General features: G+C 61.6%; 55 protein-coding genes, 2 tRNA genes and 1 rRNA gene (1 of these 58 cut by a window edge). 26 read left to right on the top strand and 32 right to left on the bottom strand.

Annotation, left to right across the window (positions count from 1 at the left end; genetic code table 11):
- The 6 genes from E4Z66_RS00290 to E4Z66_RS00265 all read right to left on the bottom strand — a co-directional run.
- A protein-coding gene (locus E4Z66_RS00290) for an acyl-CoA dehydrogenase family protein (protein ID WP_136460945.1) crosses the window boundary here: on the bottom strand, positions 1-781 show its 5' portion. Its footprint begins 365 nt before the window's first position; 781 of the gene's 1,146 nt are visible here — the first part of the coding sequence; it begins with the start codon at positions 779-781; its stop codon lies beyond the left edge, outside the window.
- A gap of 1 nt (position 782) precedes the next feature.
- Positions 783-1,583 carry an enoyl-CoA hydratase family protein gene (locus E4Z66_RS00285; protein WP_136460944.1) on the bottom strand — a complete coding sequence of 267 codons (801 nt, stop codon included), beginning with the start codon at positions 1,581-1,583 and terminating at the stop codon, positions 783-785.
- Positions 1,573-2,022 carry a MarR family winged helix-turn-helix transcriptional regulator gene (locus tag E4Z66_RS00280; RefSeq protein WP_136460943.1) on the bottom strand — a complete coding sequence of 150 codons (450 nt, stop codon included), beginning with the start codon at positions 2,020-2,022 and terminating at the stop codon, positions 1,573-1,575. Before E4Z66_RS00280 ends, E4Z66_RS00285 begins: the two co-directional genes overlap by 11 nt.
- Positions 2,019-2,738 carry an SDR family NAD(P)-dependent oxidoreductase gene (locus E4Z66_RS00275; protein ID WP_136460942.1) on the bottom strand — a complete coding sequence of 240 codons (720 nt, stop codon included), beginning with the start codon at positions 2,736-2,738 and terminating at the stop codon, positions 2,019-2,021. The genes E4Z66_RS00280 and E4Z66_RS00275 overlap by 4 nt, the downstream gene beginning before the upstream one ends.
- A gap of 96 nt (positions 2,739-2,834) precedes the next feature.
- Positions 2,835-3,491, bottom strand: a complete 657-nt coding sequence (locus tag E4Z66_RS00270) for an ABC transporter ATP-binding protein (protein ID WP_136460941.1) — start codon at positions 3,489-3,491, stop codon at positions 2,835-2,837.
- Between the two features lie 3 nt (positions 3,492-3,494).
- Entirely contained in the window at positions 3,495-4,595 is a 1,101-nt protein-coding gene (locus E4Z66_RS00265; RefSeq protein ID WP_136460940.1) for a KpsE/RkpR family capsule polysaccharide export protein, read from the bottom strand.
- A gap of 158 nt (positions 4,596-4,753) precedes the next feature.
- On the opposite strand from E4Z66_RS00265, the gene E4Z66_RS00260 reads away from it, so the two are divergent.
- The 6 genes from E4Z66_RS00260 (at position 4,754) to E4Z66_RS00235 (ending at position 10,978) form a co-directional block, all read left to right on the top strand.
- Complete coding sequence (locus E4Z66_RS00260; protein ID WP_136460939.1) at positions 4,754-5,548, top strand: ABC transporter permease; 795 nt, start codon at positions 4,754-4,756, stop codon at positions 5,546-5,548.
- A gap of 242 nt (positions 5,549-5,790) precedes the next feature.
- Positions 5,791-6,639, top strand: a complete 849-nt coding sequence (locus tag E4Z66_RS00255; protein WP_136460938.1) for a glycosyltransferase family protein — start codon at positions 5,791-5,793, stop codon at positions 6,637-6,639.
- Positions 6,640-6,772: 133 nt separating this feature from the next.
- The gene (locus E4Z66_RS00250; RefSeq protein ID WP_136460937.1) at positions 6,773-7,915 is read left to right on the top strand and encodes an NAD-dependent epimerase/dehydratase family protein; all 1,143 of its coding nucleotides are present in this window, start codon (positions 6,773-6,775) and stop codon (positions 7,913-7,915) included.
- 4 nt (positions 7,916-7,919) lie between these two features.
- A complete protein-coding gene (locus E4Z66_RS00245; protein ID WP_136460936.1) occupies positions 7,920-8,837 on the top strand; it encodes an NAD-dependent epimerase/dehydratase family protein in 918 nt (305 codons plus the stop codon).
- A gap of 51 nt (positions 8,838-8,888) precedes the next feature.
- Positions 8,889-9,815, top strand: a complete 927-nt coding sequence (locus E4Z66_RS00240) for a hypothetical protein (RefSeq protein ID WP_211097087.1) — start codon at positions 8,889-8,891, stop codon at positions 9,813-9,815.
- Positions 9,816-9,856: 41 nt separating this feature from the next.
- Positions 9,857-10,978, top strand: coding sequence for a glycosyltransferase family protein (locus E4Z66_RS00235; protein ID WP_136460934.1), 1,122 nt, complete (start codon positions 9,857-9,859; stop codon positions 10,976-10,978).
- Between the two features lie 85 nt (positions 10,979-11,063).
- Here the strand turns inward: E4Z66_RS00235 and E4Z66_RS00230 are convergent, their stop codons facing one another.
- The 3 genes from E4Z66_RS00230 to E4Z66_RS00220 form a co-directional block, all read right to left on the bottom strand.
- The gene (locus E4Z66_RS00230; protein WP_136460933.1) at positions 11,064-13,184 is read right to left on the bottom strand and encodes a M10 family metallopeptidase; all 2,121 of its coding nucleotides are present in this window, start codon (positions 13,182-13,184) and stop codon (positions 11,064-11,066) included.
- Between the two features lie 129 nt (positions 13,185-13,313).
- Positions 13,314-13,970, bottom strand: coding sequence for a sugar transferase (locus tag E4Z66_RS00225; RefSeq protein ID WP_246035816.1), 657 nt, complete (start codon positions 13,968-13,970; stop codon positions 13,314-13,316).
- Positions 13,971-13,985: 15 nt separating this feature from the next.
- On the bottom strand, positions 13,986-15,098 hold the full coding sequence (locus tag E4Z66_RS00220; protein WP_136460932.1) for a polysaccharide biosynthesis/export family protein: 1,113 nt from the start codon (positions 15,096-15,098) through the stop codon (positions 13,986-13,988).
- Positions 15,099-15,219: 121 nt separating this feature from the next.
- Here E4Z66_RS00220 and E4Z66_RS00215 point away from each other — a divergent pair, with 121 nt between their 5' ends.
- The 6 genes from E4Z66_RS00215 (at position 15,220) to E4Z66_RS00190 (ending at position 20,485) form a co-directional block, all read left to right on the top strand.
- On the top strand, positions 15,220-16,260 hold the full coding sequence (locus tag E4Z66_RS00215) for a pyridoxal-phosphate dependent enzyme (protein ID WP_136460931.1): 1,041 nt from the start codon (positions 15,220-15,222) through the stop codon (positions 16,258-16,260).
- Positions 16,257-17,399: a M24 family metallopeptidase gene (locus E4Z66_RS00210; RefSeq protein ID WP_136460930.1), complete on the top strand. Its 1,143-nt coding sequence runs from the start codon at positions 16,257-16,259 to the stop codon at positions 17,397-17,399. Before E4Z66_RS00215 ends, E4Z66_RS00210 begins: the two co-directional genes overlap by 4 nt.
- A gap of 12 nt (positions 17,400-17,411) precedes the next feature.
- Positions 17,412-18,146, top strand: a complete 735-nt coding sequence (locus E4Z66_RS00205) for a maleate cis-trans isomerase family protein (RefSeq protein WP_136460929.1) — start codon at positions 17,412-17,414, stop codon at positions 18,144-18,146.
- Positions 18,147-18,207: 61 nt separating this feature from the next.
- Positions 18,208-19,122, top strand: coding sequence for an MBL fold metallo-hydrolase (locus E4Z66_RS00200; protein ID WP_136460928.1), 915 nt, complete (start codon positions 18,208-18,210; stop codon positions 19,120-19,122).
- On the top strand, positions 19,119-20,075 hold the full coding sequence (locus E4Z66_RS00195; protein ID WP_136460927.1) for an MBL fold metallo-hydrolase: 957 nt from the start codon (positions 19,119-19,121) through the stop codon (positions 20,073-20,075). The genes E4Z66_RS00200 and E4Z66_RS00195 overlap by 4 nt, the downstream gene beginning before the upstream one ends.
- A complete protein-coding gene (locus tag E4Z66_RS00190) occupies positions 20,072-20,485 on the top strand; it encodes a rhodanese-like domain-containing protein (RefSeq protein WP_168797687.1) in 414 nt (137 codons plus the stop codon). The genes E4Z66_RS00195 and E4Z66_RS00190 overlap by 4 nt, the downstream gene beginning before the upstream one ends.
- Positions 20,486-20,522: 37 nt before the next feature.
- Here the strand turns inward: E4Z66_RS00190 and E4Z66_RS00185 are convergent, their stop codons facing one another.
- From E4Z66_RS00185 to E4Z66_RS00120, 14 genes are all read right to left on the bottom strand, one after another.
- Positions 20,523-21,584 (bottom strand): YeeE/YedE family protein, encoded by a 1,062-nt coding sequence (locus E4Z66_RS00185; protein ID WP_136460925.1) that lies wholly within the window; start codon positions 21,582-21,584, stop codon positions 20,523-20,525.
- Positions 21,585-21,647: 63 nt separating this feature from the next.
- Entirely contained in the window at positions 21,648-22,868 is a 1,221-nt protein-coding gene (gene hemA / locus E4Z66_RS00180; RefSeq protein WP_136460924.1) for a 5-aminolevulinate synthase, read from the bottom strand.
- The gene (locus E4Z66_RS00175) at positions 22,868-23,296 is read right to left on the bottom strand and encodes a DUF302 domain-containing protein (RefSeq protein WP_136460923.1); all 429 of its coding nucleotides are present in this window, start codon (positions 23,294-23,296) and stop codon (positions 22,868-22,870) included. The genes hemA and E4Z66_RS00175 overlap by 1 nt, the downstream gene beginning before the upstream one ends.
- Before the next feature lie 91 nt (positions 23,297-23,387).
- Complete coding sequence (locus E4Z66_RS00170) at positions 23,388-24,647, bottom strand: NAD(P)/FAD-dependent oxidoreductase (protein WP_136460922.1); 1,260 nt, start codon at positions 24,645-24,647, stop codon at positions 23,388-23,390.
- Between the two features lie 31 nt (positions 24,648-24,678).
- A complete protein-coding gene (locus tag E4Z66_RS00165; RefSeq protein ID WP_136460921.1) occupies positions 24,679-25,386 on the bottom strand; it encodes a c-type cytochrome in 708 nt (235 codons plus the stop codon).
- Between the two features lie 5 nt (positions 25,387-25,391).
- Positions 25,392-26,657 (bottom strand): c-type cytochrome, encoded by a 1,266-nt coding sequence (locus tag E4Z66_RS00160; RefSeq protein ID WP_136460920.1) that lies wholly within the window; start codon positions 26,655-26,657, stop codon positions 25,392-25,394.
- Positions 26,641-27,909: a sulfite dehydrogenase gene (soxC, locus tag E4Z66_RS00155; protein WP_136460919.1), complete on the bottom strand. Its 1,269-nt coding sequence runs from the start codon at positions 27,907-27,909 to the stop codon at positions 26,641-26,643. Before soxC ends, E4Z66_RS00160 begins: the two co-directional genes overlap by 17 nt.
- 92 nt (positions 27,910-28,001) lie before the next feature.
- A complete protein-coding gene (gene soxB / locus E4Z66_RS00150) occupies positions 28,002-29,699 on the bottom strand; it encodes a thiosulfohydrolase SoxB (protein WP_136460918.1) in 1,698 nt (565 codons plus the stop codon).
- Between the two features lie 85 nt (positions 29,700-29,784).
- Positions 29,785-30,612 carry a sulfur oxidation c-type cytochrome SoxA gene (gene soxA / locus E4Z66_RS00145; protein WP_136462079.1) on the bottom strand — a complete coding sequence of 276 codons (828 nt, stop codon included), beginning with the start codon at positions 30,610-30,612 and terminating at the stop codon, positions 29,785-29,787.
- A 54-nt stretch (positions 30,613-30,666) separates the two neighbouring features.
- On the bottom strand, positions 30,667-30,996 hold the full coding sequence (soxZ, locus tag E4Z66_RS00140) for a thiosulfate oxidation carrier complex protein SoxZ (RefSeq protein WP_136460917.1): 330 nt from the start codon (positions 30,994-30,996) through the stop codon (positions 30,667-30,669).
- Between the two features lie 21 nt (positions 30,997-31,017).
- Positions 31,018-31,440 carry a thiosulfate oxidation carrier protein SoxY gene (gene soxY / locus E4Z66_RS00135; protein WP_136460916.1) on the bottom strand — a complete coding sequence of 141 codons (423 nt, stop codon included), beginning with the start codon at positions 31,438-31,440 and terminating at the stop codon, positions 31,018-31,020.
- A 22-nt stretch (positions 31,441-31,462) separates the two neighbouring features.
- The gene (gene soxX, locus E4Z66_RS00130; RefSeq protein ID WP_136460915.1) at positions 31,463-31,936 is read right to left on the bottom strand and encodes a sulfur oxidation c-type cytochrome SoxX; all 474 of its coding nucleotides are present in this window, start codon (positions 31,934-31,936) and stop codon (positions 31,463-31,465) included.
- A gap of 238 nt (positions 31,937-32,174) precedes the next feature.
- Complete coding sequence (locus E4Z66_RS00125) at positions 32,175-32,753, bottom strand: thioredoxin family protein (protein WP_136460914.1); 579 nt, start codon at positions 32,751-32,753, stop codon at positions 32,175-32,177.
- Positions 32,754-32,763: 10 nt separating this feature from the next.
- On the bottom strand, positions 32,764-33,504 hold the full coding sequence (locus E4Z66_RS00120) for a cytochrome c biogenesis CcdA family protein (protein WP_136460913.1): 741 nt from the start codon (positions 33,502-33,504) through the stop codon (positions 32,764-32,766).
- A 76-nt stretch (positions 33,505-33,580) separates the two neighbouring features.
- Between E4Z66_RS00120 and E4Z66_RS00115 the strand changes: the two genes are divergently transcribed.
- The 8 genes from E4Z66_RS00115 to E4Z66_RS00080 all read left to right on the top strand — a co-directional run bounded on the left by E4Z66_RS00115 (position 33,581) and on the right by E4Z66_RS00080 (position 42,621).
- Positions 33,581-33,964 (top strand): hypothetical protein, encoded by a 384-nt coding sequence (locus E4Z66_RS00115; RefSeq protein ID WP_425456079.1) that lies wholly within the window; start codon positions 33,581-33,583, stop codon positions 33,962-33,964.
- Positions 33,965-33,986: 22 nt separating this feature from the next.
- Entirely contained in the window at positions 33,987-34,358 is a 372-nt protein-coding gene (locus E4Z66_RS00110; RefSeq protein ID WP_246035815.1) for an ArsR/SmtB family transcription factor, read from the top strand.
- Positions 34,359-34,400: 42 nt separating this feature from the next.
- Positions 34,401-35,456 (top strand): YeeE/YedE family protein, encoded by a 1,056-nt coding sequence (locus tag E4Z66_RS00105; RefSeq protein ID WP_136460912.1) that lies wholly within the window; start codon positions 34,401-34,403, stop codon positions 35,454-35,456.
- A 144-nt stretch (positions 35,457-35,600) separates the two neighbouring features.
- Entirely contained in the window at positions 35,601-36,521 is a 921-nt protein-coding gene (locus tag E4Z66_RS00100) for a ribokinase (protein WP_136460911.1), read from the top strand.
- Positions 36,518-37,654, top strand: a complete 1,137-nt coding sequence (locus E4Z66_RS00095) for an amidohydrolase (RefSeq protein ID WP_246035813.1) — start codon at positions 36,518-36,520, stop codon at positions 37,652-37,654. The genes E4Z66_RS00100 and E4Z66_RS00095 overlap by 4 nt, the downstream gene beginning before the upstream one ends.
- 208 nt (positions 37,655-37,862) lie before the next feature.
- Positions 37,863-41,303 (top strand): pyruvate carboxylase, encoded by a 3,441-nt coding sequence (locus E4Z66_RS00090; protein ID WP_136460910.1) that lies wholly within the window; start codon positions 37,863-37,865, stop codon positions 41,301-41,303.
- Positions 41,303-41,806 carry a DUF2314 domain-containing protein gene (locus tag E4Z66_RS00085; RefSeq protein WP_136460909.1) on the top strand — a complete coding sequence of 168 codons (504 nt, stop codon included), beginning with the start codon at positions 41,303-41,305 and terminating at the stop codon, positions 41,804-41,806. Before E4Z66_RS00090 ends, E4Z66_RS00085 begins: the two co-directional genes overlap by 1 nt.
- Before the next feature lie 197 nt (positions 41,807-42,003).
- Positions 42,004-42,621: a VPLPA-CTERM sorting domain-containing protein gene (locus E4Z66_RS00080; protein ID WP_136460908.1), complete on the top strand. Its 618-nt coding sequence runs from the start codon at positions 42,004-42,006 to the stop codon at positions 42,619-42,621.
- A 75-nt stretch (positions 42,622-42,696) separates the two neighbouring features.
- On the opposite strand, the gene E4Z66_RS00075 is transcribed toward E4Z66_RS00080, so the two are convergent.
- A complete protein-coding gene (locus tag E4Z66_RS00075) occupies positions 42,697-43,065 on the bottom strand; it encodes a hypothetical protein (protein WP_136460907.1) in 369 nt (122 codons plus the stop codon).
- Between the two features lie 115 nt (positions 43,066-43,180).
- Here E4Z66_RS00075 and E4Z66_RS00070 point away from each other — a divergent pair.
- Positions 43,181-43,255 (top strand) — tRNA-Gly (locus tag E4Z66_RS00070).
- Positions 43,256-43,448: 193 nt separating this feature from the next.
- On the opposite strand, the gene E4Z66_RS00065 is transcribed toward E4Z66_RS00070, so the two are convergent.
- The gene (locus tag E4Z66_RS00065) at positions 43,449-44,132 is read right to left on the bottom strand and encodes a TetR/AcrR family transcriptional regulator (RefSeq protein ID WP_136460906.1); all 684 of its coding nucleotides are present in this window, start codon (positions 44,130-44,132) and stop codon (positions 43,449-43,451) included.
- Positions 44,133-44,209: 77 nt separating this feature from the next.
- On the opposite strand from E4Z66_RS00065, the gene E4Z66_RS00060 reads away from it, so the two are divergent.
- The 3 genes from E4Z66_RS00060 to E4Z66_RS00050 are packed head-to-tail and all read left to right on the top strand — an operon-like array spanning position 44,210 to position 49,643.
- Positions 44,210-46,006: an acyclic terpene utilization AtuA family protein gene (locus E4Z66_RS00060; protein ID WP_136460905.1), complete on the top strand. Its 1,797-nt coding sequence runs from the start codon at positions 44,210-44,212 to the stop codon at positions 46,004-46,006.
- Positions 46,006-47,625 carry an acyl-CoA carboxylase subunit beta gene (locus E4Z66_RS00055; RefSeq protein WP_136460904.1) on the top strand — a complete coding sequence of 540 codons (1,620 nt, stop codon included), beginning with the start codon at positions 46,006-46,008 and terminating at the stop codon, positions 47,623-47,625. The genes E4Z66_RS00060 and E4Z66_RS00055 overlap by 1 nt, the downstream gene beginning before the upstream one ends.
- Positions 47,626-47,660: 35 nt before the next feature.
- Entirely contained in the window at positions 47,661-49,643 is a 1,983-nt protein-coding gene (locus E4Z66_RS00050; protein WP_342773430.1) for an acetyl/propionyl/methylcrotonyl-CoA carboxylase subunit alpha, read from the top strand.
- A 53-nt stretch (positions 49,644-49,696) separates the two neighbouring features.
- Here the strand turns inward: E4Z66_RS00050 and E4Z66_RS00045 are convergent, their stop codons facing one another.
- The 5 genes from E4Z66_RS00045 to E4Z66_RS00025 all read right to left on the bottom strand — a co-directional run bounded on the left by E4Z66_RS00045 (position 49,697) and on the right by E4Z66_RS00025 (position 54,394).
- Positions 49,697-50,347, bottom strand: coding sequence for an aspartate/glutamate racemase family protein (locus E4Z66_RS00045; RefSeq protein ID WP_136460903.1), 651 nt, complete (start codon positions 50,345-50,347; stop codon positions 49,697-49,699).
- Positions 50,347-51,186 carry an ABC transporter permease gene (locus tag E4Z66_RS00040; protein WP_136460902.1) on the bottom strand — a complete coding sequence of 280 codons (840 nt, stop codon included), beginning with the start codon at positions 51,184-51,186 and terminating at the stop codon, positions 50,347-50,349. The genes E4Z66_RS00045 and E4Z66_RS00040 overlap by 1 nt, the downstream gene beginning before the upstream one ends.
- Before the next feature lie 2 nt (positions 51,187-51,188).
- Positions 51,189-52,040 (bottom strand): ABC transporter permease, encoded by an 852-nt coding sequence (locus tag E4Z66_RS00035; RefSeq protein ID WP_136460901.1) that lies wholly within the window; start codon positions 52,038-52,040, stop codon positions 51,189-51,191.
- Positions 52,041-52,108: 68 nt separating this feature from the next.
- Positions 52,109-53,374, bottom strand: coding sequence for an ABC transporter substrate-binding protein (locus tag E4Z66_RS00030; RefSeq protein ID WP_136462074.1), 1,266 nt, complete (start codon positions 53,372-53,374; stop codon positions 52,109-52,111).
- A gap of 36 nt (positions 53,375-53,410) precedes the next feature.
- A complete protein-coding gene (locus E4Z66_RS00025; protein ID WP_136460900.1) occupies positions 53,411-54,394 on the bottom strand; it encodes an ABC transporter ATP-binding protein in 984 nt (327 codons plus the stop codon).
- Between the two features lie 223 nt (positions 54,395-54,617).
- On the opposite strand from E4Z66_RS00025, the gene E4Z66_RS00020 reads away from it, so the two are divergent.
- Positions 54,618-55,307: a GntR family transcriptional regulator gene (locus E4Z66_RS00020; protein ID WP_168797685.1), complete on the top strand. Its 690-nt coding sequence runs from the start codon at positions 54,618-54,620 to the stop codon at positions 55,305-55,307.
- Positions 55,304-56,134, top strand: a complete 831-nt coding sequence (locus E4Z66_RS00015; protein WP_136460899.1) for a GNAT family N-acetyltransferase — start codon at positions 55,304-55,306, stop codon at positions 56,132-56,134. The genes E4Z66_RS00020 and E4Z66_RS00015 overlap by 4 nt, the downstream gene beginning before the upstream one ends.
- Positions 56,135-56,277: 143 nt before the next feature.
- On the opposite strand, the gene E4Z66_RS00010 is transcribed toward E4Z66_RS00015, so the two are convergent.
- A tRNA-Met gene (locus E4Z66_RS00010) sits at positions 56,278-56,354 on the bottom strand.
- Positions 56,355-56,426: 72 nt separating this feature from the next.
- Positions 56,427-56,541, bottom strand: a 5S ribosomal RNA gene (gene rrf, locus E4Z66_RS00005).
- Between the last annotated feature and the right edge of the window lie 34 nt (positions 56,542-56,575).

Here is a 56,575-nt window from a genome sequence, read left to right as displayed (position 1 = left end):
TCACGCGCGCCAGCGCTTCGTCCAGTGCGCGGCGGGCAAAGCCCAGCGCCGCCGCCGCAACGGTCGAGCGGAACACATCCAGCACGCCCATCGCCACGGCGAACCCGCCGCCCGGCCTGCCGAGCAGCGCGGTTTTGGGAAGCTCCACATCGGTGAAGCGCAGCGTGGCCAACGGATGCGGCGCAATGGTGTCCAGACGTTCCACGACTTCGAACCCCGGCAGGCCATCGGGCATCACAAAGGCCGACAAGCCCTTGGCCCCCGGTCCCTCACCCGTGCGGGCAAAGACCGTGTAGACATCGGCAAGCCCGCCATTGGAGATCCAGGTTTTCTCGCCGTTCAGCACGTAGCGATCACCATAATCCGTCGCGGTCATGGTGGAATTGGCCACGTCAGAGCCAGAGCGCGGCTCCGTCAGGGCAAAGGCGGAAATCGCCGACCCGGCGCGGGTCTTGGGCAGCCATTCCTTCTGCTGTGCGGGCGTGCCGAACAGCGAGATCGCCCCGGTGCCCAGCCCTTGCATGGCAAAGGCGAAATCGGCCAGCCCATCATGGCGCGCCAATGTCTCGCGGATCAGGCAAAGCGTGCGCACATCCAGCGTGCCGCCGGTATGTACCAACCAGCCCCCCTTGCCCAGCGCGGCCACCAGCCCCCGGCAGGCGGCATCCACATCGTCATGCGGGACAGGCAGGTGATCTTGCGCCCATTCCTCCAACTGTTGCGCCAGGGCGCGGTGGCGATCCTCGAAGAAGGGCCAGGAGAGGAAGGAACGGTCCGGCATCTCAATCCCCTTCGAACACGGGATGGCGCTTATTGGCGAAGGCATCGAAAGCGCGTTCAAAATCGGAGGTCTGCATACAGATGGCCTGCGCCTGCGCCTCGGCCTCGATCGCTTGGTCAAGGCTCATGGACCATTCCTGATTGAGCATCGTCTTGGTCATCATATGCGCGAAATTCGGCCCCTCGGCGATTTGGCGAGCCAAGGCATGTGCCTCATCCGACAAGGTGTCCGGGGCGCTGAGGCGATTGAAAAAGCCCCAGCGTTCGGCCTCTTCGCCCGACATGACGCGCCCGGTATACAGCAGTTCCGCCGCGCGCCCCTGCCCGATGATGCGTGGCAGCATCGCACAGGCCCCCATGTCGCAACCCGCAAGCCCGACACGGGTAAAGAGAAAAGCGACCTTGGCCCCCGCCGTGCCCATGCGCAGATCAGAGGCCATCGCGATGATCGCCCCTGCCCCGGCGCAGACACCGTCCACCGCCGCGATGATCGGCTTGCCGCAATTCTGCATCGCCTTGACCAGATCGCCGGTCATCCGGGTAAAAGCCATAAGTTCCTTCATCGTCATCCGGGTCAGCGGCCCGATGATTTCATGCACGTCACCGCCCGACGAAAAGTTCCCGCCCGTGCCTTCAAAGACGACCGCATGAACGTCATCGGCGTAATGCAGGTCGCGGAACCAGTCGCGCAGTTCGGCGTAGCTTTCGAAGGTCAGCGGATTTTTCCGCTCTGGCCGATCCAGCCGCACCGTGGCGATGCCATCGCGGATCTCGCATTTGAAATGGGTCACATCACACCGCATCGGCAGATTCCTTGTCCTGTGTCAGATGCGCCAGACGCGCGGAAAGCTGCCGGGCTTCTTCGGCGGGAATGTCCTGCAACAAGGCATCGATCCAACCTTCATGCGCGGCGGCCTGCCGTGCAAATTCATCGCGCCCGGATTTGGTCAGCCGCACGATCATCGCGCGCCGGTCGCCTGCGACGGGACGGCGTTCGACAAATCCTTCATCCACAAGACGGTCCACGATCCCCGTCACATTGCCGTTGGAGACACGCAGCACGGCAGACAGGTGGCTCATCTTCAGGCCATCCTCATGCTGGGACAGAGCCGCCATCACGTCAAAGCGGGGCAAGGTCGTGGCGAAGTCGCTGCGCAGACGGTCGCGCAATTCGGCCTCTGTCCGGCGGGTCAGCTTCAGCAGGCGCAGCCAAAGCCGCAAACGGTCCTTTGCGTCGCTCATATCTCGCCCCCCGACACCGCAAGGCTGTGTCCGTTGACCATCGACGCGCCGGGACTGGCAAGGAAGGCGACGGCAGAGACGACCTCATCCACCGTGATCATGCGCCGCATCGGGTTGCCCGAGGTGATGCGCGCCGCGGCTTCTTCTTGCGAGATGCCGAATTTCTGCGCCACGCCCGCCACGGCGGCATCGCCCATATCGGTATCGACGAAGCCGGGGCATACCGCGTTGCAGGTGATCCCCTGCCGCGCGACCTCCTTGGCAAGCGCACGCACCAGCCCGATCACAGCGTGCTTCGACGCGACATAAGAGGCGATGTTCGGCCCGCCCTGTAGCCCGGCGGTGGAAGCGACAGCGATCAGACGCCCGCCCGCCTGCATGGATTTGAGCGCCTCGCGGAAGGTCAGAAAGGTGCCCGTGAGGTTCACATCCAGCACGTTTTGCCAGTCCGCCAGCGACGTATTCACCAACTTGGCCGTATGCCCGATCCCCGCATTGGCGATGACGATATCGAAGGGCTGATCGAACAGCGCGCTTACCTGCGCTTCGTCCGCAACATCGGCGCTGCGGCAGATCATGCCGCGACCGCCATCTGTGTCTTTCAGCGCGTCGGCGCGGCGTCCCGTGATCGTGACCTCGGCCCCTTGATCCGCGAAGTGCCGGGCGATGCCCCGCCCGATGCCAGACCCGCCCCCGGTGACCAAAACACGCTGCATGACCCGCTCTCCCACTTGGTGTCGCGACTCACGGTATCACCGCCCAATTTTATTTCAAGCCAGAATATTTTAAGCTCAAAGGAACTGCCGCGCGGCCTATCCCAGCAGCCTTTTATGGTGCACTTCGATGGCCTCTTCGAGGTCGTCGTAATAGACCAGCTGCCCCTTTTCGAGCACCATGGCGCAGTCGCACAGCCGCCGCATCATGCCCTTACCATGCGACACCACGATGGCGCCGCTTTCTTCGAGCCGGTCCAGCAGCAGCTCGGAGCTTTTCTGTTTGAACGCCGCATCCCCGACCGAGGTCACCTCGTCGATCAGGTAGGTGTCAAAGCGAATGCCCATCGACACGCCAAAGGCCAGCCGCGACCGCATACCCGACGAATAGCTTTTGAACGGCAGATTGAAGTGATGCCCAAGCTCTGCGAAATCGGCAACAAAGCGTTGTAATTCATCAGTATCGACCCCGTAGACACGCGCCAGAAAGCGCGTGTTCTGCGCCCCCGTCAGGTCCGCGTGGAACGAGCCTTTGAACCCCACCGGCCAAGAGATCGTTCCCGTCCGGCGCACATGGCCGGAATCGGGGTTCATCGTGCCCGCGATCATCCGCAGCAGCGTCGATTTACCCGCCCCGTTGCGCCCCATCAGTGCGACGGACCGCCCCTCTGGAAAGGCGATGCTGAGGTTATCGGCGACCACCTTGCGGCGCTTGCCGGTCCCGAAAGCCTTATTCAGATTGACCAGTTCGATCATGGCTCAACTGCGATCGCGCACGCTGTAATAGATCAGCGCCATCAAGGCCCAGATCAGGAAGACGAACAGCGACACCAGCCCCAGCAGGGTCAGGCGCTGCGGGAATTCGGCGCTTTCGGGCCGGGTCGGGCTGAGATAGGCGGCAAGATAACGGCTTTGTTGCTGGGCCTCGCGCAGCGCGGTGTCATAGCCTTGCAGCGCCGACAGATACGAGGTCTGCGCGAATTCCAGATCGACGTTCAATTCCTCGAACCGGCCCAGCAAGGTCGCGTAGGCGTCGTCGCTTTCGCCGTCACCCGCAAGGCCGAACTTGCGCCGTTCGATGTCGATCCGGCTTTGAATGACCTGCACCTGCTTGCGCAGTTGCGCCACGCGCGGATCGGACTCAGAGGAGTTTTCAATCAGCAGATCAAGCTCGATATAGGTTTCGGCAAGCTGCTGTTGCAGCGACACCAGCACTGTCATCTGCCCCTGCACGTCGGCCGTCGGGTCCACGATCTGCGTGGTGGCGCGGAACTGGGTGAGCGCCTGCCGCGCCTCTTTCAACCGCGCCACGGCCTGATCGAGTTCCTGCCGGGCATAGCGGGTCACGTCCTCGCGCGCGACGGCGGTCAGACGGTTGATCATGATCGAGGACTGGGCGAGAATCTGCTCGGCAATGGCGACCGCATCGGGGGCGGTGAAGGCGCGCACCCGCAATTCGATCAGACCGGTGCCGGAATCGTAATAGATCGCCACCATCGACCGCCAGTAATCGACAAGCTCTTCGATCGGCGCGTCGGGATCGAAGGCAAAGATCGGATCGTTCTCCGGCTTGGCGTAGAGATTGCGCAGGTCCAGCGCCTGATCGACCAGTTCGACCATCTCCTGGCTTTGGATGAACTCATAGAGAATGTCGGAATCAGAGGTCGTGGAGGAGCCCAGATTGCCCAGACCGCTCAGCAGATCCACGGGGGCCTGAAATTCCTGCGCCCGCACGGAAAAGCCGACTCGGGATGCGTATTGATCTGCCGCGCGTTCGAAAAGATACCAGCCCGTCACCGCCACCGGCACCGCCACAAAGGCCCAGAAGCTGAGGAAAAGCCCAAGGTGACGCCGCTTCATGGACGCCTTCTTTACTGGCTTCGGCTGAGGCTTCGATACGAATTCGGGTGCCTCGATGTCATCGGTCTTCTTGTCGTCCTGCACGCCCGCCTACCCCACCTTGCTGCTTGAGGGTGTTTGCGCCAGATTACCCGCGAAGAACGAGGATGTGCAATCACATGGCGCAAACCCAGACAAAACCCGAAGGCTGGACCCGCAAGAGCCTGCGCTCCATTTCGGCGCTGTTGCTGCGCGAGATGGCGACAACCTATGGGCGCTCTCCGGGCGGGTATCTTTGGGCGGTGGTGGAACCGTCGGCGGGGATTGCACTGCTGACCTTCGTGTTTTCGCTGGCCTTTCGGTCGCCGCCGCTGGGCGACAACTTCCCGATTTTCTATGCCACCGGGATTCTGCCCTTCATGATGTATGTGCAGATGAACTCCAAACTGATGGTGTCGATCTGGTTCTCGAAACCGCTGCTGCAATATCCCGCGGTCAGCTTCATCGACGCGATCATCAGCCGCCTTCTGCTGAACCTGATGACGCAGATCATGGTGTTTTACGTGGTCATCACGACGATCATGATACTCTACAAGCCGCAGGTGACGATTGACGCGCCGACGGTGGCGCTGTCGATTTCGATGGCCACCGTCCTTGGGTCGGGGGTGGGCGTGCTCAACTGTTTGCTGATCTCTGTCGCGCCGGTCTGGCAGCGGGCATGGAACATCCTGAATCGGCCGATGTTCATCATCTCCGGGATCTTCTTTTTGTTCGAATCGATTCCCGAACCCTATGCGTCGATCCTGTGGTTCAACCCGCTCGTCCACATCATCGGCGTGATGCGAAGCGCGTTTTACCCGACCTATGACGCGAATTATGTCTCTGTCGCCTATGTTTTCGGCTTTGGCCTGATCAGCATGGTGGTGGGGCTTTTCTTCCTGCGCCGTTGGCACAAGGATTTCCTGTATTCATGACGTTGGCGGGACGTATGGCCGCGCAACGGCAAAGCCACGCAAGGCGGTTGCCTTAGGGTAAGTCACGCCCATTTCCAGCCCCGCTGCGCGAAACCGGCTGATTTCCGCGCTTGCACTTGCGTATCCGGTTTGGCAATCGCGCAGCGCACCCCTATAAGGTGCATCGGTATAAGTTTGCAGGCGCTGGGACGCGGCGGAGTGACGGATAGAACAACAATAAGAAGCCGGGCCTCGTTCATTCTATGACATTTTCCCACTTGATCGCAGTCAACTGCCATCCCTTCCACGCGCTTTCGGATATCCGCGAAGGCTTGGCGAGCGTCGTCAAAGCCGCGGGCATCTTCCGTCAGCGCAGCCGGGACCGGGTCGATGTGCGCGTGTTCTGGCACAATCCGGCCCCCCTGCCCGAAGATCTGCGCCTGCTGGTGGACACCAATGGGTTCGAGCTGGTCGAGGCCGCGCATGAAAGCAATGGCGCCAATCTGAACAAACAGATCGACGCGGCGGCGGCGGAAGGCTTCGACATCTTCTTCCGGGTCGATGGCGATGACACCGTGACGGCCCAGCGTTTTCTGAAGCAGGCAGAACTGCTCAAACACGACGAATGCGACATCTGCGGCGCGGGGCTTTTGTACAAGCCTGCAGGCGGGAACGGCTTTGTCGTTCTGCCCGAACCGCATCCCGGTGCGCGCGACTATCTTGAGAACAAGTACCTGCTGCATCCGACCATGGCGTTTCGGATCGACCGTTTCCGCGCGGCGGGCCTGCGGTACTGGACCAACCGGCTGGAGGACAAGGCGCTGCTTTTGGCGGCCCGGAAAGCTGGCCTGCGGGTGATGAACATCCCCGTGGTGGCGGGCGGTTACAATGTCGGCCCACGCTCGCGCAACCGGCTTGTGCAGAAGTGGCTTGGGCTTCGGCTGAACCTCGCGTTTCTGTGGCATACCCGCAATCTGCATCTGGTGCCCTATGCGCTGGCGCTCTTCACGATGCAGGTCGCGGTGGGATCTCAGGCGCTGCGCGTCTTGCGGTACAGGCTGCATCGCCGCAATGCAGCATCCCTGCGCACGGGAGGATCGACACAAGGGTAACGAGTACGCTGAACGCCACACGCCAAAGTTGAGGTGCGGCGGCGACAACCGGCAAAAAAAGGCCAAGTTTCCACTTCCGGTTCGTAAGTTGATGTATTAAGGCAACCGGAAAATCTGACAGGACGGGACAGACATGAAGATTGCAGTACTGGGTGGCGATGGATTTTGCGGATGGCCGAGTGCGCTGCATTTGGCGGCAGATGGCCATGAGGTCACAATCATCGACAACCTTTCGCGCCGGGCAATCGGCGAGAAGATTTCCGCACCTTCCCTGACGCCGATCAGCTCCATCAGCGAACGGATCGAAGCCGCGAAGAAAGTCGGCAACGTCAACTTCATCTATTGCGACATCGCGCAGGATCCGGGCCGCTTCAAAGAAGCGCTGGCAGCGATCAAGGCCGATGTGATCGTTCACTTCGCAGAGCAACGCGCGGCGCCCTATTCCATGCTGGGTGATCTTGAGCGGCGCTACACCATCGACAACAACGTGACCGGGACCAACAACCTGATGTCCTTGCTTGTCGATCTGGGCCAGCGTCCGCATATCGTGCACCTCGGCACGATGGGCGTTTATGGCTACAACGACGATTTCGGTGAGATCCCCGAAGGTTACCTTGACGTGACGGTGAAATCGACCGGCAAGGATGTGTCGATCACATACCCCGGCAACCCCGGTTCGATCTATCACCTGACCAAGGTTCTCGACCACCAGATGATGCAGTTCTATGCAAAGAACTGGGGCTTCCAGATCACCGATCTGCACCAGGGCATCGTTTGGGGTACGGAAACAGAAATCACCAAGACCGACCCGGCGCTGATGAACCGTTTCGACTATGACGGCGAGTACGGCACCGTATTGAACCGCATGATCAGCCAGGCGCAGGTGGGCTTCCCGCTGACCGTCTATGGCACGGGCGGCCAGTCGCGCGCCTTCATCCACATTCAGGACACCGCGCGTTGCATCGCGCTGGCGGCGACCAACCCGCCGGAGATGGGCGAGCGTCCGCAGGTCTTTAACCAGGTGTCCGAAGTGCACACCGTTCGCGACTTGGCGCAGATGATCGCAGAGAAAACCGGCGTCGAAATCGGTTTCCTCGACAACCCGCGCAAGGAACTGGCCGAGAACAAGCTGATGGTGTCGAACGAAGGGCTGCGCAGCCTTGGCTTCGAACCGATCCGCCTTGATGAAGGCCTTGTGCTGGAAATCGAAGAAACGGTCGGCCGCTTTACGGACCGGCTGGACAAGGACGTGATCCTCTCCAAAGCGCGCTGGTGATCCGATGAAGATCGTCATCACCGGGGGGCTGGGCTTCGTCGGCAAGAACTTTGCGCTGTATATGCGCAAGATCGGCGCGCAGCACGAGCTGCATTCCGTCGATTGGTTCGCCGACGCGCCGCAGGCCGATCACGACCTGTTCACCAGCAGCACCATTGCCGATTTCGCCTCTGACGAGGCGAAGCCGGTCTTTGAAGGCGCGGATGTCGTGGTGCATCTGGCGGCTGCGACAACGGTTCAGGAAAGCATCCAGGACCCGTATCGCAGCTTCAACAACAACGTGATCAAGACGCAGGCCCTTCTTGATCACCTGCGGGACGTAGCGCCGAACGCGCATTTCGTCTTTGCCTCCACCGGTGGCGCGATCATCGGCGAGCATGACGGCGCGATCAATGAAAGCATCCCTGCCCGCCCGGTATCGCCCTATGGCGCGACCAAACTGGCGGTCGAGGGGCTGCTATCGGCCTATACCGGCTCTTTCGGGATGCCGACGGCCGCGATGCGCTTTTCCAACGTCTATGGCCCCAATTCGGAGCGCAAGACATCTGTGGTGGCGGTGTTCTGCAAGAACTACATGCAGACCGGCCGCTTGCAGATCAATGGCGATGGGCTGCAGACGCGCGATTACATCTATATCGACGATATCTGTCAGGCGCTGTGGAAAACGATTGAAAAGCGGGCAACAGGGCCGTTCCAGTTGGGAACGGGCGTCGGCACATCCATTCTGGAGCTTGTCGAAATCCTCAAGGCAGTTGATCCTGCCAAGGAACTGGAAATCGTCCACGCGCCGGATTTGCAGGGCGAGGTGAAGCACAATGTGTGCGATATCACCCGCGCCCGGACCGTGCTTGGCTTTGAGCCGGAATATGATCTGAAACGCGGCGTGGACGAAACCCTCGCCTGGTTCAAACGAACACTTTGAGTCTTTCAACAGGGGGGCGAGGCTATAATGAAAAACGATGCGCCACGCACAATGACACTGGCTGGGCTGCAATTCCTGCAAGCCCTTGCCGCTGAACGTAAATCCGGGTGTTTTCTGGAGGTTGGGCCCCTGTTCGGGTCCTCGACAAACGCAATCGATGCGGGCCGCGTAGATGAAAGCGCGCCCATGCATACGATCGACACATTCGAGCCTGCCCCATGGGTGCGCGAACGACTGGGCATCGATCTGAGCCGCGAAGCGTTCGAGAAATACACGACCGGTATTCAGAACCTGACCATCCACCAGGGCTTCGCGCCTGACGTGGTCAAAGACACATGGTCCGACAAGATCGGGTTCTATTTCGACGATGCCACCCATGGCGATCCGGGCTGGACGAACAACTATGACTTCTTCAGCCCTTTCTTCACCGATGATGCGATCGTCTGCGGTGACGATTTCGCCGGTGGCTGGCCGGATATCGTGCGCAATGTCTACAAGATCACCGAAGAACGCGGGCTGAAGCTGTTCGTGATTGGCCGGGTCTGGGCGTTTACCGCCGATGATGACAGCCGCATTGTGAATGCCGTGAACAAATCCTTCCCCGAGCTTGAGGGCTATGAGGTCGAGGTGATCCACGAAGACCGGGTGCGCCGCAACATCGCGGCAAGCTGGTCCTGGGGGCTGCATAAACCCATCGGGATGACCGAAGTGCGTCTGCACGCGCCCGATGGGATCGAAATCGGCGTGGCCCAAACCCGCCGTGACGGGACGGCGACAGGCGTGGCACTTGGCAAGGAGCCGCTGCGTCTTGAAAATACCGAGATGCTCAGCTTTGCGATGCCGCAGGGATTGGCGGTGCAGTTCTGCATCATGAATTCCGAGGGCAAGACCTTCAACACGAAGGACATTCGCAACGGTGGCCAACTCAAGCTGAACCCGCGCCAGACGATCACCGCGATCCGCGTTCTGCCACGCTGATCCGCACAGCGCGACGACGGTCTATCCTAGAAGGACACGCCATGAGGGTCTTGTACGTTACGTCTTGGGTTATGGGCGATGCCGGCGCGAATGCGGCGGACATCTTCCCCCGCTTGTCGGTGCAGAGCCCTGAAATCGACCGGGTCATCGTCGCCGACTTCCCCAAGAACAAGTATCATATCGAAGCACGTCAGGGGGCCGAATACCTACGGCTGGAATGGAACCGGACGTGGCTGCGCTATGGTCTGCGGATCGCCCGCAAGGCCAAGCAGGCGGATATTGACGTCATCCACATCTTCTACCGGCAGCAGAACGCCGCGCTGGCGATCTGCATCCGCCTTGGGCTGATGCTGGTTGGCTCCAAGGCCAAGATCATCATGGACCACCGCTCCGTCAATCTGGCGAAGGGCGCGCGATCCAAGCGGAAGATGTGGCTGAACCGGGCGATGCAGCCTTTCGTTCATCATCTTGCGGGGAACCCCTGGGCGGTCGAAACGAACCACGACAAGATCACGAAGCCCAAGCACATCATCGATCTGGGCTATGACCAGTTGCCGGAAGGCGACGCGCGCGAGCCAGCGAATGTAGATGAGGAGGTGAACGTCTGGTTCATCGGCTCTCTCAAGCCAGCCAACCGGAAATCCCAGTTCCTGATCGATGTCTTCGCCCGCGTCAGCGAAAAGCAAGCAGAGGCAGTCAGCAAGGGCGCGCGCCGGATCGTCATGCGCGTGGCCGGTCCGACCAAGGATGACCAAAGCCGTCAGCTGAATGCGAACCCGGATGTGGTCTATCACGGCAAGCTCCCCCGGCTGGAGCTTTACGAGTTGCTGCGGGAATATCCGGGCATCGGTCTGGCCTTCATGAACCACGAATATCATGAATACGCGCCGTCGCTGAAATTCGCCGAATACGCGATCATGCGGTACAAGATCCTGTCCTCTGAAACCGTGGGCCTGAAAACGCAAGCCGAGCGTATGGGGATGGACGGTATCCGCTTCGTCCCGGAAGAGGTCGAAGCCTGGGCCGATGCGATCATCGAGATGGCGGCGGACTACAAGGGGCTGGAGCCGCTGTGGGAAGACCATGAGACGTGGTCCTATCCCGATATCTATCGCCGTCAGGTGCTGGGACTTTACAAGGATATCGTGGACGGGCGGGTCTGACCCCCGTCCTGCCCCGGACTCGTTTTGGGGCATTCGGCCAAAGCCATCCGCCCCGACTTCCTGACCCTGCTGTCAGTTCCAGCCTTTAGAAAATGAAGTCGCTGGCATCCAGCTGCGACTCTGTGATGCCTTCAAGCAGCAGCACATTGCCTGCGCTGAACTTGATCCGCACCCCGGCAGAAACATCTGCCGCAAGGGCGTTCACATCGCCGATGCCGGACAGGCCGAAATCGCTCAGGTCGATCAGGTCGGTGCCGTTTTCAAAGTCCAGCACGCGGTCATAGCCATAGCCGCCATCCATATAGATGAAGGTATCGGCACCGTCGCCGCCGGTCAGGTTGTCGTCGCCAAGGCCACCGTCAAGGCTGTCATCGCCGTTCTCACCCAGCAGGTAATCGCGGCCGTCGCCACCAAGCACGGTATCATTGCCGCCACCGCCATAGACGCTGTCGCTGCCCTCTGCGCCATCCAGCGTGTCGTTGTTGCGGTTGCCACGCAGGATGTCGTCGCCCTCGCCGCCGTCCAGCGTGTCGCTGCCCAGCCCGCCATAAAGGAAATCGTCGCCATCCTCGCCCTGAAGGGTGTCGGCCCCGCTGAGGCCCGACAGCGTGTCGGACCCGCCCCCGCCCATCAGTACGTCGGTGCCGTCATCCGCGCCAACCAACAGGTCATTGCCCGCCTCGCCCATCAGCGTGTTGTTCCCGGCCTTGCCTTTCAGGATGTCGTTGCCAGCGCCGCCATAGAGCGTGTCATCCCCCTCATTGCCGACCACACGGTCCGCGCCGCCACCGCCATTGATGGTGTCGTTACCTTCGCGGCCATACAAAGAGTCATTGCCGTTATTGCCGTTGATCACATTGTCAGCGGCATTGCCGGTGACTGTATCGGCCGCGCTGCCGCCTTCGTAGTTTTCGATGACCGTGCCGCGGGCGATGCCCAGATTTCCGGTCTCGCCAAAGATGCTGGAAAAGGTTTCAGCCTCCAGCGAAACGGTCTGGTTGCCGGTGTGACTGGACGTGTCCAGCGTATCGATCCCGCCATCGTCAAGGATGGTAAAGGTCACATTCCCCAGATCGGCCAGATCGTCGTAATAGTTGCCGACATTGCCGTTGTCGCCATAGGTCGTGTCGCCGGTGCGGATGTCGCCCGCCACGCCGTAAAGTTCTTGCACGGCAAGGATATCGGCGATCTGCGGCGTTGTGACGTAAGCCTCTGTCGCATCGACATAGGTGTTATCGTCCTGATCGAAATAGGACATCACCGTCTGCTGCCAGCTGTCGTTCAGATAAAGGTTGTTCACCCCATAGACCGCGCTGCCATCGTAATCGCCCGCATGGGCCAGACCCAGCGCGTGCCCGATCTCGTGGATATAGGTCTGGAAGGCGTAATCGTTCAACGCAGTGCCATAGGTGGTGATCCAATCGGTTTCGACATTCACCGATGCCGATGTGATATAGCCATTGGTCGTGTTGAACTGTGCGAAGGCGCCATTTTGGTCGTCGTCGAAGACGATCTGCCCGCCCGAGGTCACTTCGTTGAACGCGATACCGGTCACAGAGGTCCATGCCTCAAGCGCGGTGCGCGCCAGATCCTTGCCGTCGCTGGTCAGGTCCGAGACATCGAATGTCAGCGTGTCGCCCGGAGAGATGTTCCAAGAATAGCTATAGCCTTCCCAGCCGCCGTAATTGAGCTGCGTGGCGATGGCATCGAAATCCCATTCTGTCAGCTCGTCCGCTTCCGCCGCTTCGAGCCGGTAAAAGCCCGTGTCAGCCTCGTATTCATAGTAATAGGTGTTGTGGGTCGTCGCGACGATGCGGTGCAGCCCGGTATAGCCAGCGGTAAAGGACAGTTCCGCGTTGTAATTTCCACCGTAGAAATCGACGTCATCGTTATAGGCGACCTCGTAGCCGTCATCATCGACGACGAAAAGAAGCGGATCATCGACGCTGCCCGAGGTGAAGAACGAATGTTGTTCCATCGAAATCGTGTACCGCGTCCCGGCGGTCAGGTAGATATCGATCACATCGAAATCGTCGAGCGACAGGTATCCTTCGAAGCTATCCCCCGAAGAGATCGTGTATTCGGAACTGCCGGACCAGTAATTGTCCGTGGCATCGCTGCCTTCGTCGTACTCCGCGCGAAGCTGGTTCGGCGACAGGAAACAGTCCTTCTCGAAAAGGTTAACTTGTTGACATATCGTACACATTTCTACGTCCCAAAAGCCTGCCCCGCGTCGGGTTTCATACTCAACAGGGGGTAAGCGCGCAACTCTTTCGGGCGGCAGAGGCACGGTTTCGCTGGTGGTCTGTGGGGAACAGGCGACAGGTTGCCGAGCCTATTTCAGCACCGACCGGACAGAGCGCGCGATGATCAGACTGTCATAGCAGACCACGCCGGGGCGCTGGATGCGTTCGCGGTACATCAGGTCAAGGCGGGCCTTGCGCGGGATGCACCGGCGGCAATAGACCGCATCGGTTTCCGCCGCCGTTGTGCACCCGCGCAGGACCCGGTCTTCGAACCGGTGCATGTGCAAGGTGGCCAGCCCCGTCAGCCCCGGACGGCTGCGCAGGACCGTGGCGTAGATGTCCGGGAACCGGTCCACATAGGCCGGATCGGGCGGGCGCGGCCCGACAAGGGACATATCGCCCTTCAGCACGTTCACCAGCTGCGGCAACTCATCCAGCCGGGTGCGGCGCAGAAAGCCGGAGAAGCGCGAGATGCGAAAGGTCTTGTCCCCGCCGGAAACGCCCGAGTTGTCCTCGTCGTCGGACAATTCGCGCATGGTGCGGAATTTCAACGCCTTGAACACGCGCCCGCCCTGCCCCGACCGATGGGCGCGGTAGAAAATCGGGCGGCCTTCGCGCACCAGCAGCAGCACGCAGATCACGGCCCCGATCGCCAGCGTCAGCGGCGCTGTGATCAGCACAAGAGCCAGATCGAACAGACGCTTTGACAGTGGAAACGGGTCGGAAGGAAACAGCGGTTTTGGCAATATCCGAGCCTGCGGTCAGGTATTGTTGTTGACGGTGCTGACCAGCCCGAAGGCGGACCCAATCAGACCGAAGATCGTGCGCGCGTTCGTGACCGGGCTTTCCGTGACCAGAACCGTGTCCTTGGGCGCGATGTCGAACTTGCCCGCGCTGAAGGTGCCATCGGCAGAGGTCAGGTCGATCACGAAGACGGTGCGCGCTTGCTCTGGCCCGCTGCCGCCCACCTTGTCGGCGTCGTATTCGCGGAAGATCAGGATGCCCTTGGGATCGGCGCGTGACGCCTCCAGCCCGCCGATCAAGGCGAGCGCATCCAGCGCGGTCAGGTTTTCAGAGGGGAAGTAATGCAGCGCATCGCCCCCGGTCGCGCCCAGCGCACGGAAGTAGCGATCATCCTGTTCGATAATGACCTTGTCACCTCCCGCGATCACCACATCGGCATCCGGCTTCTGATACACCGTATCAAGAGACGTCGTGTAGCGCGTGCCGCGCCGGATCAGGGACACTTGCGGGTTGCGCAGGCTTTCCGATACGCCGCCGCCCGCCGAGATCAGGTTGAGCAGCGTGAAATGGCTGTCGGGAATATCGTAGCTGCCCGGTGCGGACACACCGCCCACAAGATCGGCAGAGCGTTTCACCCCGGTCTCGACCGTCAGAATGACCTGCGCCAGCGGCGCGGCTTTTTCGGTTTCGCGCTGGATACGGTTGCGCGCGGCCTCTTCGGTCATGCCCGCGATTCGGATGCGACCGATATAGGGCAGGAACACCATTCCCTGCGGCGATACCTTGACGCCCCGGATATCCGCGACGCGCTCCCCTTCCGAGGTCAGAATCGAATTCTCGCTACTGTCCCAGATTTGCACGTTCACCGTATCGCCCGGCGCGATCAGATCGGTGGCGCGGCTATGGGAATGCGCCAGCCAGCGGCGGTGCGGCCCGGTCGAAGGCCAGCTTTCAAGCCGGTCCAGAAACGCCTTGTCGACCTTGTGCACTGCGAATTCCGCCGCGCTTTCGGCCTCGGCCTTCCGGTCTGACAGAATCTCTGATTGGAGAGCGGCCCCACGGGGCAAACTACAGGCGGCGAGGCCCAAAACGAGCGTGACGCTCCACAGGATACGCGGACCCAGCCTCATAGAACCCCCAAGATGTTGCAGCGGTTGCAGACTAGCCACTTCGGGCAGAAGGTCAACGCGACTCGTCCCGTTTGCACAGCCGATGATTGCGGGAATGGGCGCAATACCGCAGGGTTTCCAAATGGACAGTATGCAGAACCCCTATCGCGCCAGCCAGTTGCCGCATCCGACGCTCGAATCGATTCCCGCGCCATCGGTCGATTCAGACCGCCCCGCGCGCACCGCGACCTTTTGCGGCGAGGCCCCACCCACCCCGCTGATCGATGCCCGCGCCGCTGCCAAGGCCGCCGGGGTGGCCGCGCTGCACATCAAGGACGAACGCCCCCGTATGGGGTTGGGCAGCTTCAAGGCGCTTGGGGCGGCCTATGTGATCGCTTGCGATCACGAGGATGGGCGCGCCGCCGGTCAGACCTATGTCACCGCGAGCGCCGGCAATCACGGCCTGTCGGTGGCGGCCGGGGCCGCGGCCTTCGGGGCGCAGGCGGTGATCTATCTGTCCCAGACAGTGCCGGAAAGCTTTGCCGCCCGGCTGCGTGATCTGGGCGCGCAAGTGGTGCGCGCGGGCGAAACCTATGAGGACAGCATGGCGGCGGCGCAGCAGGCCGCGCAGGATGAGGGTGCGATCTTGCTGTCGGACAGTTCCTGGCCCGGCTACGTGGATCGCCCGCACCGCCTCATGGAAGGCTACACCAAGCTGATGGCCGAAGTGTTCGAACAAATCCCGCAGCCCCCGACTCACATCTTTCTTCAAGCCGGTGTCGGCGGCCTGGCCGGGGCAGCCGCCGCGATGGCACGAAAAGAATGGGGCGACAGCCCGATCATCGTCGTGGTCGAACCCGACGCAGCCCCGGCGCTGCATGACTCTATCGCAGCTTGCGCGCCGGTGACGACGCAGGGGCCGGTATCCATCATGGGGCGGCTAGATTGCAAAGAGCCGTCGCTGATCGCGCTCAAGGGGCTGGCCCATGACGCAGACCACTTCGCCCTGATCTCGGAGGAGGAGGCGCAGCGCGGCACCGATTGGGCGGCGGGCTTCGACATGGGCTCCACCCCTTCTGGCGCGGCGGGCGTGGCGGCGCTGATTGCGGCGCAGCCCGGTCAATTCGGGCTTGGGCCCACATCCCGCGTGCTGGCGATCCTTAGCGAAGCCGCCGCGACATGACCGCGCTTTTTCCGCCCAAGGAGTACCGCGCCCGCCTGCACCGCGCGCAGCAGGCCATGGCCGGGCATGATCTGACGGCGCTGCTTTTGACCACAGAGCCGGAAGTCCGCTATTTCACCGGGTTTCTCACCCGTTTTTGGGAAAGCCCGACGCGGCCTTGGTTCGTGGTCGTGCCCAGCGCGGGCGATCCGATTGCGGTCATCCCGTCTATCGGCGTGCATCTGATGCAGCAAAGCTGGTTCAGCGATATCCGCTGTTGGTCCGCCCCCGATTACGCCGATGATGGCGTGTCGCTCTTGGCCGATACCCTGCGCGGCGCCGTGCCCAAAGGCGCGCGGATTGGCCTGCCCAGCGGGATGGAAAGCCATTTGCGGATGCCGCTGGACGATTGGGCGCGCCTGCAAGCAGCGCTGCCGGATCGGGTTTTCACCGGCGACGGTGCCATTCTGCGGCATTTGCGCATGGTCAAGTCAGAGGCCGAGATCGCCCGCATTCGCACCACCTGCGCCATCGCCGACCGCGCCTTTGCCCGCGTGCCGGAAATCGCTGCAACAGGTGTGGCCCTGTCCGAGGTGTTTCGCCGGTTTCAGATGTTGTGCCTTGAGGAAGGGGCGGACTGGGTGTCGTACCTTGCGGGCGCGGCAGATCAGGGTGGGTATGCGGATGTGATCTCTCCCGCCAGTGACGCGCCATTGGTGGCGGGCGATGTGTTGATGCTGGATACCGGCGCGGTCAAGGATGGCTATTTCTGCGATTTCGACAGGAATTACAGCGTCGGTCCGGCCACGGCTGAGGTTCGATCCGCCTATGCCTGCGCGCTTGAGGCCTGCGATGCCGGGTTCGCCGCAGCCCGTCCCGGTGCCCGCGCCGCCGATCTGTATCACGCCATGGCGCAGGTAATCGGCGATGCCAATGGCGCGGGACGGCTGGGGCATGGCTTGGGGATGCAACTGACCGAATGGCCGTCGCTGATCCCCGCCGACCAGACGGAACTGACCCCCGGCATGGTCCTCACGCTGGAGCCCAGCGCGCCGTTGCCCGGCGGTCGGATGATTGTCCACGAGGAAAACATCGTCATCACGCAGATCGGTGCGGCGTATCTGTCTGCGCCCGCGCCGCGCCAGATTCCGATCTTGTAGAGAGGGCGCGCGATGGCTGCTTTGCACTATGATCTGATCGGGACACCGCGCAAGGCGATGGGGCTGGTGGTTCTGCAAACCGATGAGACCATCGAAACGGAACTGCGCCAAATCCTGCCCCGCAGTCTAAGCCTGTTCGTCAACCGCGTGCCGTCCGCGCCGGAGGTTACGCGCGACACGCTCGCCCGGATGGAAGCGCATCTGACCGGGGCCGCCGCGCTGCTGCCGGGTACGGACGCGCTGGCCGTCACCGGCTATGGCTGCACCTCCGGGACGGCGCAGATCGGTCAGGCCCGGATCGCTGAATTGATCCACGCCGGGGTCCGGACCGCCCATGTGACCGAGCCCGTGTCCGCGCTTATCGCGGCCTGCCGCCAAGCCGGTTTGACCCGGCTGGCCTTTCTGTCGCCCTATGTCGAAGAGGTCTCTGCCCATCTGCGCAGTCTGCTGGCAGATCAGGGTATCGCCACACCGGTCTTTGGCAGCTTTGAAGAGGCGGATGAGGCGCGCGTGGCCCGGATCGCCCCTGCCGCAATTGCCCGTGCCGCCAACAACCTGGTGCAAGGTGCGGGGGTGGATGCCGTGTTCCTGTCCTGCACCAATCTGCGCAGCTTCGAGATCATTCCCGGCCTGCAAGACAGTCTTGGCCTACCGGTCCTGTCCTCCAATCTGGTGATCGGCTGGCACATGCTGCGCCTGGCGCAAGCGGTGCCGCCCGATTGCCGCCCCGGTGATCTTCTCACCTGACGGCTTGCGGCATCGAGATGCGCGATATATTCTCGGATGCGAATATTTGGAGGAGTTTCGCATGCCACTTACCCGGCGCCACTTTTTGCAGGCGGCGGCTGCCGCTGCCACGTCCCCCCTGTTTGCCCATCGCAGTCTTGCCAATGTGCCTTTGGGCGCAGGCACACTGACCACCGTCAGCGACGGTCATCTCACCCTGCCCGCCGATTTCATCTTTGCGCCCATGCCCAAGGATGCGCTGGCCCCGATCCTTGACCAATATGGCATTGCGGACGGCCCATTGACCCCGGAATGCAACCTTGCGCTGTATCGCGATGGCACCAATACGGTGCTGTTCGACATCGGCTCCGGCCCCGATTTCATGCCCACTGCCGGCACCTTGCTGGAGGGGATGGAAACCGCCGGGATCAGCCCGGAGGATGTAACCCATGTGGTCTTTACCCATGCGCATCCAGATCACATCTGGGGGCTGCTCGACGATTTCGACGAGCCGCTTTTGCCGGAAGCGACCTATATGATGGGCCGGGCCGAGTGGGATTACTGGTGGAACCCCGAAACGGTGAACACCATTGGCGACGCGCGTGCGGCCTTTGCCGTCGGTGCCAAGCGTCGTCTGGAAGCGCTTGAAAGCATGGTGGAATTCTTCGATCCGGGTCAGGAAATCCTGCCGGGGATCGCGTCCATCGCCAGCCACGGTCATACGCCGGGCCACATGTCGTTCGAACTGCGCAACGGGTCTGACAGCGCGCTGGTGATCGGCGATGCGATTGGCAATCACCATGTGGCCTTCGCCCGCCCCGATTGGGAAAGCGGATCGGATCAGGACGGCCCGCTGGCGGCGCAGACACGGATGCAACTGCTGGACCGGCTCGCAAACGAAAAGATGCGCGCGGTCGGCTTTCACCTGCCCGGCGGCGGCTTGGGCCGGGTGGAGCTTGCTGGCGATGCCTACCGCTTTGTGCAGGAGGACGCATGATGCGCCTGACCTGTTGTCTCGCGGCTTTGACCGCCGCACTGCCTGCCCTGTCCCTCGCCAGCGAGGATATCGCGGATCAATATCCCGGCTCGCCGCTATATTCGAAACCGGTCGAGGTGATCCCGTATGTCTGGTCGGCGATTGGTGCCACAGCGCCACCGACCTATGAGAATACCGGGCATAACAACAATCTCAGCTTTATCGTCACGGGCGACGGTGTGGTCGTGGTGAATGGCGGCGCGGCCTATATCCTTGCCAAAGCCTTGCATGATGAAATCCGGCAGGTTACCGACCAACCGGTGAAACTGGTCATCGACGAGAACGGTCAGGGCCACGCGATGCTGGGCAATTCCTACTGGGCGGAACAGGGCGTACCGATCCTTGCCCATGAGGACGCGGCGCACGAGTTCGAGGAATATGGCGCGCAGATCCTTGCGGGGATGGAGCGTTATAATCGCGACAAGTCCGAAGGCACCTATCTGCAAGGCCCGACCCAGACCTTTAGCGACAGCTATACCGTCGATTTCGGCGATTTCCCAATCGAGGTGCGCTATCTTGGTCCGGCGCATAGCCCCGGCGATATCTCTGTCTGGCTGCCGGAACAAAGCCTCGTCATCGCGGGCGACATGGCCTTCCATGAGCGGATGCTGCCGATCTTCGAGGATACGATCACCGCCGATTGGCTGGAAACATGGGACAGCGCGTTCGAACCACTGGGCGCGACCTATGTGATCCCCGGGCATGGGCATCCGACCAACATGGACCAGGTGCGTCGCTACACCAAGGGCTACCTTGAATATCTGCGCGGCCAAATCCGCGCGCATATCGATGCGGGTGGCGATTTGGCAGAGGCCTATTACGTGGACCAATCGCCCTATGCCAATCTCGACACGTTCGAGGAACTTGCGACCAAGAATGCAGGCCGCGTGTATGAGCAGATGGAATGGGAATGATCCTGCGCGCAGCCCTGATTGCGCTTGGCCTGTCCACGCCGGTCGCTGCCGAGGAAGCGGATTTGCTTGGTACAATGCAGGACTACGCCGATTTCGCGCCTTATGAGGCCAGGATCATCCTGCCGCAGCAGCTGACGCAGGACATCTTCGATGCCGTGACCTTTATCGACACGCGCAGCGAGGCGCAGGTGGCGCAGGGGACCATTCCCGGCGCACATCACATGGAGTGGCGCACCCTGTTCGCCCGTGTCGATGAACTGCCGCAGGATCGCAAGGTGATCTTGTTCTGCAATACCGGGGCGCTGTCCGCGCAGGCCGGGTTCGGGCTGCGGGTCGCGGGGATGGACAACGTGCTGATCCTTCAGGGCGGGTATCACGGCTGGCTGCAAGACGCGGCCTACCGGCCTTAGACGGGGGCTGTTGCCGGGCACCGCCACCTTGGCGGTGTCAGGCCACCGGGCGCAGGGCCGTGGTGCGTGCAAGCAGCAGATGTGTCGCCATGGCGCCGACCCACATGCAGAAGACGGCCAGCCATGCAGTCAGCGACAGCGCCGCGCCGCCCGACAGGCCCGCGCCGACAGCGCAGCCCCCGGCCAGCATTGCGCCGAACCCCATCAGGACCGCGCCCAGCAAGTAACGCTCCATCGGCGTGTTGGCGCCAAAGCGCTGGATCGCCCACCGGCGGGCGAAAAGCGCGCTGGCCCCCGCGCCAATGGCGACGCCGGGCACCAGCCCGATCCCGAATGACAGGGTGATGCCGGGCTGATCCACCAGCACCATCAGCGTATCGGTGGCCGGGCCAGTGAAGGTCACGGACGAGATCGGGACCACCTCGAACGAGGTCTGCGCGATGAGATAGGTCAGGAGCCAGCCAAGCATGACCGCCAGCCCGACCCCGGCGGCCATCAGCCGTTTGCCGCGCGACACCTCGCAGCGCGCGGCGAACCACCACGCGGCGGCAAAGCCCGCAAGGGCCAGCGCTGCTGCCAGCCCCTGCCCCAGACCCAATTGCGCCGCCAGGGAGCGCGCCGGGCCGCCCGGCACCGTCCATAACCCCGACAGATACTCCCGCGACGGGCTCAGCACGCCCTTATAGGCCGTTTGCGCCACCAGCGTCAGGATCAGGCCGGAAACCAGCGCCCGCAGATTGCCCGTCGACGCCAGCACCAGCAGGCGCGAGGCACAGCCCCGTGCAAGGATCATGCCGACCCCGAACATCAAGCCGCCGATAATCGCCCCGCTCATACTGCCGGTGGCGGCCAGCGCGCGCGCTTCGCCCAAGTCCATCAGCCCCACGAATTGCGCAAGCTGGACCGTGCCCAGCGCGGCGAAAAATGCCAGCAACCAGACCGCAAGCCGCCCCGCCGGGCGGCCCTCGGCGACCTCGACGGTGGAGGCGCGCAGGCAAAACTCGGACCGCTCGGCGAAGATGCCGAAAAGCAGCCCGACAAGCGCGCCAGCAAGGGCCAGCGCGCCCGCGTCGCCAAGACTATCGATCAGGTATTCCATGGCACGGGCCTATTGGTTGCGATGCCCGATGCCTTGCGCTGGATCCCCTCTTGCCGGTCTGGCCTATTGGGCAGCGCGCGGCATCCGGGCCAGTTCACATTGCGCCCACAGCTCGGACAGGGCAGAGACAAGATGGTTCATGTCTGCTTCCGAATGGACCGGGCTGGGCGTGATGCGCAGCCGTTCGGTGCCTTTGGGAACCGTGGGATAGTTGATCGGCTGAATATAGACGCCATAGTCGCGCATCAGCAGATCAGAGATGAATTTGCACTTTACCGGGTCGCCCACCATCACCGGGATGATGTGGCTGGGGTTCTCGATATGCGGAATGCCGATCGCGTCGAGGCGGCGGCGCAGTTCCGCGACCTTGTCCTGCTGCATCTCCCGCTCTGCCGTGCTTTCTTTCAGGTGCCGGATCGAGGCGGCAGCCCCCGCCGCAACCGCAGGCGGCAGCGCAGTGGTGAAGATGAAGCCCGACGCGAAGGAGCGCACAAAGTCGCACAGCGCCGCCGAAGCCGCGATATAGCCGCCGACAACGCCGAACGCCTTGCCCAGCGTGCCTTCGATCACGGTCAGCCGATCCATCAGCCCTTCGCGCTCGGCGATCCCGCCGCCCCGCGGACCATAAAGGCCAACCGCGTGGACCTCGTCCAGATAGGTCATCGCGCCATACGTGTCGGCCAGATCGCAGATTTCCTTGATCGGCGCGATATCACCATCCATGGAATAGACGGATTCAAAGGCGATCAGCTTGGGCGCATTGGCCGGAAGCGCTTTCAGCTTGGCCTCAAGATCGGCAAGGTCGTTATGCTTCCAGATGACCTTTTGCGCGCGCGAATGGCGGATGCCTTCGATCATGGAAGCGTGGTTCAACTCGTCCGACAGCACGACGCAGCCGGGAAGGCGCGAGGCCAGCGTCCCTAGCGCCGCCCAGTTCGACACATAGCCCGATGTGAACAACAGAGCGGCTTCCTTGCCATGCAGATCGGCCAGTTCCTGTTCCAGCAGAACATGGTCATGGGTCGTGCCAGAGATATTGCGCGTGCCCCCCGCCCCTGCGCCGCAGCGATCAATGGCGTCATGCATCGCATCCAGCACTTTGGGGTGCTGCCCCATGCCGAGATAGTCATTGGAACACCAGACAGTGACCTGCTTTTCCGCGTCGCCCCGATAGGCGGCTTTCGGAAAGGACCCGCGCTGGCGTTCCAGATTTGCGAAGACGCGGTAATTGCCTTCTTCACGCAGGTTATCCAGCTCTGACTGGAAGTAAGTGTCGTAGTTCATCAGAAGGATACCGCCTCTTTTACGATTTCGTCCAACAGGGCTTCGACTTTCTGCATCTCGCCCTCCGGGTATTTTCGGTGCCCGATCACCACGCCATCGGCTGTCTGCGCCACGAAGACCCCATAGGGGCAATGGGCGATGTTCATCGGATCGGCCTCCATCACTTCGCGTGACAGGCTGGCCGAGCAGAACAGGAAGATATCGGCGGCTTTGAAGATTTCCGTTGTGCTGCCCACATCGGCACCGGTCCGGGCGAGCATCTCGCCAACATGGCTGGTGTAATCGATCTTGAGCCCCTGCCCGACAATCGCGGTTTCGACGGCGAAGGTCGCGTCCTCGAAACTGCCATCATAGGGCGTGGTGACAGCCTCCCCCGCCAAGGCCGGGGCGGCCATCAGGCACGCCGCTGTCATCATCGCTTTCAACATTCCTGTTCCTCCGCTTCGGGCCTTTGTGCCGCATCGGATACCCCCGGACTTTGATCTGTCGCAAAGTCCGGGGGCTGTTTTTGCCGCCGGATCAGCCGAACATGTCGGAGGTAATCCCGGCATACCAGCCTTCGGATTCCTCGTAAGTGGCTTTGCGCGTTGCAGAATCTTCACCCGTTTGGCTGATGAACCCGTCGACCTTGGCGATCTTTTCGTCTGTCGCCTCATAGGTTGCACCGACTTTCACGCCGTCATTGGTGTCGATCAGCGACCAGCAGGTGTTGGAGAATTTGGCCGGGAAGACTTTCGATCCGGTCAAAGCTCCGCGCACCGCCATTGCGCAGACCTTGGCCTGGCTATTGGCCGAGAAGCCAGATTTCGGCATGTCGCCCTGCTGGCTCGCATCGCCCAGAACGTAGATATCCGCATCCGCCTTGGTGGACATATCCGCCGCGTTGACCGGGGCCCAGTTGCCATCGGTAACGCCCGCCAGTTCCGCGATCCGGCCTGCTTTCATCGCCGGGATCACGTTGCAGACATCGACCTTTGTTTCCTCGCCATCGATGGTGACGGTCATCGCCGCCGGGTCGACAGAGACGTTTCCGCCGCCGAAATCGGCCCCGATCCAGTCGATCATGCCCGCATAGTGGTTGCCCCAGCCTTCCTGAAACAGGCCCATCTTGGAGAATTTGCCCTTCGGGTCGGCCACGATGATCTTGGCCGTCGGGTTGTTGGCCTTGAGGTAATGAGCCACCATCGACACACGCTCATAGGGGCCGGGCGGGCAGCGATACGGGTTGGGCGGAGCCACCATCGCGAAGGTGCCGCCTTCGGGCATCGCCATGATCTGCGCTTTGAGCAATTCGGTCTGAGACCCGCCTTTATACGCATGGGGCATCGCGTTCTGCGCCGCCAGATCCCAACCTTCGACCGCGCCATCGACGAAATCGATGCCGGGCGACAGGATCAGCTTGTCGTATGCCAGTGTCGCGCCCCCTGCCAGTGAAACGGTCTTGGCATCCCGGTCCACGCCGGTTGCCCAGTCATGGACCACATTGACGCCCGCCGCAGCGAGATTGCCATAGCTGTGGCCCAGTTCGTCCATCTCCTTGAAACCGCCCAGATAGAGGTTCGAGAAGAAGCAGGTGTAATAGGTGCGTGTGGGTTCGATCAGCACGACGTCAATCGCGCCCTTGCTGTCCTTGGCGATATAGCGGGCCGCCGTGGCCCCGCCCGCGCCGCCGCCGACGACGATGACGCGTGGCTTGCCCTGACCGATGGCCATGGGGGCTGACAGGGCCGCGCCTGCGGCCACCGTTGTTCCGATGAATGAACGTCTGTTGAGTGTCATTTCCAGTTCCTCCCGTAACTGTGTGCTGACTTTACTCTTCTATCGTCGCGAAATACGCCGCCAGCGCTGCGATTTCGTCATTGCTGAGCCGTCCGGCCATCATCTGCATGACCGGATGCGCCCGTTGTTTATTCTTGTAAGCGTGCATGGCGACCACGAAGTCCTCCTCCGGCCAGAACACGATAGAAGGAATCCCATCATCGCCGCCATCGGTCTGGTGACATGTCGTGCATTCGCTCGACAGGTATTCACCATATTCCGGGTCGCCCACAATCGCGAGGATTTCCGGATCAAGGTCGTGATCGGTGCCCGTCGCCGTTGGATCGGCCTCCGGGATGTTTGCCGGGTTGTCCGAAAAGGTCCGCAGATAGGCGATGAGTTGCGTGCGCTCCTGCGCGTCCTTGATGCCGCGAAAGCTCATTCGCGTGCCAGAGGCCAGGGCGCGCGGGTTCTCGATATAGGCGTCGAGCGTATCCGCGTGCCATTCCAGCCCGCTATTGCCCAGTCGGGTCAGCGATTTGGAATATTTGAACCCGTCATGGCTGGCCGCCTTGCGTCCGAAAAGCCCGTTGAGATGAGGGCCGATGCGGTGCTTGGCCCCCTCCCCGATCTGGTGGCAGCCTTTGCACTTGGAAAATATCTTTTCGCCCGCCGCGATGTCTGCGGTATCGGCGGCGCCGGATGTGCCCAGCGCCGCGGTGAGTGTCAGGACTGCTGCGAATGCTCCTCCCTTAAGCACGCGCGTTAGCCTCCGTTGGCCTTGAGAAAGGCGGTGATCGCTTCGAGATCGGAGTCTTTCTTGAGGCCCGAGAACGACATCTTGGTACCTTTGATGAAGGATTTCGGCTTGCTCAGGAATTCATACATTGCCGCTTCGTCCCAGACGCGGCCTTCGTCAGCAGCGGCCTTGAAGCCCTTGGAATACTTGAACCCGTCGATACCGCCGATGGTCCGACCGAACACGTCATTCAACTGCGGCCCGGTCTTGTTCTGCGCGCCCTCGCCGATCTGGTGGCAAGCCTTGCATTTCTTGAAGACCTTTTCGCCCGACTTCACCAATTCGCGATCGATCGCAGCAGCGGCCGCGACCTGAACCGCCGGGGCGTCCTCTGCCGGTTCTTCCGCGGTAGGTTCTTCTGCGGCGGGCACTTCGGTGGCGGCCGGTGTCGCCGCCGCCATTTGCGTGCCGCTGTCATGGCTCATGGAGGACGCCTCTCCGCTGCCCTCCTCGTCGGGCGTGACGTCCAGCACGGTAGCACGCATAGTGATTTCGACGCTCTGCTTGCAATCGGTCATGCATGGCTCGCTGCGCCAGTTCACATATTCCGTCTCGGGACGGTCATCGACGACGAAGCCACCCGCATTGGGCATCTCGAACTCGGCGAAATTCTCGTGGCTCAACTCAAAATCGTCATCTACAAGATCGTTGGAGTACAGGATATAGGCCACGATGGCATAAACGTCGTCTGGCTCAAGCGTTTGCGCCGCGCCGAAGGGCATGGAGCGGTTCACATAGTCCCAGACTGTCGACAGATAAGGCCAGTAAGAGCCGACGGTTTTGACCGGATCCTTGTCGGCCAGCGTGTCGAAACCGCCCGCCAGAACCGGCCAATTGTCCACGCCTTCCGCGAAATCGCCGTGGCAGATCGCACAGTTTTCGGCAAACACCTCTTCGCCCGTGAACACATCGCCGCGCCCTTCAGGCAGGCCCGTGCCGTCGGGGCTGACATCGAGATCCCAGGCCGCGATTTCCTCGGCCAGTGCCGGACGGCCAAGGCCGAACCCGCTGGTATTGGCGGCGACTGTCTCCGTCTGCGGCGTGGCGGGTGTTGCCTCGGCAGCGGTGGTGTCGGTCTCTTCCGCCTCGGTCGCGGCGGTGGCGAACGTCACCATGCGCGGGGCGACCGACGGGATATCGGCCACGAACTGATCGGCGGCCACATAAGCCAGCCCAAGCACGCCCGCAGCGCCCCCGACGGCGGGTCCCAGGATATTAAGAAACTTCGACATTTTCGGCCTCCCCATTGGCTTTCAGGTGCCATGTCTGGATGCAGTTGTTGTGGTAGATCGAGTTTTCGCCGCGCACTTCGCGCAATTGCGCCTTGGTCGGCTGCACATAGCCGGTCTCGTCGATGGCGCGCGATTGCAGCAGCCAGTCCTCACCGTTCCATTCGGTATCCAGATAGAACCGCGTCAGCGCCTTGCTGTCGCCCTGCTTGCCAAGCCGCGCGGTTTCCCATGTCATGCCGCCATCGCGGGACACATCCACGCGGGTGATCTTGCCATGCCCGGACCAAGCAAGGCCCGAGATGACCACCGGCCCCGTGCCGTGGGTGATCGGCGATTGCGGGCTGGGCGAGGTGATGACCGATTTGGCATCCATGACCCATGTCCACTTGCGCGATGTGCCATCGGCCAGCGTGTCGGTGTATTTGGAGGTCTCCTCGCGGCTTTCGACCGGGCCATCCATGACCTCGATCCGGCGCAGCCATTTGACCCACATATTGCCTTCCCAGCCCGGCACGACGAGCCGCACGGGATAGCCATGTTCCTTGCGCAGCGCCTCACCATTGGCCTTGAACGCCACAAGGCAGTCATCCAGCGCCTTTTCCATCGGAATGGAGCGCCCGTTGGAGGACGCATCCGCCCCTTCCACATAGACCCACTTGCCCGCCAGATCGCCTGCCGTGTCCAGCCCGGCTTCTTCCAGCAATGTGCGCAGCGGCACGCCGGAATATTCCATGTTGTGGATCATGCCATGGGTAAATTGCGCGCCGTTCAGCTGCGCGCCTGCCCATTCCATGCCGGTATTGGCGGCACATTCGCAGAAATAGACGTGGTTCTCGCGCGGGAAACGCTCAAGATCGGCATAGGAGAAGACCAACGGCTGATCGACAAGGCCGTTGATCATCAAACGGTAATCGTCCTTGCGCAGTTCGATTGCGCCGGAATGGTGCCGTTCAAAGGCGCAGCCCTGCGGGGTGATCGTCCCATCCAGCGCATGGATCGGCGTGAAGTTGATCGAGGAAATCGTGTCGGCGGTCAGCCATTCCACATTGCGGCGGATGACATCGCTTTCGTATTCGATCGGCAGGCCATAGGGCGTTGCATCAACGCCATCGCCGGTGCCAGAGGCCCAATCCTGCAATTCGGTGATCAGCGGGTCGGGGGTGTTCGCCAAGGCCGCGCCTGCCGAGGCGGCGGTCGCGCCTGCGGCGATACCGCTTTTCAGCAATCCGCGGCGGGTTGTCCGAAACGTCATGGGTCAGCTCCAGTCTTTGTCGGTTAGGTGTCGGACGTGTCCCGCCGCCGTCATGGGGCGGAACACGGTATGGAATACGCGGGCGGATCGCATCACGCGCCCAGCACTTTCACGCTGTCTTGCGGTGTGACGGTCACGGTGCCCTGCTTGCGGATATGGCTTTCGACCACGTCCCAGATCTGCGGGCCTTCGGTGTTCTCGTTGACGCTGGCCCACCCCGCGACCACGTAGGATCGCGCGGGGTCAATCGCCTCGCCCGTGCCCAGCAGGGTCATGTCGGAAATCCGCTCTCCCTGCGGCTTGTTGACGTCAATCGTGTAGCCAAGCCCGCCGGTGCGCACCATGTCGCCGCCTTGCTGGTAGTAAGGATCGGGGTTGAAGATATTGTCGGCCACGTCTTCCAGCACGACTTTCAAGAACTCGCCGGTCATTTCGGTCCGGTACGCCTGCCCATAGGTCATGGAGGTGGCGTTCCAGATGTCTTCGACCGTGATATCCTGCCCCGGGATCAGCGACGGCCCCCAACGCACGCCGGGCGACAGGGCGATCTCGGCCTCGCGTTCGGTCAGCAGCGCGTCGCAGATCAGATCGTCCCACGTGCCGTTGAAATTGCCCCGACGATACAGCAGGGAGTCAGTCTGACCGACGACCTCGGACATGGCGGCCTCGTAAGGTGCGCGCTGTTCGTCGATCAGCGCCGCGACCTCTGCATCGGGTTCGATCACATCCGAGAAGATCGGGATCAGCTTGGTGCGATAGCCCATCATGCGGCCATCACGAATGTCGAGATCGACACGGCTGACGAATTTACCATTGGAGCCGGACGGCAGGATGATTGTCTGCCCCACGATCACGGGTTCGGGCAGCGCATCATGGGTGTGGCCGGACAGCACGACATCGATGCCGGACACGACGCTTGCCATCTTCTTGTCCACGTCAAAGCCGTTATGGCTGAGCAGGACAACGCATTCCGCGCCCGCCGCGCGCACCTCATCGACAACCGCTTGCAGGTTCTCGTCGCGCAGACCGAACGCATATTCGGGGAACATCCAGCCGGGGTTTGCAATCGGCATGTAGGGGAAGGCCTGCCCGATCACCGCGATTTTGGAACCGCCGCGTTCGAACATCTCGTAAGGGGGGAACAGCTCTGCCGGTTCGTCCCATTCGGCGTCGAAAATGTTCTGGCCCAGCGCGGCGAAGGGAAGGCTTTCGACCAGTTCCTGCACCCGTTCGGACCCCAACGTGAATTCCCAGTGGAAGGTCATCGCATCGGGCTGGAGCGCGTTCATCACGTTGACCATGTCCTGCCCTTCGGTGTGATAGCAGGTATAAGACCCATGCCACGTGTCGCCGCCATCCAGCAGCAGCGCGTCGGGACGGTCCGCGCGGATCGCCTTGATGACAGTGGCCACACGGTCAAGACCGCCGACCTTGCCATAGCCCTGCGCCAGCGACGAGAAGTCGCCGGAGCTCAACGCGTAATGGGAGGGCGAGCCATCATCGATCCCGTAAAGCTTGCGGAAGTCGGCGCCGGTGACATGCGGCACCTTCCCCCGGTTCTCACCGACACCGATATTGACCGACGGTTCGCGGAAATAGATCGGCTTCAGCTGCGCGTGGATATCCGTCACGTGGATCAGCGAGACGTTTCCAAAGGTCTCGAATTCCAGCAACTGATCCTGCGTCAGCGTCTGTTGCGCGGCCAGCTTGGCCCAATTGCCAAAGCCCGAAGCCCCGACCAGCGCCGAAGCGGCCATGCCGACTTGCAGGAAATCACGACGAGAGATCATGGTAATTTTTCTCCACATATGCGCATGTGTGAATTTAATGCGCCAAAAAAACCCCGCGCCACGGAACGGGACGCGGGGGCTGTGATCAGTTACGGACCGAGGGGCCTTCGACGCTCAGCCCATTGCCGCGCGAGGCGACGTAAAGCTCAAGCGCGGTGAATTCCGGACCGCCAGGTTTGAACGTATGCGCCATGGTATCGCGCACGCAGCCCTTGAAACGGGCATGCACCGAGTTCAGCTTGGTGTTCTTCAGACGATAGGTCGGGAAACCGTTGATCTGCCCTTGGGACAGGTGGTCGGCGCGGATCATGTTGCCGTAATTGTCTTCGTGGCAATTGGCGCAGGACAGTTCAAGCTGACCATAGCGCGTATAGTAGATCTCCTTGCCCTTTTCCCATGTGGACTGGGCGGGGCCGTCGATTTGCACGTTGACCGGCAGACCGCGCGACACCATGGAAATCAGGCCGACCATCGCGACCATGTCACCGCTGGTATACTTGTAGGGCTCTGCCCCCATGCGCTCTTCCCGGCAGCCGTTGATCTGATGTTCCAGCGTGCGGACTTCGCCCGCCGCCTCGACATATTTCGGATAGACCGCGCGCACGCCGGCCATGGTTTCCACGTCGTTGTGGCAAGAGGCGCAGGATTTGCCCTCTGTTCCTTCGACCGTGTCCCAGGTTTCCATCGCCGCTTCGACGAAGATCATGCCGGGATTGTCGAAATCGTCCATCTGGACGGCCTGCGTTTCATCAGACCGGAAACGCCAGCCGGAATAGATCGTATCGACATATTCCAGATGCTCTGGCGCGGCCGTTTCAGTGACGATTTCGATCTCGCCATTGATGGTCAGTTGATCCTCGTCCGGATCGGCGAAAGCGCCCCCGGACAGCCCTGCGGCTGCCGAGAACGCCATTGCACTTGTCAGTAGCTTGAGCTTGTTCACGTTTATCCTCCCTATGCGCGACGATCAGCCGACCGCGATCGACTTGGTCTCTTCGTAGACGGAGCCATCGTCGTCATACCACGTGAACTTGAAGTCCCCGGCTTCCGGCACCGTGGCGTCAAACTGGAAGTAGGGATTGGTCGAAATCGCCGGTTCCAGCGTGACGTCGATCACGTTCTCGCCGTTGAAATCGCAGGTGAAGCGGTTGATGATCGAACGCGGGATGACATTGCCGTCGTCATCCTTGCGCTGGCCGCTTTCCATCTTGTGGCTGATCAGCGTCTTGATCGTGATGGCCTCACCGGCGGATGCCGACTTCGGGACTTTGACGCGGGGTTTTACACCTTTTGCCATGATCTTGTCTCCTTAACCTGATTAGCCGCCGCAGCCGCCGATTGTCACTTTTACGGCTGCACTTGCCTGCTGGAACGAGCCGTCTTCCATCTGCGCCACCGCGACCACGTTCTGCGTGCCTGCCAGACGGATCCGGGTGGACACAGTGTTGGACGGGTTCAGCTTGCCGAATTTCACGGTCGCGACAGCCGGGGTCGGGTTGCCATCCGCATAGATCGCCACCGCAACCGCGCCCGGTGCGGACACCTCGATCGGAACCGTGTTGCCGTTTTCAGCGATTTCCGGCGCGGTCAGGGACAGTTCGCCCTCGCCCACGGCGGCACCGCCGGTAAATTCCGCGATCATGTCTTCGGCTGTCGCGGCAAAGGCCGGAATCGCACCCAGACCGGAAGCCACCAAGGCCCCTGAGCTGATCGCGAGCATATTGCGTCGTGTCAGTTCCATCTTCATCTCCTTAAACTCGACGTCACTCTTCCTTGAGCGTCATCAGATAGGCCACCACGTCCTCGACTTCCTGTGCAGTCAGCAGCGGCGCAACCTCGCCCTCATGGGCATTCCCGGTATAAGCGTCCCCCAGACGGATGAACCCTTCGGTCTTGTAGAAGGACGGCATCATCGTCCCGTCGAACATCATCTTTGCATTGGCCACGATCCCGCGCAGCTCCGCCTCGCTCCAACGGTCGGCAACGCCATCAAGCGTCGGACCGACTTCGCCATGGAAAGGCAGATTGCTCAACGCCGAGACCTGATGACAGGCGATGCAGTTGCCCGCGCCCTTGTTCATCAGCGTGGCGCCGTTTTCGATATCCCCGGCCGTGCCGGTCAGCGATGTCGCGACCGCGCCATCCTCGAAAACGACCTCGGTCGGGGCGACCACTTCCGCCGCCGCAACCGTCGCGATCACGGCGCAGACCGCCGCTCCTGTAACCAGGTTTCTCATGAATCCTCCCTTGGCTCCTTGATGGTACACTATGGCACACAGCACCGTTTACGCAACATCAAATTCAGCTAAATGAATTTATCGATTACTAAGGCGTTCGAAAAAACTGAAAACATCAGACTTTTCCGGCGCAATGATCGAAAAACTTTAGCGGTAGCACGTGATATTTCCATAACGCGCCACCCATCAAGGCCCGTTTCTGCCGGGGCACCAAGGGCGCAGGATTCGCGGCCTACGCCTAGTCGAATGACCCGTTCGAGCGTTCCTGAATCCGCCGCGCGTGATAACGCTGGAAATCTTCCTCGGACTGGTCGAGATAGCGTTTTTCGGCCACCCAGGTCAGCAGGTCCAGTGTCGTACCCTTGCCGAAGGCGCCGGGCATCACCGCGACAGCGGCTTGCGGGGCGGTCGCCCCTTCGGGCACCTCTTCGGGCAGGAACATCATCGACGGTGTGAAAAGCACGCCCCATTTGCGGGCCATTGCCTTTTCGGGCAGCGTCTCGCCATCGAAATCGGTGACTTCCACATCCCCATGCAGGTTGAGCTGGACCACGAAATAGTTGTCTTCGATGGCTTTTGTCACCGCCGGGTCGGGAAATACCTCTTTGTGCATCTTGGCGCAGTAAATGCAGCCGCGCTGTTCGAAGATGATGAGAAGCCGCTTGCCTTCGGCATTCGCCTCTTCCAGATCCTCGGTCAAATCCTTGAACGTGTCGCGCATCCACGCGGTTTTGTGCAGGCCGTCATCGCCAATTTCGGATGCCTGAGCGGCAGCCGCAAGGAACACCATGCTGAGTAAGGCAAACAGTCGGGACATTGTCATCCTCCTATCCGATGTTGCTGAACCACGGGATCGTCTCCAGCATCCATTGTGCAATGTAGTTTATAGAATTCGTGGCGATGAGCACACCGAACAGGATCAAAAGCGCGCCCATCAGTTTTTCGATCAGCCCCATATGGCGGCGGAACCTGGCCATCCAGCGCATGAACGGACCGATGAACAGCGCCGCCAGCACGAAGGGTGCGGTCATGCCCACGCCATAGACGAAAAGCAGTCCCGCCCCCTGCCCGGCCGTGTCCTGACCGCCCGCCATGAACAGGATCGCCGCCAGCACCGGGCCGACGCAGGGTGTCCAGCCAAAGGCAAAGGCCAGCCCGATGACATACGCCCCCACAAGGCTGACATTCTGCGTCTCGCCCGCATCGGCGCGGAACTGACGGTAAAGCAGCCCGATCCGGATCACGCCCAGAAAATGCAGCCCCATCGCGATGATGAGCGCCGCTGCCAGCCAGCGCAGAATGTCGAAATATTCGCGCACCAACTGCCCGAACAGCGACGCCGTGGCGCCCAGCGCCATGAAAACGGTGATGACTCCAAGTGCGAACAGCATCGCGGCCAGAACCGCCCGGCGGCGCACGGCGGGCGTGACCTCGGCGGTGGCAGAGATCTGGTTCATGCCAACCCCGGCCAGATAGGACAGGTAGAATGGGACAATCGGCAGGATACAGGGCGACAGGAAGGACAGCAGCCCAGCGACCAGCGCGCCATAGAACGTAACGTCGAACATGGCCTCCCCTCCATATCCTTGAAGAATTCAAATATTTGATTATGATGGATAGGACAATGCGTCAACCGGAGACGACATGAGCCGCGCCGCGATCTTTCTGGCATCCGCGCTATTCCTGATGGCCACGTCCGTCGGGAGCATTGCGCGTGCCGACACGTTTTTGCTTATGGCTGAACAGATTGGCTGCCATTACTGCAAGCGATGGGATGCGGAAATCTCTGCGATCTATCCCAAGACGAATGAAGGGCGCACGGCCCCGCTGCGGCGTTATGACATCCATGACGGCACACCTGACGGGATCGCACTGGCGCGCAGCGTGCGCTTTACGCCGACCTTTGTTCTGGTGAAGGATGGCGTTGAACGGGGCCGGATCGAAGGCTATCCGGGCGAAGATTTCTTCTGGGGCCTTCTGGGCCTGATGTTCGAAAGGGCACAGATCGACCCGGCCACGTCTGGCTGATCGTGTGGAACAGGACGGTAGTATGATGAAAGATACCTTGCGGGCGGCGGGCGACAGCACCAATCTGCCGGTTTTTTCCCCCGACATGTGCGCCGAAGACATGGACCGCATGATGTCCAATGCGCAGCTTGCGTCGAACTTCCTGAAAGCGATCAGCCATGAAGGGCGGCTGATGATCCTGTGCCATCTTGCCCATGGCGAAAAATCTGTAACTGAACTGGAAGACCTTCTGTCCGCCCGTCAGGCGGCGGTATCGCAGCAATTGTCGCGGCTGCGGCTTGAAGGATTGGTCACACCCCGGCGCGATGGCAAGGCCATTTACTACTCCTTGACAGACGACCGGGCGCGGGAAATCATCGAAAAAGTCTACGAGCTGTTCTGCGGCCGGGACTGAGCCAACGCGCGGGGAGGCGTGTTGGCCGAGGGAGGAGACCGGATGCTGGATGCATTTGGAGACGCGAACGCGGTTGCCCTGATCGGATTGATTGGCGGCATCGCGCTGGGTCTTGCCGCGCGTATCGGACGTTTCTGCACCTTGGGTGCCATCGAAGACGTGCTGTATTCCTCTGACGACCGGCGTATTCGCATGTGGGCGCTGGCGATCGGCACCGCGATTATCGGTGTGCATATCGGGATCGGCAGCGGCTGGCTCGGCTTTACCGAAACCGCATATCTGGACAGGACGTGGTCGCCGCTTGGCACCATTCTGGGCGGGCTGATGTTCGGCTATGGCATGGCGCTGTCGGGCAATTGCGGCTATGGCGCGCTGGCCCGATTGGGGGGCGGCGACTTGCGATCCTTCGTGATCGTTCTGGTGATGGGGCTGTCGGCCTATGTGGTCATGTCCGGCCCGCTGGCCCATGCCCGCGTCTGGCTGTTCCCGGTCGAAGAAGGCACGGGCCGCGCACAGGGGTTCAGCCAATTGGCCGCGATGCGCTGGGGGCTGTCTCCCGTTCTGACCGGATCCTTGGTCGGCGCGCTCTTTCTTATCCTGGGTCTGTCCAGCAGCCGGATGCGCGCCTCGCGCGGGCATGTGCTTTGGGGCGTCATCGTGGGGCTGGCCATCACCTTCGGCTGGCTCGGCACGGCCTGGGTCGCCCATAACGGCTTTGACGCGGAGCCGGTGCAAACCCATACTTTCGCGGCCCCGCTGGGCGATACGATCTTCTACCTGATGACAGCCTCGGGCAACACGCTGTCCTTTTCGGTCGGCTCGGTCGCCGGGGTGCTGATCGGCGCGGCGCTTGGGTCTTATTCCAAGGGCCATTTCCGCTGGGAAGCCTGCGAAGACCCGCGCGAGCTGAAACGCCAAATCCTTGGCGCGGCGCTGATGGGACCGGGCGCGATCCTCGCTGTCGGCTGCTCTGTCGGGCAAGGCATTTCGGCATTCTCGGTGCTGGCCTATTCCGCGCCGGTCGCCTTTCTTTGCATCTTTGCCGGGGCGGCCTTTGGTCTGCGGCAACTCATTTCCGGCTTTGCCCCGGCGGAATGACGGCCGGGGCGCGTGCGCCCTGCCCTGACGCCCTGGCCCGCGCGCCCGTCCTCCTCTCCCATCATGTTCGGCCCCTCTTGCCCTGCCCCGCCGCCCCGTGCAGGTTGCGCGCAGGTTCGGCAAAGGCAGCATGGAGGACACGCAATGACGGGGCATATCGCGATACTGGGAGTCTTCGTCGCCGATTGCGCCTTTCGCGCCGATCGCCCGCCGCATATGGGGGAGACCCTGCTTGGCAAGAGCTTTCAGCTTGGTCCCGGCGGCAAGGGATCGAACCAGGCGGTGGCCGCTGCGCGCGCGGGCTGCGATACGCGTTTTATCAGCCGGCTGGGCCGCGACACCTTTGCCGATCTGGCGCTTGCCACATGGCGCGACGCGGGTGTGACCCCGGCGATCACGCAGGGCGAAACCGCGACAGGCGCCGCCTATATCTTCATCAATGACACGACCGGCCAAAACGCGATCATCATCGTGCCCGGGGCCGCGGCGGAAATCACGCCAGAAGACGTGGAACGCCAGCGCGACATCATCACGTCGGCCTCCGTCTTCGTCACGCAATTGGAACAACCGCTGGACGCGGCGCTGTGCGGGCTGCGCATGGCGCGCGGCGCGGGCGTGACCACGATCCTCAACCCGGCCCCTGCTGCCGATCTGCCTGCCGAATTCCTGCCGCTCTGCGATTACGTCACCCCCAATGAGCCGGAGGCGACGGCCCTCACAGGCATCGAGGTGACTGATCTGGCCTCTGCCGAGGCCGCCGGGAACGCGCTGCTGGACAAAGGCGCGGGCGCAGCACTGCTGACCCTGGGCGAGATGGGCGCGTTGCTGGTCCGGCCCGAAGGCAGTATCCACATCGCGGCACGGCCCGCCGGTCCAGTGATCGACACAACCGGCGCAGGCGATGCGTTCAATGGCGGTTTCGCGGCGGCATTGGCGCAAGGGATGGACCCGATTGCAGCCATGAATTTCGCCGCCGCCACCGCCGGTCTGTCGATTACGCGGCACGGCACGGCGGCCTCCATGCCCAGCCGGGCGGAGATCGACGCCGCATTGGCCGCCACGTGAGCGCCCCGGTTCAGGATATGATCCGCTGGCGGCACGATCTGCACCGCCACCCGGAGTTTGGGTTCGAAGAAACCCGCACCGCCGCCTTCGTCGCCGAAACGCTGCGCGCGTTTGGCTTTGAAGTGGCCACCGGGATCGGCGGCACTGGCGTGGTCGGCAGCTTGCAGCGCGGCACTTCCAACCGCGCGGTGGCGCTGCGGGCCGATATGGATTGCCTCAAGATCACCGAAGCGACCGGGGCGGCCCATGCCTCCCAATCGCCGGGGCTGATGCATGCGTGCGGCCATGATGGGCACACGGCCCTGCTGCTGGGCGCGGGCCAGATGCTGGCGCAGGATGGCGGCTTTGACGGCACTGTGCGGCTGATCTTTCAGCCGGCCGAAGAATGGGGGCGCGGCGCCCTGGCGATGCTGGACGACGGGCTGATGCAGCGCTTCCCCTTCGATGAAATCTATGGGCTGCACAATATGCCCGGCCTGCCTGTGGGCCATGTGCAGACTTGCGCTGGCGCGATCATGGCAGCCGAAGACCTCTTTGACGTCACCCTGACCGGTGCGGGCGGTCATGCGGCGCGCCCGCATATGACGCGAGAGGTCATGGTTCCGGCCTGCGCGCTGGTCATGGCGCTTCAATCCATTGTCGCGCGGCGGATCGACCCGGTGGAGGCGGCTGTCGTCTCTGTCACCGAGATCGAAACCGATGGGGCGCGCAACATCCTGCCCGGTCACGCCCGCGTCGCCGGAGACGCGCGCAGTTTTTCCCCCGAGGTCTCGGCCAAGATCGAAGCCGACATTCGTGCCTGCGCGGCAGCAATCGCGGCCCAGTACGGAATTGCGGCAGATGTCAGCTATGCCCGGGAATTCGTGCCGCTGGTCAACGATCACGCCTGCACTGCGGCCTTCGCGGAAGCGGCGGAGGCCGTATCGCGCGATGTGGATGTGACCGCCCCGCCGATCAGCGCCTCTGAAGATTTCGCGCAATTTCTGCAACACGTGCCGGGCGCGTTTGCCTTCTTTGGCAATGGCGAGGAGTCCGCGCCGCTGCATTCCCCGCATTTCGACTTCAACGACGACGCCTTGGCCCATGGCGCGGCGCTTATGACCGCGATTGTGCGCGCCCGGTTGCCGGGCTGAAACGGGCATACCAAATACTACGCAGTCGCCATTTTGGGCGCTAATTTTATTGCCCCAAAACCACGCATGACGCGCGTTTATTTCGCGACCGCGAAGCTGCCGTAGTGTTAGCGCGCGCATAAGGCTGAAATACGCGCCAGAAACGTTGCGTGTGCTGCAAGTTTCGCCATAGTCCGCTCAATGACAGACCGAGGGGACAAAAACGCGAATGCCCGACTTCAAAAAGATCCTGATCGCCAATCGCGGTGAAATTGCCATCCGCGTGATGCGCGCCGCCAACGAAATGGGCAAGCGCACAGTCGCTGTCTTTGCCGAGGAGGACAAGCTGTGTCTGCACCGGTTCAAAGCGGACGAGGCCTATCGGATCGGCGAAGGGATGGGGCCGGTCGCCGCCTATCTGTCGATTGATGAAATCATCCGGGTGGCCAAGCTGAGCGGGGCGGATGCGATCCATCCCGGCTATGGCCTGTTGTCGGAAAACCCCGAACTTGTCGAAGCTTGCGAAAACAACGGCATCACCTTCATCGGCCCCAAGGCCAAGACCATGCGCGCGCTTGGCGACAAGGCCTCTGCCCGCCGGGTGGCGGTCGAAGCGGGCGTGCCGGTCATTCCCGCGACCGAAGTTCTGGGCGACGATATGGTGGCCATCGCCAAAGAGGCCGAAGAGATCGGCTATCCCCTGATGCTGAAGGCGTCCTGGGGCGGCGGCGGGCGCGGGATGCGTCCGATCAACGGCCCGGAGGAGTTGGAAGAGAAAGTCCTGGAAGGCCGGCGCGAGGCGGAGAACGCCTTTGGCAATGGCGAAGGGTATCTGGAAAAGATGATCACCCGCGCCCGCCATGTCGAGGTGCAGATCCTAGGCGATACCCATGGCGACATGTATCACCTGTTCGAGCGCGACTGCTCCGTCCAGCGGCGCAACCAAAAGGTGGTCGAACGCGCCCCTGCCCCCTATCTGAGCGATGCGCAGCGGGCCGAAGTCTGCGAGCTTGGTTACAAGATCTGCAAGCACGTCAATTATACCTGCGCCGGCACGGTCGAATTCCTGATGGATATGGAGACCGGCAAGTTCTACTTCATCGAAGTGAACCCGCGTGTTCAGGTCGAACATACGGTGACCGAGGAAGTGACCGGCATCGACATCGTGCGGGCGCAAATCCTGATCGCGGAAGGCAAGACCATCGCCGAGGCGACAGGCAAGCCGACGCAGGCGGATGTGACGCTGAACGGCCACGCGCTGCAAACCCGGATCACGACCGAAGATCCGCAGAACAACTTCATCCCCGACTATGGCCGCATCACCGCCTATCGTGGCGCGACCGGCATGGGCATCCGGCTGGATGGCGGCACGGCCTATTCCGGCGCGGTGATCACGCGGTATTACGACTCGCTGCTGGAAAAGGTCACGGCCTGGGCACCGACGCCCGAGGCAGCGATTGCACGGATGGACCGCGCCCTGCGGGAGTTCCGGATTCGCGGCGTGTCGACCAATATCGACTTCGTCATCAACCTGCTCAAGCACCCGACCTTCCTGTCGAACGAGTACCACACCAAGTTCATCGACACGACGCCGGACCTGTTCCAGTTCAAGCGCCGCCGTGACCGGGGCACCAAAGTGCTGACCTATATCGCGGACATCACCGTGAATGGCCACCCGGAGGTAAAGGACCGCCCGCGCCCGCGTGCCGATCTGCGCGATCCCAAGGCCCCGCCCCTGCGGGCAGAGCCGATGATGGGCACCCGCAACCTGCTGGAACAAAAAGGCCCCGCGGCCGTGGCAGAGTGGATGAAGGCGCAACAGCGCCTGCTGATCACCGATACGACCATGCGTGACGGCCACCAATCGCTGCTCGCCACCCGGATGCGCAGCCTCGATATGGTCAAGGTCGCGCCCAGCTATGCGTCCAACCTGCCGCAGCTTTTCTCGGTCGAGTGCTGGGGCGGCGCGACGTTCGATGTGGCCTACCGCTTTTTGCAGGAATGCCCGTGGCAGCGCCTGCGCGATCTGCGCAGCAAGATGCCCAACCTGATGACGCAGATGCTTCTGCGCGCCTCCAACGGTGTGGGCTATACCAATTACCCCGACAATGTGGTGCAGGAATTCGTCCGCGTCGCGGCGACTACGGGCATTGATGTGTTCCGCGTGTTCGATAGCCTCAACTGGGTTGAGAACATGCGCGTCGCGATGGATGCCGTGATCGAGCAGGACAAGATCTGCGAAGGCACGGTCTGCTATACCGGGGATATCCTCGACCCGGACCGCGCCAAATATGACCTGAAGTACTATGTTGGCATGGCCAAGGAACTGGAGGCCGCAGGCGCGCATGTGCTGGGGCTGAAGGATATGGCGGGCCTTCTCAAACCTGCGGCGGCACGGCAATTGATCCGCACGCTCAAGCAGGAAACCGGGCTGCCGATCCACTTCCACACCCATGACACGGCGGGCGTTGCGGTGGCGACGATCCTTGCCGCGGCAGAGGCCGGGGTCGATGCGGTCGATTGCGCGATGGATGCGCTGTCGGGCAATACGTCCCAGGCGACGCTTGGTTCAGTCGTGGAAGCACTGCAACATACCGACCGCGACACCGGGCTGGATATCAAGGCCATCCGCGAGATCAGCGATTACTGGGAAAACGTGCGCGAACATTACGCCGCGTTCGAATCCGGGATGCAGTCCCCGTCCTCGGAAGTGTACCTGCACGAGATGCCCGGCGGGCAGTTCACCAACCTCAAGGCGCAGGCGCGCTCGCTGGGGCTGGAAGCGCGCTGGCACGAGGTCGCGCAGACCTATGCCGATGTGAACCAGATGTTCGGCGATATCGTGAAGGTGACGCCTTCCTCCAAGGTGGTTGGGGATATGGCGCTGATGATGGTCAGCCAGAACCTGACGCGCGAACAGGTCGAAGACCCGGAGGTCGATGTGGCCTTCCCCGACAGCGTTGTCGACATGATGCAGGGCAATCTGGGCCAGCCGCCGGGTGGGTTCCCCGAAGGCATTCTGTCCAAGGTGCTGAAAGGCGCCGCGCCGAATGTCGAACGCCCCGGCAAGCATCTTGAACCTGTCGATCTGGACGCCAAGCGCAAGGAAGCCAGCGACCTGATGGAAGGCGTGACCCTCGATGACGAGGATCTGAGCGGCTATCTGATGTATCCCAAGGTATTCCTTGATTACATGGGCCGTCACCGGACCTATGGCCCCGTGCGGACGCTGCCGACCAAGACGTTCTTCTATGGCATGGAACCGGGCGAGGAAATCACCGCCGAGATCGACCCCGGCAAGACGCTGGAAATCCGCATGCAGGCGGTGAGTGAAACGGATGATGCCGGCGAAGTTCGCGTGTTCTTTGAACTCAACGGTGCGCCGCGGACGATCCGTGTGCCCAACCGGATGGTGCAATCGACCACCGCGTCCCGTCCCAAGGCCGAGCCCGGCAACCCCAACCACATGGCGGCCCCCATGCCGGGTGTCGTGGCCAGCGTTGCGGTACAGCCCGGACAGGCGGTCAAGGAAGGCGACATGTTGCTGACCATCGAAGCGATGAAGATGGAAACCGGCATCCACGCAGAGCGCGACGCGACCGTAAAGGCCGTACATGTGCAGCCTTCGGGCCAGATCGACGCAAAAGACCTGCTGGTGGAGCTGGAGTGATGCGCAAACTGCTTGCCCTGATTGCAATCTGCGCCTGCTTGGCATCGGCGTCCGCGATCACGGCAGATTCCGGCAATATGTATGTCTACCCGGACGGGCATGACAGCGCGATGCTGGATGCAATCGAAGAGGCACGCGGCACGCTCCCCAAGGCGCTTGCCGCGGCCTCGACCGGAGCGCGGAGCTTTGCGCCCTCGCTGACGCTGAAAGTGACATTTGAGGTCGAAAGCGGCGCAGAGCATATCTGGTTGGATACGATCCGCCGCCGGGGCAAGGGTTTTAGCGGACGCTTGGCGAATGAGCCGCGCTATATCCAGAACGCCCGGCTTGGCACGGTGATGCGGTTCGACGAAGGCGCGATCATGGACTGGTCGCTGCTTGCGTCCGACGGGCGTGCCTTTGGGCATTATTCGACCCGCGTGCTGTTGCAAAAGCTGCCCGCCGCCCAGGCTGCCGAATATCGCAAAATCCTGACGCGCACGCCAACACCGCCCAATTGGTAAGCGGTGCCGCGCCATTTGTGGCAAGACTGTGGCCAAACCAGCGGGAATGTGGCGGGATTGCGGCGAATACCCCTTCCTTTTCAAGGCATTACCACGATATCCGAAACAGACTTTCCCAAGACGCGTCGTTGCCAGACGACTCTCACGGGTGGTATTAACCAATTAACGAAGTAGCTTTGCGCTGATTGGACAGTACCATGTTGAAGATGTTTGCTTGCGCGTCGGCTTTTGGCCTTATGGCGGCCAGTGCCTCGGCGTCGACTGTAGGTTTCACGCTCACGCTTGACGGAAACTGGAATACCCCGTTCATCACGGTGGAAAACTCTGGCACCGCGAAATACACGCTGGATGCGTTCAGCCTGTCCATCGGTGATACCGATTACAATTTCGACTGGGCGCGCCGCAAAAAGATCGACACGCCGCTGGTGGCTCCTCCGGGTGGTACGGTTTCGACCGTTCCGGATATCGGCGACAATGCGGGCACCAATTTCGACGTGCTGGAGTTCAGCTTTACCGGCTTCGATGCGGGCGAAAGCTTTCGCTTCATGACTGATATCGATCTGGATCGGGACTCGGAGGCATGGGCCTTCTTCAGCGAAGCCCTGTTCAACAATGGCGTCGCGGAAAACTCGGTTGCGACGGCGCTGTTCTCCAACGGCCAGGAGTTGAGCATCACGTTGCCCGATACCGATGGCCCGCGCCCCTATATCTATGACGTGTCCGCCGTGGCAATCGCGCCGGTGCCGCTGCCTGCGGGCGCGCCCTTGGTGCTGTCCGGTCTGGCCGGGCTGGCGTTGTTGCGCCGCAAACGCTGAACCAACGCTTTTCATGCAAGAAGGCGGGCCGAAATGCCCGCCTTTTTCTGTTTGCACCCGTCCGGTCGTGGGCCCTTAGCGCCTTGGCGTGACCAAGACCGTGCTGATCCCTGCCTCACCGAAATCAAGCGTCAGGGTAAACAGGCTGGGCACCGCGTTCGAGAATTCCAGAACGATCACCTGCTCTGGCAAGACGCCGCCGCGCCCGCGCCCATCCTGCACCCAGGATCGCACATCGGCATCTGTCGCCCACAGCCCTTGCAGGAACACCGGCCCATCCAGCGACTCGATCCGCAGTCGCAAGTTCAGCACGCGCCCTTCGATCCGCGCCTCCAGCACATCGGTGATGACCCGTGCGGCGTGGGGGCCTTCATGCGCCTCCGCCCGGCCCGAAATGGCCCAGCAGACCGCACTACCCAACAAGAGAAATGATCGACGTCGCATCCTGACAGCACAGAACTTCAAGCCCCTGCGCAGGACAACAAAAAAAATGAAAAAATCCGCATTTTCTACTTGCAGCCAGCCGCAGGTAAAAGTATCTCCACCACACCCAAAGGAAGCGGGCGTAGCTCAGGGGTAGAGCATAACCTTGCCAAGGTTAGGGTCGGGCGTTCGAATCGCCTCGCCCGCTCCAATTTACCAAAGCCTTCAGGTGACACTCCGGTCACCGAGGCTTCTGGCAGAAAAGAAAATCCAAATCAACACAGCGACTTACGGCAGCTTCTTTAAGTGATGCCGCATGATGGTTTTTCTTGTCTGGAGGCGCTAGCAGCCCTGCTATTTGCCTGTATCAGACGGGGTCTGGGGCACCCGGCGCGGTACGGTCGTCAGCGATCCCCTGCGGCGCGGGGTGTCAAATGCGGCTCCAACAGGTCGGCAAAGCGCATCAGCATTCGCATGGAAAACTCCGGGGATCCGGCGAATTGTTCATGGACGATCAGACCGCGCACGAAGGTTCGCGCGACGCTCCACAGCAGCTCCGCATCGTCCGGATCGGCCCCCGCCCCTTGGTATAAGGTCGCGATCGTTTCGAGGCTGGTTTGGTCCCAATCATGCAGTTCATTTGCCAGTTTGGCCTTGAGCGCCGCATCCGTCCGGCAGGCCACCAGAATTTCCAACATCGCACGCCCCCCTGCCGTATCGACGACCCGCGTCCACACGTCTTGAAGCAGATCGCGGATCGCGGTGGACCGGGCTTGCGTCTTGCGCGCCTTGATTGGCCGCATCGATTGGTCGAGCAGTTGGACAGCCGTCGCCGCGATGATTTCGTTCCTGTCGGCGAAGTGATACATCAGCGCCCCGCGCGAGACCTTCGCCTGCCCCTGAATACGGTTCAGCGTCGTTTCGGCATAGCCGAATTGATCCAGACATTCGGTCGCCGCATCGCAAATCCGCGCGCGCATCGCGGCTGACCGCGCCTCGTGCTTGGAGGGCGGTTTGGCGGTTGGTTTGGGCGGTTGCGGATCCTCTTCTGGCACCACTTGCTCCGGGCGGTCGACGTGACGTTCCACAAGGATTGCCGTTGACCCAGCGAAGTTCAACTGAATAATACCGACCAAACGGTTTTATTTGTTTACGAAAGGCCCGCATGACAGGTGAGTCCATCCGCATCGGAGGTGCCAGCGGCTTTTGGGGGGACGCCCCGGAAGCGACGGCGCAATTGCTGCGTGACCCCGATCTGGGCTTTCTGGTCTATGACTATCTGGCGGAAATCACGCTTTCGATCATGGCGCGCGCCCGCCAGAAAGACGCCAGCAGCGGATATGCGACGGATTTCATCCATGCGGCGATGGCCCCCAATCTGGCTGAAATCGCCGCGCGTGGGGTCCGCGTGTTGAGCAATGCAGGCGGCATGAACCCGGAGGCCTGCGCCGCCGCGCTGCGGGACGAGATCACCCGCCAAGGCCTGAATTTGCGGGTGGCCGTGGTTGCGGGCGATGATCTGTCCGATCAGGTCGGGTCAGCCGAAGGTTCGGGCCTTGGCGGCGATGAAATGTTCAGTGGCGCGCCCTTCCCTGCACCGGGCAAGGTATTGTCTGTAAACGCTTATCTTGGCGCAGGGCCAATCGTTGCGGCATTGGACGCGGGCGCGGATATCTTGATCACCGGGCGCTGCGTCGACAGCGCGCTGATCCTCGCCGCCGGGGTTCACAGCTTTGGCTGGGCCATGGACAGGTTCGATCTGCTCGCTGCCGGGTCGCTGGCCGGGCATCTGATCGAATGCGGCCCGCAAGCCACTGGCGGCAACTTCACGGACTGGGCCGACATCCCGAACCGGGCGCAAATCGGCTACCCGATTGCAGAGCTTCACTCCGATGGGCGGATCATTCTGTGCAAGCCTCGCGGTACTGGCGGGCGCGTCACGCGCGAGACCGTGGGCGAGCAGATGCTGTACGAGATTGCGGACCCGCGTGCCTATGCCCTGCCCGATGTGATCTGCGATTTCTCTGAGGTGACCTTGACCGAAATCGCGCCCGACCAGGTCGAGATCACCGGCGCATCGGGGCGCGCGCCCAGCGGGTGGCTCAAAACCTCCACCACATGGTTCGACGGCTACCGGGCCGGACAGGTGCTGAACTTCAATGGTCAAGATGCCCGCGCCAAGGGCCGCGCCTATGTCGAGGCGGTGTTGCAACGGGTGCGCGCCAAGTTGGCGGCACGCGGAGTGCAGGACTTTGACAAGGTCAGTGTCGAGACCTTTGGCGGACGCCCCGGCGATAGCGCCTATGAGGAAGTCAGCGTAACCGCCGCCGTGCAACATCAGGATGCGGCCGCTGTGGGCATGTTCCTCAAGGATTTGATCGGCGGGGCCCTGGCGACCCCGCCCGGGCTGCATTTCTTTACAGGGGCCGGTCGCCCGAAACCTTCGCCCGTCGTCGCGCTGCATTCCTCGCTGGTGCCTGTAAACGTGCCGAAGATTTCCGTGACACTGGACGGCGCGCGGGTGGATTACAGCCCGGCGGAGACCGCGGCGCCCTCTGACCTGCCCCCTGCCCCGGGGCCCGAAACAGTCGATCCGCATGCGCAAGAGATGACCACCCTGCCGCTGGAAGCGCTGGCCGTCGCCCGGTCCGGCGACAAGGGCGATGCCGCGAATATCGGGGTGATGGCGCGGGTTCCGGCCTATTTGCCGTGGATCTGGGCGGCGTTGACGCCGGAGGCGGTCGCTGCAACCTTCGGGCAGGAGTTGGAGGGATCAGTGGACCGCTATTATCTGCCGGGAAGCCACGCGATGAATATCGTGCTGCATCAGGTCTTGGGCGGCGGCGGCGTTTCTTCGCTGCGCAATGACAGCCAGGGCAAAGGTTTCGCGCAGCGCCTTCTGCATGTTCCCATCCCCCTGCCCGCGCATCTTGTCCCCAACACAGAACGAAAGGGCGTCTGATGGCCTTCACCAGCCAGATTACAAGGGGCAGCCCGCAATTCGCGCAGAACCGCGCGGATATGCTGGACCAGATCGAAACGCTGCGCGCGCTTGAGGCCCGCCCGGTGGCCCTGTCGGAACGTCGCCGCGATCACATGCATGCGCGCGGCCAACTCACCCCGCGAGAGCGTCTGGCGCAGCTGCTCGACCCGGGAATGCCGTTCTTGCAGCTTCACGCGATGGCCGGATACCTTGTCGACAGCCCGGATGCGGAGACATCGGTGCCCGGCTCTTCCGTGATCGTCGGGATCGGGTTTGTCGCCGCCACGCGCTGTCTGGTCTGGGTCGATGACAGCGGGATCAAGGCCGGGTCAATGGGGCCGATGTCGGTCGATGTGATCCTGAGCGTGCAGAAAATGGCGCTTCGGCAGAAACTGCCCGTGATCCATCTGGTCGAAAGCGCAGGGGCGAACCTTACGGACTATCAGGTGGAACTATGGGCCAAAGGCGGTCAGGTGTTCCGCAACCTCGCGCATCTGAGCGCGGCGGGCATTCCCACCATCGCCGTGTTGCACGGGCCGTCCACGGCGGGCGGCGCCTATATGCCGGGGCTGTCGGACTATGTGATCGGTGTGAAAAAGAACGGTCTTGCCGCGCTGGCGGGCGCCGCCTTGGTCCATGCGGCAACCGGCGAAAAGGCGGATGAACGCGAACTGGGCGGCGCAGAAATGCATGCCAGCACATCTGGTCTGGTGGAATATCTGGCGGAGGATGACGCGGCCGCGATCGAAATGGCGCGCGAGGTTGTCGCGGGGCTGGGATGGAACCGCGCGCTCCCCCCTGCTGCGGCTCAAAACGCCGCGCCCCCGACCCATCCACCGGAGGATTTGGCCGGTGTGTTTCCGGTCGATTATCGCACGCCCTATGATATTCACGAGGTCGCGGCGCGGATCGTCGACAGCTCTGCGCTTGCGGATTTCAAACCGGGCTACGGTGTGGCCACGATTTGCATGAAGGCCCGGATCAACGGGCGGCCCGTCGGCATCATTGGCAATAACGGACCGATTGATCCGGATGGCGCGACCAAGGCCGCGCAGTTCATCCAGCTTTGCGATCAGGCCGATACGCCGCTGATTTTCCTGAACAATACCACCGGCTTCATGGTCGGGACCGCCTATGAACAAGCGGGTATGATCAAGCATGGATCGAAGATGATCCAGGCGGTCAGCAATGCGCGTGTGCCGCGGATCGCGCTTTATATCGGGGCCAGCTTCGGCGCGGGCAATTATGGGATGAGCGGCTTTGGCTATGAGCCGGACTTCCTGTTTGCATGGCCCAATGCCGTCACCGGCGTCATGGGCGGCGAGCAGGCGGCAGGCACGATGGACATGGTGGCGCGCGCGACCGCGCAACGCAAAGGGATCGAGATCGACGAGGCAAAAATGCAGCGGCAAAGCGATGCGCTGCGCAACCTGTTCGACCACCAGCACACGGCCTTCTACACGTCGGGCCGCTGTCTTGATCATGGCATCATCGACCCGCGCGACACGCGCCTTGTCCTAAGCTTCTGCCTCGATACCTGTTACGAGGCGCGCGCACGGCAGGTCCATCCGAATGCCTATGGCGTCAGCCGGTTCTGAAGGGGGCACGCAATGACACATCGCAGCGAAACCGCATGACCATGGCCCTATCATCCTTGCTGATCGCCAACCGCGGCGAAATCGCCTGCCGCATCATTCGCACCGCCCGTGCGCGCGGGATGCGCACGATCGCGGTCTATTCCGACGCCGATCGCGACGCGCCGCATGTGCGTTTGGCGGACGAGGCGGTGCGGCTGGGTCCGGGGCCTGCGACCGATAGCTACTTGCGGGGCGATGCCGTGATCGAAGCGGCCCGCAGGACCCGCGCGGCGGCAATCCATCCGGGCTATGGGTTCCTGTCGGAAAACGCGGATTTCGCCCGCGACGTGGCGGCGGCGGGGCTGGTCTTTATCGGCCCCCCGGCGGAGGCCATTCGCGCCATGGGCAACAAGGCGGAGGCAAAGCGCCTGATGATGGCCGCCGGTGTGCCCTGCATTCCCGGCTATGAGGGCGCGGATCAGTCGGACACGGGGCTTGCCGAACAGGCAAAACAGATCGGGCTGCCGGTGATGATCAAAGCCGCTGCCGGGGGCGGCGGACGCGGGATGCGTCTGGTACACCGGACAGAAGAATTGCCAAGCGCCATCGCCCGCGCCCGGTCCGAGGCGGAAAATGCCTTCGGCTCCGGCGAGTTGATCCTTGAAAAAGCCATCGCCTCCGCCCGCCATGTCGAATTTCAGATCATGGCCGATGCGCATGGGCAGGTGATCCATCTGGGCGAACGGGATTGTTCCGTGCAGCGGCGGCATCAGAAAGTGATCGAGGAAGCGCCCTGCCCGGTTATGACGCCTGACCTGCGCGCACGTATGGGAACGGCGGCGATGGACGCCGCCCGCGCCGTGGCGTATTGCGGCGCAGGCACGGTTGAGTTTCTGCTGGGCGATGACGGGGCGTTCTATTTCCTTGAAATGAACACGCGCCTTCAGGTCGAACATCCGGTGACGGAGCTTGTGACCGGGCTTGATCTGGTGGACCTGCAACTGACCGTCGCAAGCGGCGCGCATTTGCCGATCTCGCAAGAAGATGTGGCGCTGACGGGCCACGCGATTGAGGTGCGCCTTTACGCCGAAGACCCGCAAAACGATTACCTTCCCGCCACCGGCAAGATCGACCTATGGCGTCCGGCGCAGGGCGATGGGCTGCGCGTGGATGACGGGATCGCCTCGGGGCAGGAAATTTCGCCCTTCTATGATGCGATGCTTGCCAAGATCATCGCGCATGGGTCCACCCGGGATATGGCGCGCACGCGGTTGATCCACGGGGTCGAAAGCTCTGTCCTGTTTGGGCTGCAAACCAACACCGCGTTTCTGGCCGATCTGCTGGCGCACCCGGTCCTTGCAGAAGGCAAGGCCACGACGGGTCTGCTGGATGACGCCTATCCCGCCGGGTTCAAGGAGCCGAAGGTCAGCGCCGCGCATCTGGCGCTTGCCGCCGCCTGTCTGGCGCAGGACGCACGGGACCGCAGCTTTGCCAGGGCGGGTTACGTCGCGGCAGAGCAATTGGGCTGGGCCTCTGCGCCGATGCCCCCTGCCCGTTGGACCCTGATCTGTCAGGGAATGGAGCAGGACGTGCATATCGAAGCGATGCCGCAAGGTTGGGCAATTCAGGTCGCCGCTGCGTCCGTCTTGGTCGAGGGCCTGTGCTGCCATGACAATTCCTGCAGCGCCGTAGTGGACGGCATTCGGATGACCTGCCCCGTTCATCTTGCGCGCAACATGGTATCTCTGGCCGTCGGGGCGCAGCGATTTGACGTGCTGCGACACCGTGCCGGGACGCAGAGTAACGCGGCGGCCGGCTCCGGTCAGATCATGGCACCGATGCCGGGTCTGGTACAGGATGTGTGCGTGCAGCCGGGTCAGGCGGTGGCACAGGGGGATACGTTGATCGTGCTGGAGGCGATGAAGATGCAACACCAACTGACCGCGCCTTTCGACGGCACCGTGACAGCTGTTCACGCCGCAGCCCAAAGCCAAGTCCCTTCGGGCAGCGTTCTGGTGGAACTGAGCGCCCGCGACTAGCGGCAGCGGATATGTCGTCACTGGCCTCGGCCCGGAAGTCGAACGCCTTGCTTTCAGCCTTCTGCATTCAGCCAGCGCATGCAGCGCGCCGCACAGGCAACCGGATCGATGACCTCGGCCTTGATCGCGTGCCGCACCCTATCGACGACACCGACCATGCCTGCGCATCCAAGGATGACAGCGGATACGTCGTCACTGGCCTCGGCGCGCATGGCTTCTTCGACAATGGTTTTGCCCGCACTATCCGGTTCGGTTTCCAGCTCCAACACGGGAATCTCGGAGGCGCGGACATGTGACACCAGATGCCCCAAACCTTGCCGTTTAATATTGGATTGAATGATAGGGACAGAAACCGACAGCGTCGTGACAACGCTGAATCGCCAGTTTCTGAGCGCCGCATAATGGTATGACGCTTGCCCAATACCAATAACCGGGCAGTCGGCGCGCATGGCGGCCCGGTCAAGGGCCGTGTCATCGAAGCAGCCGATGATGATGCCGTCTGCCCCGGACTCGGACGCTTTCTTGACGAGGTCCAGAAAAGGTGGCGCCGCGATGTCTCCATCCTCTTGCCCTTGAATGGCTGGCGGTCCGTCATGCGAGGTCCAGCCTTCGAAATCCAGGTCCGGCGCGGACCGGCGCGCCTGTTCGACCATGGCCTGCGTCATCGAAACGGTGCTGTTCGGATTGATGATGATGACGGCCATCAGACGGTGCCGCGCCCCGCGTCGGAGCCCTGACGCGCGCGGCGTCGGTTCAGCAGCCAGACCACCATGAGAAAGACCCCGATCACAACCAGCGAAAACACGGTCGTCAATGTGCCAAGTGCGAACAAGACAGGTGTCGTGACATTGGTCGTCATCCCGAAGATTTCGAGCGGCAGCGTGTTGTAGCTTCCCGATGTCAGCAGGGTTCGCGCAAATTCATCATAGCTTAGCGTGAAGCCGAACAGGGCGACCCCGATCAGCGAGGGCGCGATGATCGGCAGCACCACGTAGCGGATGACTTGCCACGGGCTCGCGCCCAGATCGCGCGCGGCCTCCTCATACGAGGCATCGAACCGGTTGAATACTGCGAACATGATCAACAGGCCGAAAGGCAGGGTCCAAGTCAGCTGCGCCCCGAAACCGGAACTGGCCCAGTGGACCGGCAGACCGGATTGCGACCAAATCAGCCCGACGCCCAGCGAAATCAGGATCGATGGGATCACCAGAGATGTGATTATCAGATAGAACAGGATCGTCGCGCCCGCGAACCGCTTGCGAAAGGCCAGCCCCCCCATCACCGAAATAACGACAGTGGTGACCATGACCATGAGGCCAAGGACGAACGACCGCGAGAAAGAGCCCCAGATGTCACCGACGGCCTGCTGTTCAAACAGATCGCGGAACCAATGAAGCGAGACGCCGCGCATGGGGAAGGTCAGCCCGCCCCCGGGCCCTTGAAATGACAGGATACCGATGGTGAGCGTGGGCCCATACAGGAACAGCAAGAAGAGGATGAAGAAAGCGGTCAGAAAATAGAACGACCTTGGGCGCGGTTCCATTCTTAAAGCTCCTTGCGGATATCGACGAAGCGCAGCAGCGTCCCGATCATGAGCAAGACAGTCACAAGCAAGATCACGGCAGTTGCGGACGCCGATGGGTATTGCAGCAGGGCGATGTCGTTCTGGATCATCCGCCCCACATTGGCGGATTGAGAGCCGCTCATGAACCGCACGGTGATGAAATCCCCCATCACCAGCGCCACTACAAAGATGGTGCCGATCATGATGCCCGGCTTGGACAACGGGATCACCACATGCCACAGGGTCTGCCAGCCGGTCGCCCCGGCATCTGCCGCAGCTTCCATCAGCGATTTGTCGATCCGCATCATCGTGTTGAAGATCGGCACAATCATGAACAGCGTGTAGAGGTGAACAAATGCGAGGATCACACTGAAATCGCTGAACAGCAGCCATTCCAGCGGCTCATCGATGACCCCCATGGAAATCAGTGTCGAATTCGCGATCCCGTTGCGACCGAGAAACGGAATCCACGAGATCATCCGAATGATGTTGGAGGTCAGAAACGGGATCGTACACAGCAGAAAAAGCGCGACCTGCCATGTCTGGCTGCGGATGTGAAAGGCGAGGTAATAGGCGACCGTGACGCCAATCAGCAGCGTGAACACCCATGTGATGGCGGCATATTTCAGCGTGTTGAAGAAAACGCGGAAGGTCACATTCGAGGTCAGCAGGAATTCATAATTGTCGAACTGGAACGCGGGATAGATTGACCATTCGGTCGCGCCCCAAAAGCTGACGACGACAATCATCGCGACCGGAGCCACCAGAAAAACCAGAAGGACCAGCGACAGGGGTGCCGCCAAAAGCCAGCCTATGACCGAGTTGTTTCGCACGCCTGCCTCATTCTTAGTAGGGGCTTCAGGGAAATGCCGGAGGGGGCGAACCCTCCGGCGCGCATCGCTTAGGCCGCGATGAACTCGTTCCACTTGCGAACCATGTACTGGTTCTCGTCCATAACCGCGTTCCAGCACGCAACAGCGCCCATCCGGTCGTAGAAAGAGCCGCCATCGCGCACGGCACCGGCCTTTTCCATGACCTGACCGAACGGGTTGGTGATGTCGCCCTGCGCCGGTTTGCCTTCGAACCAAAAGCCCCACTCGTCCTCGGACATGAAGTTCTTGGATGTTTCGGGTACCGCCGAGTAATAGCCCTGACGCATCAGGAAACCGCCGACCCAACCGGAAAGATACCAGTTGATGTATTCATAGGCCGCTTCCAGCTCCATCCCGGAGAGCGACGCGGAAAGGCCAAGCCCGCCACCCCAAGAGCGATAGCCCTCTTCCAGCGGCTGATAGACACACGGAATACCCTGCGAGCGCACGGCGGTAATTGCGGGCGACCACATGGACTGAATGACCACTTCGCCAGAGGCCATCAGGTTGACGCTTTCGTCGAAGGATTTCCAGAAGGCGCGGAACTGACCGTTCTTCTTCGCTTCGGTGAAGATACCGAGGGTCATGTCGATCTCTTCGCGGGTCATGTTGCCCTTGTCCGGATAGGTGTATTCGCCCATGGATTCCACGACCATGGCCATATCCATGATGCCGATGGACGAAATGTCGAGGATTGACGCCTTGCCTTTGAACTCGGGGTTCAGAAGCTCGGACCAGTTGTCGATCGGACGGCCAATGAGGTCGGGGCGAATGCCCAGCGTGTCCGCGTTGTAGATCGTCGGGATCAGGGTCATCCAGCCGGATTCTTCCTGCACGAATTCCGTGCCGTCGACGCCGGTCGTGAATCCAACCGTATGCGGCGCGGTACCTTGCGCAATCACGCTGTCCGGGGTCAGCTTGCCGGACCGGAAGGTGCCAACGATCTTGTCGTAGTTGGCGATCTTGGAGGTATCCATTGCTTGGAGGTTGCCCGTGGGCCAGACTTTCTTGCAGATCCAGTATTCAATGTCCGCGATGTCAAAGCTGTCGGGCTGGGTTGCGGCGCGCTGGGTCACACTGTCGGAATCCAGCGCGGTCATTTCAAGCGTGAAGCCAAGGTCTTCCTTGACCTTTTCCGCCACCTCGTTGAGGTTTGACACCCCGGTCCCAAACTGGCGCAAGGTGATGTTTTTCGTCTCTTGTCCCCATACCATTGGAGCCGGAAGCGCGGCGGCCGCCACCGCCGCGCCACCCGTCTTCAAGAGCGAGCGACGCGAATAGCGTACTTTCGAAATCGTGGTCATGTTTCGTCCTCTCTGTTGATCGTCTTTTTAACGTGCCAAGGCGTGGGCCGCCTCGGCCTGCCAGTCGAGGCCGATTGCCTCTCCTAAATCCTTCGGATTGCCGAAGAATTCCTTGTCCGACAGCAGCGCCGTCACTTCCTGCTTGCCCGGAACCGTCGCTGTTAGGGCGACATGCGTGCCCTGGTATTCGATATTGGTGATCGTACCGGGCAGTTTCGCCGCCTCAACGGGGGTGACTTTCAGCGCGTCCGACCGCACGGCGATCATCCCATCCGGCATCGCCACAACATTGTGAGAGCCCAGAAACCGCGCAACAAACGCCGTCTTGGGCGTGTCGAAGACATTGCGTGTCTTGCCGGCCTGTTCGATCTTGGCGTCATTCATCACGACGATCTCGTCGGCCAGCGCCAAGGCTTCATCCTGCCCATGGGTGACATGGACAAACGTGATCCCCAATTCACGCTGAAGCTTTTTCAGTTCGGCCCGCATCCGGATCCGCAGAAACGGGTCGAGCGCGGAAAGCGGCTCGTCTAGCAGCAGAACATCAGGCTTTGTGATGAGCGCCCGCGCGAGGGCCGCGCGCTGCTGCTGCCCACCAGACAACTGTGCCGGAAGGCGGTCGGCCAAAGCCGTCATGTCCACCAGTTCAAGCATCTCCCCTGCCCGCGCGCGCCGCGTCGCGGTATCGACACCGGACATTTTCAAGCTGAAGGCCACATTGTCCCGCACGCTTAAGTGAGGAAACAGCGCGTAGTTTTGGAACATCATCGCAGTGCCGCGTTTCGCCGGCGGCAAATGCGAAATGTCGCGCCCACCCAGCGTAATGGACCCGTCGGATATGTTCTCGTGGCCCGCGATCATCCGCAATGTCGAGGATTTCCCGCATCCCGACGGCCCCAGAAGGCACGCATAGGTGCCCGCGCTGAAATGATAGCCGATCGCGTCCACGGCGACCGTCGCGCCATAGCGCTTTGTCAGGCTGATTAGTTCAAGATCCAGTTTCTGGTTCATGTCGCCCCCATGTCGATGACAACAGGCTGAGCCAGAGAGCGCGCCCTTACCAACATGAAACCGCCCGGCGACGCGCAAAGAGCCGCGGACTGCTTAGATTTGAACAATCGGAAGTGATTATTGTGCAAATTTTAAGCCAAGATTGTATACGATATACGTGTTCTTCGTGTGAACAATTGAGCTTCTCCCCCCGCTGTGCAGGTGTGAAAGCAGGAGGTGCGCCATGTCGGCCATGACAGAATCGACGCCCGCAACGGCAGAGCAGATCGCGGCACAACTGACGGAGGCGGTCCATGAACATCGGCTGCAACCGGGGGCCAAACTTCGTGAAGACGAGGTTTGCGAGATATTCGGGGTCAGCCGTACGATTGTCCGCCAGGCGCTGCGGTCCTTGGAATTTGAAGGCCTGCTCACAATCGAAAAAAACCGAGGCGCATTCGTTTCCAAACCAACGCTCAAAGAGGCGCATGAGGTCTTTCAGGCCCGCGCCCTGCTGGAACCGAGCACCGCCCGCGCTGCGGCAGAGCGTGCGAATGCCGCAGATATTGGGCTGCTCGAACAGCATATCGAAGCGGAACATGCCGCGCTGGACCGGGATGAGGCAGGCCTTGCATTAAAGCTGTCTGGCGACTTCCACCTGGAAATCGCCCGCATCGCCGATCAACACACGATCGAACAATTCCTCCGGCAACTCGTATCACGTTCGTCATTGGTCATCGCCCTCTACTGGCGTCGCCGCAATGCGCTGTGTGAAAGCAATGCCCATCACGCGCTGGTCGAAGCCATGCAAAACCGGGATGGCGACAACGCCGAGGAACTCATGAAAGGCCATTTGCTTGATATCTACTCTCAGCTTGACCTGCGGAATCGCGAAGAAGGCAGCGTCTCTCTCAAGGAAGCCCTAAGGCTATGACCCTTTGCCGCAACGCAAGTTTTGCCGAACTTGAACAGATCCTGGACTGGGCCGATGACGAGGGCTGGAACCCCGGATTGGACGATGCCGCTGCGTTCTTTGCGACGGTCTCCAAAGGGTTTTTCGTGGCTGTTGATGAAGCTGATCAGCCAGTCGCGTCGATTTCAGTGGTCAATCACACTGTGGATTTCGCATTCCTCGGCTTCTATATCGTCCGGCCCGACTATCGGGGGCTCGGGATTGGGCTCGCCCTATGGAACCATGCGTTGCAGCATGCGGGCACCCGAACGGTTGGCCTTGATGGCGTCGAAGACCAGCAAGACAATTATCGCGCGTCAGGCTTTGTCCACGCGGGCGCCGCGACACGGTTCACCGGGCATTCATCTGGGCAGGCGCAGAGCGATGTTTTCCGTGCGACACCAGAGGATATACCGCAGTTGATCGCAATGGAGGCTGCGGCATCGGGGTTGGCCAAACCGACATATCTCAAGGCATGGTTGTCCGGCACAGCCACACGAAAGACCTTTGTGTTGAGATCGCGGGATGAAGTTCAAGGCTTCGCGACCGTTCGCGCGTGCCATTCCGGGGCCAAGATCGGTCCGTTGGTTGCCCAGGATGCAGGCTCCGCAGAGAAGCTGATGTCCCACGCAGCTCACCATTCGACCGGTCCTCTCACGGTGGACGTACCAGAGACGTCGCAGGAACTATTGCAGCTTTGTCATGAATTTGGGATGGAACCGGGTTTCCGAACTGCGCGTATGTATCGCGGCAATGCCTTGTTCCCGACCCCCAGTGTCTATGCGGTCGCAAGCCTAGAACTGGGCTGATCACCTGCATTTTTGCCGTGGGCGTATCCAGCACAGCGACTGATTTCTTGGCAGAAAAAGCGACCAGCTATCCTGCGCGGTTTGATGCTATTTGACGAACAAAAAAGCCGCCGGACATATGTCGGCGGCTTGTTGTTTGAGTTTGGTTGCGGGAGCAGGATTTGAACCTGCGACCTTCAGGTTATGAGCCTGACGAGCTACCGGGCTGCTCCATCCCGCGCCAAATTCACCTCTAATTTGGTTATGAGGTGGTATCGTAAGAGAGATACGTATTATCTCGGCGGCTTTTTAGGTTTGGCGGTGACCTACTCTCCCACATCTTAAGATGCAGTACCATCGGCGCTACAGCACTTAACGGCCGGGTTCGGGATGGGACCGGGTGTTTTGCTTGCGCTATGACCACCAAACCGAAAAAACCGTCGAGATTTCCAAGTCATGTAC

The organism is Aliishimia ponticola (genome assembly GCF_004803475.1).
GTDB classification, from domain to species: Bacteria; Pseudomonadota; Alphaproteobacteria; order Rhodobacterales; family Rhodobacteraceae; genus Aliishimia; species Aliishimia ponticola.
The sequence above is the reverse complement of the archived record's forward strand: the minus strand, read 5'-3'. Positions and strand labels throughout refer to the sequence as shown.

Bases quoted from the DNA above. Each gene is read 5' to 3' on its own strand.
- E4Z66_RS00285 (WP_136460944.1), bottom strand. From the start codon at position 1,583: ATGCGGTGTGATGTGACCCATTTCAAATGCGAGATCCGCGATGGCATC.
- E4Z66_RS00280 (WP_136460943.1), bottom strand. From the start codon at position 2,022: ATGAGCGACGCAAAGGACCGTTTGCGGCTTTGGCTGCGCCTGCTGAAG.
- E4Z66_RS00275 (WP_136460942.1), bottom strand. From the start codon at position 2,738: ATGCAGCGTGTTTTGGTCACCGGGGGCGGGTCTGGCATCGGGCGGGGC.
- E4Z66_RS00270 (WP_136460941.1), bottom strand. From the start codon at position 3,491: ATGATCGAACTGGTCAATCTGAATAAGGCTTTCGGGACCGGCAAGCGC.
- E4Z66_RS00265 (WP_136460940.1), bottom strand. From the start codon at position 4,595: ATGAAGCGGCGTCACCTTGGGCTTTTCCTCAGCTTCTGGGCCTTTGTG.
- E4Z66_RS00260 (WP_136460939.1), top strand. From the start codon at position 4,754: ATGGCGCAAACCCAGACAAAACCCGAAGGCTGGACCCGCAAGAGCCTG.
- E4Z66_RS00255 (WP_136460938.1), top strand. From the start codon at position 5,791: ATGACATTTTCCCACTTGATCGCAGTCAACTGCCATCCCTTCCACGCG.
- E4Z66_RS00250 (WP_136460937.1), top strand. From the start codon at position 6,773: ATGAAGATTGCAGTACTGGGTGGCGATGGATTTTGCGGATGGCCGAGT.
- E4Z66_RS00245 (WP_136460936.1), top strand. From the start codon at position 7,920: ATGAAGATCGTCATCACCGGGGGGCTGGGCTTCGTCGGCAAGAACTTT.
- E4Z66_RS00240 (WP_211097087.1), top strand. From the start codon at position 8,889: ATGACACTGGCTGGGCTGCAATTCCTGCAAGCCCTTGCCGCTGAACGT.
- E4Z66_RS00235 (WP_136460934.1), top strand. From the start codon at position 9,857: ATGAGGGTCTTGTACGTTACGTCTTGGGTTATGGGCGATGCCGGCGCG.
- E4Z66_RS00230 (WP_136460933.1), bottom strand. From the start codon at position 13,184: ATGTGTACGATATGTCAACAAGTTAACCTTTTCGAGAAGGACTGTTTC.
- E4Z66_RS00220 (WP_136460932.1), bottom strand. From the start codon at position 15,098: ATGAGGCTGGGTCCGCGTATCCTGTGGAGCGTCACGCTCGTTTTGGGC.
- E4Z66_RS00215 (WP_136460931.1), top strand. From the start codon at position 15,220: ATGGACAGTATGCAGAACCCCTATCGCGCCAGCCAGTTGCCGCATCCG.
- E4Z66_RS00210 (WP_136460930.1), top strand. From the start codon at position 16,257: ATGACCGCGCTTTTTCCGCCCAAGGAGTACCGCGCCCGCCTGCACCGC.
- E4Z66_RS00205 (WP_136460929.1), top strand. From the start codon at position 17,412: ATGGCTGCTTTGCACTATGATCTGATCGGGACACCGCGCAAGGCGATG.
- E4Z66_RS00200 (WP_136460928.1), top strand. From the start codon at position 18,208: ATGCCACTTACCCGGCGCCACTTTTTGCAGGCGGCGGCTGCCGCTGCC.
- E4Z66_RS00195 (WP_136460927.1), top strand. From the start codon at position 19,119: ATGATGCGCCTGACCTGTTGTCTCGCGGCTTTGACCGCCGCACTGCCT.
- E4Z66_RS00190 (WP_168797687.1), top strand. From the start codon at position 20,072: ATGATCCTGCGCGCAGCCCTGATTGCGCTTGGCCTGTCCACGCCGGTC.
- E4Z66_RS00185 (WP_136460925.1), bottom strand. From the start codon at position 21,584: ATGGAATACCTGATCGATAGTCTTGGCGACGCGGGCGCGCTGGCCCTT.
- hemA (WP_136460924.1), bottom strand. From the start codon at position 22,868: ATGAACTACGACACTTACTTCCAGTCAGAGCTGGATAACCTGCGTGAA.
- E4Z66_RS00175 (WP_136460923.1), bottom strand. From the start codon at position 23,296: ATGTTGAAAGCGATGATGACAGCGGCGTGCCTGATGGCCGCCCCGGCC.
- E4Z66_RS00170 (WP_136460922.1), bottom strand. From the start codon at position 24,647: ATGACACTCAACAGACGTTCATTCATCGGAACAACGGTGGCCGCAGGC.
- E4Z66_RS00160 (WP_136460920.1), bottom strand. From the start codon at position 26,657: ATGTCGAAGTTTCTTAATATCCTGGGACCCGCCGTCGGGGGCGCTGCG.
- soxC (WP_136460919.1), bottom strand. From the start codon at position 27,909: ATGACGTTTCGGACAACCCGCCGCGGATTGCTGAAAAGCGGTATCGCC.
- soxB (WP_136460918.1), bottom strand. From the start codon at position 29,699: ATGATCTCTCGTCGTGATTTCCTGCAAGTCGGCATGGCCGCTTCGGCG.
- soxA (WP_136462079.1), bottom strand. From the start codon at position 30,612: ATGGCGTTCTCGGCAGCCGCAGGGCTGTCCGGGGGCGCTTTCGCCGAT.
- soxZ (WP_136460917.1), bottom strand. From the start codon at position 30,996: ATGGCAAAAGGTGTAAAACCCCGCGTCAAAGTCCCGAAGTCGGCATCC.
- soxY (WP_136460916.1), bottom strand. From the start codon at position 31,440: ATGGAACTGACACGACGCAATATGCTCGCGATCAGCTCAGGGGCCTTG.
- soxX (WP_136460915.1), bottom strand. From the start codon at position 31,936: ATGAGAAACCTGGTTACAGGAGCGGCGGTCTGCGCCGTGATCGCGACG.
- E4Z66_RS00125 (WP_136460914.1), bottom strand. From the start codon at position 32,753: ATGTCCCGACTGTTTGCCTTACTCAGCATGGTGTTCCTTGCGGCTGCC.
- E4Z66_RS00120 (WP_136460913.1), bottom strand. From the start codon at position 33,504: ATGTTCGACGTTACGTTCTATGGCGCGCTGGTCGCTGGGCTGCTGTCC.
- E4Z66_RS00115 (WP_425456079.1), top strand. From the start codon at position 33,581: ATGAGCCGCGCCGCGATCTTTCTGGCATCCGCGCTATTCCTGATGGCC.
- E4Z66_RS00110 (WP_246035815.1), top strand. From the start codon at position 33,987: ATGATGAAAGATACCTTGCGGGCGGCGGGCGACAGCACCAATCTGCCG.
- E4Z66_RS00105 (WP_136460912.1), top strand. From the start codon at position 34,401: ATGCTGGATGCATTTGGAGACGCGAACGCGGTTGCCCTGATCGGATTG.
- E4Z66_RS00100 (WP_136460911.1), top strand. From the start codon at position 35,601: ATGACGGGGCATATCGCGATACTGGGAGTCTTCGTCGCCGATTGCGCC.
- E4Z66_RS00090 (WP_136460910.1), top strand. From the start codon at position 37,863: ATGCCCGACTTCAAAAAGATCCTGATCGCCAATCGCGGTGAAATTGCC.
- E4Z66_RS00085 (WP_136460909.1), top strand. From the start codon at position 41,303: ATGCGCAAACTGCTTGCCCTGATTGCAATCTGCGCCTGCTTGGCATCG.
- E4Z66_RS00080 (WP_136460908.1), top strand. From the start codon at position 42,004: ATGTTGAAGATGTTTGCTTGCGCGTCGGCTTTTGGCCTTATGGCGGCC.
- E4Z66_RS00075 (WP_136460907.1), bottom strand. From the start codon at position 43,065: ATGCGACGTCGATCATTTCTCTTGTTGGGTAGTGCGGTCTGCTGGGCC.
- E4Z66_RS00060 (WP_136460905.1), top strand. From the start codon at position 44,210: ATGACAGGTGAGTCCATCCGCATCGGAGGTGCCAGCGGCTTTTGGGGG.
- E4Z66_RS00055 (WP_136460904.1), top strand. From the start codon at position 46,006: ATGGCCTTCACCAGCCAGATTACAAGGGGCAGCCCGCAATTCGCGCAG.
- E4Z66_RS00050 (WP_342773430.1), top strand. From the start codon at position 47,661: ATGACCATGGCCCTATCATCCTTGCTGATCGCCAACCGCGGCGAAATC.
- E4Z66_RS00045 (WP_136460903.1), bottom strand. From the start codon at position 50,347: ATGGCCGTCATCATCATCAATCCGAACAGCACCGTTTCGATGACGCAG.
- E4Z66_RS00040 (WP_136460902.1), bottom strand. From the start codon at position 51,186: ATGGAACCGCGCCCAAGGTCGTTCTATTTTCTGACCGCTTTCTTCATC.
- E4Z66_RS00025 (WP_136460900.1), bottom strand. From the start codon at position 54,394: ATGAACCAGAAACTGGATCTTGAACTAATCAGCCTGACAAAGCGCTAT.
- E4Z66_RS00020 (WP_168797685.1), top strand. From the start codon at position 54,618: ATGTCGGCCATGACAGAATCGACGCCCGCAACGGCAGAGCAGATCGCG.
- E4Z66_RS00015 (WP_136460899.1), top strand. From the start codon at position 55,304: ATGACCCTTTGCCGCAACGCAAGTTTTGCCGAACTTGAACAGATCCTG.